The organism is Empedobacter sp. UBA3239 (genome assembly GCF_002362875.1).
In the GTDB taxonomy this organism is placed as follows: domain Bacteria; phylum Bacteroidota; class Bacteroidia; order Flavobacteriales; family Weeksellaceae; genus Empedobacter; species Empedobacter falsenii_B.
Genome location: NZ_DEVJ01000020.1, coordinates 1 through 57671, shown reverse-complemented (window position 1 = coordinate 57671; position 57671 = coordinate 1). Strand labels below are relative to the sequence as shown.

Annotated in this window: 51 protein-coding genes, 1 pseudogene and 1 riboswitch; of the genes and pseudogenes, 21 read left to right on the top strand and 31 right to left on the bottom strand. The window is 31.1% G+C overall.

Annotation, left to right across the window (positions count from 1 at the left end; genetic code table 11):
• Window positions 1-190: 190 nt before the first annotated feature.
• Both B4G36_RS03375 and B4G36_RS03370 read left to right on the top strand, forming a co-directional pair.
• A complete protein-coding gene (locus tag B4G36_RS03375) occupies window positions 191-1381 on the top strand; it encodes an MFS transporter (RefSeq protein WP_286496195.1) in 1191 nt (396 codons plus the stop codon).
• Window positions 1382-1390: 9 nt separating this feature from the next.
• Window positions 1391-1828, top strand: a complete 438-nt coding sequence (locus B4G36_RS03370; protein WP_291049520.1) for a hypothetical protein — start codon at window positions 1391-1393, stop codon at window positions 1826-1828.
• Window positions 1829-1879: 51 nt separating this feature from the next.
• Here the strand turns inward: B4G36_RS03370 and aceA are convergent, their stop codons facing one another.
• Both aceA and aceB read right to left on the bottom strand, forming a co-directional pair.
• The gene (gene aceA / locus B4G36_RS03365; protein WP_349676929.1) at window positions 1880-3157 is read right to left on the bottom strand and encodes an isocitrate lyase; all 1278 of its coding nucleotides are present in this window, start codon (window positions 3155-3157) and stop codon (window positions 1880-1882) included.
• Between the two features lie 77 nt (window positions 3158-3234).
• Window positions 3235-4821 (bottom strand): malate synthase A, encoded by a 1587-nt coding sequence (gene aceB / locus B4G36_RS03360; RefSeq protein WP_221855564.1) that lies wholly within the window; start codon window positions 4819-4821, stop codon window positions 3235-3237.
• Window positions 4822-4938: 117 nt separating this feature from the next.
• On the opposite strand from aceB, the gene B4G36_RS03355 reads away from it, so the two are divergent.
• Entirely contained in the window at window positions 4939-6426 is a 1488-nt protein-coding gene (locus B4G36_RS03355; RefSeq protein WP_115001152.1) for a helix-turn-helix domain-containing protein, read from the top strand.
• Window positions 6427-6770: 344 nt separating this feature from the next.
• A riboswitch (SAM-I-IV-variant riboswitch) is annotated at window positions 6771-6870 on the bottom strand.
• A gap of 68 nt (window positions 6871-6938) precedes the next feature.
• Here B4G36_RS03355 and B4G36_RS03350 read toward each other — a convergent pair.
• The 12 genes from B4G36_RS03350 to udk form a co-directional block, all read right to left on the bottom strand.
• Complete coding sequence (locus B4G36_RS03350; RefSeq protein ID WP_291061997.1) at window positions 6939-8828, bottom strand: ABC-F family ATP-binding cassette domain-containing protein; 1890 nt, start codon at window positions 8826-8828, stop codon at window positions 6939-6941.
• Window positions 8829-8862: 34 nt separating this feature from the next.
• Complete coding sequence (locus tag B4G36_RS03345; protein WP_291061995.1) at window positions 8863-10044, bottom strand: ABC transporter permease; 1182 nt, start codon at window positions 10042-10044, stop codon at window positions 8863-8865.
• Between the two features lie 6 nt (window positions 10045-10050).
• On the bottom strand, window positions 10051-11043 hold the full coding sequence (locus B4G36_RS03340; protein WP_291049533.1) for an HlyD family secretion protein: 993 nt from the start codon (window positions 11041-11043) through the stop codon (window positions 10051-10053).
• Window positions 11044-11047: 4 nt separating this feature from the next.
• Entirely contained in the window at window positions 11048-12430 is a 1383-nt protein-coding gene (locus tag B4G36_RS03335; RefSeq protein WP_291061993.1) for a TolC family protein, read from the bottom strand.
• A 145-nt stretch (window positions 12431-12575) separates the two neighbouring features.
• A complete protein-coding gene (locus B4G36_RS03330; RefSeq protein WP_291061991.1) occupies window positions 12576-13250 on the bottom strand; it encodes a hypothetical protein in 675 nt (224 codons plus the stop codon).
• Window positions 13251-13310: 60 nt separating this feature from the next.
• The gene (locus B4G36_RS03325; RefSeq protein ID WP_291049541.1) at window positions 13311-15110 is read right to left on the bottom strand and encodes an ABC transporter ATP-binding protein; all 1800 of its coding nucleotides are present in this window, start codon (window positions 15108-15110) and stop codon (window positions 13311-13313) included.
• Window positions 15111-15113: 3 nt separating this feature from the next.
• Window positions 15114-17291 carry an FUSC family membrane protein gene (locus tag B4G36_RS03320; RefSeq protein WP_291061989.1) on the bottom strand — a complete coding sequence of 726 codons (2178 nt, stop codon included), beginning with the start codon at window positions 17289-17291 and terminating at the stop codon, window positions 15114-15116.
• A gap of 62 nt (window positions 17292-17353) precedes the next feature.
• A complete protein-coding gene (locus tag B4G36_RS03315; protein ID WP_291061986.1) occupies window positions 17354-18520 on the bottom strand; it encodes an RsmD family RNA methyltransferase in 1167 nt (388 codons plus the stop codon).
• Window positions 18521-18524: 4 nt separating this feature from the next.
• Window positions 18525-18938, bottom strand: a complete 414-nt coding sequence (locus tag B4G36_RS03310) for an RDD family protein (protein WP_291061985.1) — start codon at window positions 18936-18938, stop codon at window positions 18525-18527.
• Window positions 18939-19057: 119 nt separating this feature from the next.
• Complete coding sequence (locus B4G36_RS03305) at window positions 19058-20332, bottom strand: methylmalonyl-CoA mutase family protein (protein ID WP_291049553.1); 1275 nt, start codon at window positions 20330-20332, stop codon at window positions 19058-19060.
• Complete coding sequence (locus tag B4G36_RS03300; protein WP_291061983.1) at window positions 20325-20714, bottom strand: FtsB family cell division protein; 390 nt, start codon at window positions 20712-20714, stop codon at window positions 20325-20327. The genes B4G36_RS03305 and B4G36_RS03300 overlap by 8 nt, the downstream gene beginning before the upstream one ends.
• Window positions 20714-21382 carry a uridine kinase gene (udk, locus tag B4G36_RS03295; protein ID WP_260392473.1) on the bottom strand — a complete coding sequence of 223 codons (669 nt, stop codon included), beginning with the start codon at window positions 21380-21382 and terminating at the stop codon, window positions 20714-20716. The genes B4G36_RS03300 and udk overlap by 1 nt, the downstream gene beginning before the upstream one ends.
• Window positions 21383-21721: 339 nt before the next feature.
• Here udk and B4G36_RS03290 point away from each other — a divergent pair, with 339 nt between their 5' ends.
• Window positions 21722-22327 (top strand): DUF4126 domain-containing protein, encoded by a 606-nt coding sequence (locus tag B4G36_RS03290; protein WP_291049560.1) that lies wholly within the window; start codon window positions 21722-21724, stop codon window positions 22325-22327.
• A 74-nt stretch (window positions 22328-22401) separates the two neighbouring features.
• On the opposite strand, the gene B4G36_RS03285 is transcribed toward B4G36_RS03290, so the two are convergent.
• From B4G36_RS03285 to B4G36_RS03250, 8 genes are all read right to left on the bottom strand, one after another.
• A complete protein-coding gene (locus B4G36_RS03285) occupies window positions 22402-23106 on the bottom strand; it encodes a formyltransferase family protein (protein WP_291061981.1) in 705 nt (234 codons plus the stop codon).
• Window positions 23107-23108: 2 nt separating this feature from the next.
• Complete coding sequence (locus tag B4G36_RS03280; RefSeq protein ID WP_221855585.1) at window positions 23109-23963, bottom strand: BadF/BadG/BcrA/BcrD ATPase family protein; 855 nt, start codon at window positions 23961-23963, stop codon at window positions 23109-23111.
• A gap of 101 nt (window positions 23964-24064) precedes the next feature.
• Window positions 24065-24547: a DUF4625 domain-containing protein gene (locus B4G36_RS03275; RefSeq protein WP_291061979.1), complete on the bottom strand. Its 483-nt coding sequence runs from the start codon at window positions 24545-24547 to the stop codon at window positions 24065-24067.
• A gap of 52 nt (window positions 24548-24599) precedes the next feature.
• On the bottom strand, window positions 24600-24917 hold the full coding sequence (locus tag B4G36_RS03270; protein ID WP_291061977.1) for a hypothetical protein: 318 nt from the start codon (window positions 24915-24917) through the stop codon (window positions 24600-24602).
• A 7-nt stretch (window positions 24918-24924) separates the two neighbouring features.
• Window positions 24925-27309, bottom strand: a complete 2385-nt coding sequence (locus tag B4G36_RS03265) for a TonB-dependent receptor (RefSeq protein ID WP_291061975.1) — start codon at window positions 27307-27309, stop codon at window positions 24925-24927.
• Between the two features lie 50 nt (window positions 27310-27359).
• A complete protein-coding gene (locus tag B4G36_RS03260; RefSeq protein WP_291061973.1) occupies window positions 27360-27626 on the bottom strand; it encodes a hypothetical protein in 267 nt (88 codons plus the stop codon).
• Between the two features lie 66 nt (window positions 27627-27692).
• Entirely contained in the window at window positions 27693-28334 is a 642-nt protein-coding gene (locus B4G36_RS03255; protein WP_291061971.1) for a hypothetical protein, read from the bottom strand.
• Window positions 28334-28834 (bottom strand): RNA polymerase sigma factor, encoded by a 501-nt coding sequence (locus B4G36_RS03250; RefSeq protein WP_291061969.1) that lies wholly within the window; start codon window positions 28832-28834, stop codon window positions 28334-28336. Before B4G36_RS03250 ends, B4G36_RS03255 begins: the two co-directional genes overlap by 1 nt.
• Before the next feature lie 326 nt (window positions 28835-29160).
• Between B4G36_RS03250 and B4G36_RS03245 the strand changes: the two genes are divergently transcribed.
• Genes B4G36_RS03245 through B4G36_RS03235 form a run of 3 tightly spaced genes read left to right on the top strand, consistent with a single transcriptional unit; the run spans window position 29161 to window position 32714 of the window.
• The gene (locus B4G36_RS03245) at window positions 29161-29853 is read left to right on the top strand and encodes a succinate dehydrogenase cytochrome b subunit (RefSeq protein ID WP_286495220.1); all 693 of its coding nucleotides are present in this window, start codon (window positions 29161-29163) and stop codon (window positions 29851-29853) included.
• 17 nt (window positions 29854-29870) lie between these two features.
• Window positions 29871-31883, top strand: coding sequence for a fumarate reductase/succinate dehydrogenase flavoprotein subunit (locus tag B4G36_RS03240; protein WP_291061967.1), 2013 nt, complete (start codon window positions 29871-29873; stop codon window positions 31881-31883).
• 60 nt (window positions 31884-31943) lie between these two features.
• The gene (locus B4G36_RS03235; RefSeq protein WP_038337216.1) at window positions 31944-32714 is read left to right on the top strand and encodes a succinate dehydrogenase/fumarate reductase iron-sulfur subunit; all 771 of its coding nucleotides are present in this window, start codon (window positions 31944-31946) and stop codon (window positions 32712-32714) included.
• A gap of 647 nt (window positions 32715-33361) precedes the next feature.
• Here B4G36_RS03235 and htpG read toward each other — a convergent pair.
• The gene (gene htpG, locus B4G36_RS03230) at window positions 33362-35239 is read right to left on the bottom strand and encodes a molecular chaperone HtpG (protein ID WP_286495218.1); all 1878 of its coding nucleotides are present in this window, start codon (window positions 35237-35239) and stop codon (window positions 33362-33364) included.
• Between the two features lie 180 nt (window positions 35240-35419).
• On the opposite strand from htpG, the gene B4G36_RS03225 reads away from it, so the two are divergent.
• From B4G36_RS03225 to B4G36_RS03215, 3 genes are all read left to right on the top strand, one after another.
• Window positions 35420-36301, top strand: coding sequence for a DUF72 domain-containing protein (locus B4G36_RS03225; protein WP_291049127.1), 882 nt, complete (start codon window positions 35420-35422; stop codon window positions 36299-36301).
• A gap of 86 nt (window positions 36302-36387) precedes the next feature.
• A complete protein-coding gene (locus B4G36_RS03220; RefSeq protein ID WP_280051133.1) occupies window positions 36388-37359 on the top strand; it encodes an N-acetylornithine carbamoyltransferase in 972 nt (323 codons plus the stop codon).
• Window positions 37360-37419: 60 nt separating this feature from the next.
• Window positions 37420-37743: a winged helix-turn-helix transcriptional regulator gene (locus B4G36_RS03215; RefSeq protein ID WP_280062173.1), complete on the top strand. Its 324-nt coding sequence runs from the start codon at window positions 37420-37422 to the stop codon at window positions 37741-37743.
• A gap of 4 nt (window positions 37744-37747) precedes the next feature.
• On the opposite strand, the gene B4G36_RS03210 is transcribed toward B4G36_RS03215, so the two are convergent.
• Window positions 37748-38203, bottom strand: coding sequence for a VOC family protein (locus B4G36_RS03210; protein ID WP_280062172.1), 456 nt, complete (start codon window positions 38201-38203; stop codon window positions 37748-37750).
• Between the two features lie 195 nt (window positions 38204-38398).
• On the opposite strand from B4G36_RS03210, the gene B4G36_RS03205 reads away from it, so the two are divergent.
• From B4G36_RS03205 to B4G36_RS03190, 4 genes are all read left to right on the top strand, one after another.
• Window positions 38399-39019, top strand: coding sequence for an L-threonylcarbamoyladenylate synthase (locus B4G36_RS03205; protein ID WP_291062010.1), 621 nt, complete (start codon window positions 38399-38401; stop codon window positions 39017-39019).
• Between the two features lie 21 nt (window positions 39020-39040).
• Window positions 39041-39796 carry a peroxide stress protein YaaA gene (gene yaaA / locus B4G36_RS03200; RefSeq protein ID WP_291061963.1) on the top strand — a complete coding sequence of 252 codons (756 nt, stop codon included), beginning with the start codon at window positions 39041-39043 and terminating at the stop codon, window positions 39794-39796.
• A gap of 66 nt (window positions 39797-39862) precedes the next feature.
• A complete protein-coding gene (locus B4G36_RS03195) occupies window positions 39863-42181 on the top strand; it encodes a hypothetical protein (RefSeq protein WP_291061961.1) in 2319 nt (772 codons plus the stop codon).
• Window positions 42182-42184: 3 nt separating this feature from the next.
• On the top strand, window positions 42185-42598 hold the full coding sequence (locus tag B4G36_RS03190) for an SRPBCC domain-containing protein (protein ID WP_291061958.1): 414 nt from the start codon (window positions 42185-42187) through the stop codon (window positions 42596-42598).
• Between the two features lie 33 nt (window positions 42599-42631).
• Here B4G36_RS03190 and B4G36_RS03185 read toward each other — a convergent pair whose 3' ends face one another.
• Complete coding sequence (locus B4G36_RS03185) at window positions 42632-46354, bottom strand: metallophosphoesterase (protein WP_291061956.1); 3723 nt, start codon at window positions 46352-46354, stop codon at window positions 42632-42634.
• A gap of 24 nt (window positions 46355-46378) precedes the next feature.
• On the opposite strand from B4G36_RS03185, the gene B4G36_RS03180 reads away from it, so the two are divergent.
• Window positions 46379-47572, top strand: a complete 1194-nt coding sequence (locus B4G36_RS03180) for a Pycsar system effector family protein (RefSeq protein ID WP_291061954.1) — start codon at window positions 46379-46381, stop codon at window positions 47570-47572.
• On the opposite strand, the gene B4G36_RS03175 is transcribed toward B4G36_RS03180, so the two are convergent.
• Complete coding sequence (locus B4G36_RS03175; RefSeq protein ID WP_291061952.1) at window positions 47573-48040, bottom strand: DUF6265 family protein; 468 nt, start codon at window positions 48038-48040, stop codon at window positions 47573-47575.
• A gap of 17 nt (window positions 48041-48057) precedes the next feature.
• Window positions 48058-48426 carry a VOC family protein gene (locus B4G36_RS03170; protein ID WP_291062008.1) on the bottom strand — a complete coding sequence of 123 codons (369 nt, stop codon included), beginning with the start codon at window positions 48424-48426 and terminating at the stop codon, window positions 48058-48060.
• A gap of 133 nt (window positions 48427-48559) precedes the next feature.
• Here B4G36_RS03170 and B4G36_RS03165 point away from each other — a divergent pair, with 133 nt between their 5' ends.
• Window positions 48560-48976 carry an OsmC family protein gene (locus tag B4G36_RS03165; RefSeq protein ID WP_038336062.1) on the top strand — a complete coding sequence of 139 codons (417 nt, stop codon included), beginning with the start codon at window positions 48560-48562 and terminating at the stop codon, window positions 48974-48976.
• A gap of 59 nt (window positions 48977-49035) precedes the next feature.
• Here B4G36_RS03165 and B4G36_RS03160 read toward each other — a convergent pair whose 3' ends face one another.
• From B4G36_RS03160 to B4G36_RS03150, 3 genes are all read right to left on the bottom strand, one after another.
• Window positions 49036-49581, bottom strand: a complete 546-nt coding sequence (locus tag B4G36_RS03160; RefSeq protein WP_291061950.1) for an NADPH-dependent FMN reductase — start codon at window positions 49579-49581, stop codon at window positions 49036-49038.
• A gap of 91 nt (window positions 49582-49672) precedes the next feature.
• Window positions 49673-50200, bottom strand: coding sequence for an NADPH-dependent FMN reductase (locus B4G36_RS03155; RefSeq protein WP_115001105.1), 528 nt, complete (start codon window positions 50198-50200; stop codon window positions 49673-49675).
• Window positions 50201-50215: 15 nt separating this feature from the next.
• Window positions 50216-51028 (bottom strand): AraC family transcriptional regulator, encoded by an 813-nt coding sequence (locus tag B4G36_RS03150; protein WP_180904695.1) that lies wholly within the window; start codon window positions 51026-51028, stop codon window positions 50216-50218.
• Window positions 51029-51188: 160 nt separating this feature from the next.
• Here B4G36_RS03150 and B4G36_RS03145 point away from each other — a divergent pair, with 160 nt between their 5' ends.
• The 5 genes from B4G36_RS03145 to B4G36_RS03125 all read left to right on the top strand — a co-directional run bounded on the left by B4G36_RS03145 (window position 51189) and on the right by B4G36_RS03125 (window position 57541).
• Window positions 51189-52520, top strand: a complete 1332-nt coding sequence (locus B4G36_RS03145) for a TolC family protein (protein ID WP_260509606.1) — start codon at window positions 51189-51191, stop codon at window positions 52518-52520.
• Between the two features lie 2 nt (window positions 52521-52522).
• Entirely contained in the window at window positions 52523-53569 is a 1047-nt protein-coding gene (locus B4G36_RS03140; RefSeq protein ID WP_291061945.1) for an HlyD family secretion protein, read from the top strand.
• A gap of 4 nt (window positions 53570-53573) precedes the next feature.
• Window positions 53574-55136 carry a hypothetical protein gene (locus B4G36_RS03135; protein WP_221855848.1) on the top strand — a complete coding sequence of 521 codons (1563 nt, stop codon included), beginning with the start codon at window positions 53574-53576 and terminating at the stop codon, window positions 55134-55136.
• Window positions 55137-55631: 495 nt separating this feature from the next.
• Window positions 55632-57218 carry a hypothetical protein gene (locus tag B4G36_RS03130; protein WP_291061942.1) on the top strand — a complete coding sequence of 529 codons (1587 nt, stop codon included), beginning with the start codon at window positions 55632-55634 and terminating at the stop codon, window positions 57216-57218.
• Window positions 57215-57541: a hypothetical protein gene (locus tag B4G36_RS03125; protein WP_291061941.1), complete on the top strand. Its 327-nt coding sequence runs from the start codon at window positions 57215-57217 to the stop codon at window positions 57539-57541. Before B4G36_RS03130 ends, B4G36_RS03125 begins: the two co-directional genes overlap by 4 nt.
• On the opposite strand, the pseudogene B4G36_RS14050 reads toward B4G36_RS03125, so the two are convergent.
• Window positions 57521-57671, bottom strand: a pseudogene (locus B4G36_RS14050) (IS982 family transposase); the annotation flags it as partial. The gene B4G36_RS03125 and the pseudogene B4G36_RS14050 overlap by 21 nt on opposite strands.

The following is a 57671-nucleotide window of genomic DNA, read 5'->3' as shown; positions in this document are numbered from 1 at the left end:
AACTGTATTCTAATGTAAAAGTTATTTTCATATCAACTAAGTAGTTCTTAAATAAGAAATTTCATGAATATAATCAATGAAATATCGGCTAACAATGTTGAATGATGTAGTAATTTTTTGTAACAAGTAATACTTTTGGATTGTGTAGTTTGTTTCGGTTAAGATAAATTACCTTTGCAAAAAATCCGTTATGTTTTCTGCCATTAATAAAAAATTAAATTCAGATCCCGTTTATAATCTCCATTTTATTTTAATGTGTTTGAGTTCGTTGTTGTTTTCAGCGAGTTTTAATATGATGATTCCCGAGCTACCTGCTTATTTAAGCAGCATGGGAGGAGCAGAATACAAAGGATTTATTATTGCATTATTTACCTTGACAGCGGGAATTTCGAGACCTTTTAGTGGAAAATTAACCGATAAAGTGGGGCGGGTACCTATTATGGCAGTCGGTTCTATTGTCTGTTTTGTGTGCGGAATTTTATATCCTGTTTTAACAACCGTTTCAGGTTTTTTATTTTTGAGATTGGTACACGGCTTTTCGACAGGTTTCAAACCCACTGCAACAGCAGCTTATATTGCAGATATTATTCCGCGCGAACGTTGGGGCGAAGCATTGGGCTTGCACGGAATTTGTTTCAGTATCGGAATGGCAATTGGACCTGCATTGGGAAGTACAATTACATTATATACATCGATTAATGTGATGTTTTTTACGTCTTCGTTTTTCGCATTATTATCGATATTGATTTTATTCAATATGAAAGAGACCTTGCAAAATAAACAGAAATTTTCGTTCGGATTACTAAAGATTTCGAAGCAAGATGTTTTTGCAAAAGAAGCTTTGCCAGCGGCATTGATTACGTTTCTTTCGTATGTTGCTTATGGTTCTATATTGACATTAATTCCAGATTGGACCGAACATTTAGGTTTTCAAAATAAAGGCGTTTTCTTTATCGTATTTACAATATCATCTATGATGGTTCGTTTCTTTGCAGGTAAGATATCTGACCAAAAAGGGCGTGTGTTGGTGATAAAATTAGGCTTAGTTTTATTGATTATTGCATTGGTACTTTTGGCTTCTATTGATGCAAAAATAGGGTTGATTTTAGGAGGTTTGATGTATGGCATTTCAACCGGAATTCTTTCTCCTGCACTAAATGCATGGACAATAGATTTTAGCAAACCTGATGAACGTGGAAAGGCAATGGCAACGATGTATATTGCGTTGGAAGCGGGGATAGGATTTGGAGCATTGTGCGCGGGTTGGTATTTTCAGGATTATTTGGATCGTATTCCGATGGTGATTTATGTTTCGGCATTTATTTGTCTTTTGGGAACCATTTACATGCTGAAATTTAAGAATAAGCCTCAAACAATTTAATTGAAAGAAATGAAAGCAGAATTATATCAATTTATAGCACAACAAATCGACGATAAGATAACGTATTTGAATGGTTTGATTGACGATTTGCGCGCCTCTAACAACGATACTAAAAGTAGTATGGGCGATAAATACGAAACATCGCGCGAAATGATGCAACAGGAAATTACTCGAATTCAAAATCAATTGAATGAAGTTTTGATTCAACAAGACATCTTTTCTAAAATAAAAATTGTGGAAAACAAAACTATTGGTTTAGGAAGTTATGTTGAAACTACGATGGGGAATTTTTGTATGGCGTGTAGTTTTGGAGAAATTATTTTCGAGAATAAAAAGATTTTTGTTCTATCAACTCAAACACCTTTGGCTAGAATCTTAGTTGGAAAATCGGAAAAAGATACGTTCGAAATGAATGGAAAAGTTTTTGTAATTAGTAAAATTAATTAAAATAAAAAAGGACGTAGTTGCGGTACGTCCTTTCTAATTGAAAAGTATGTATTAGAATTGTGCGGCTTCCGTACTTTCGGCCATAGCTGTAGTAGATGAAATGCCTTGTTGCACTGTGTTTTGTACGTAATCGAAATATTGTGTTCCTACAAAAGATTGGTGTTTTACAGCTGCAAAACCTTCTTCTTGTAACGCAAATTCTTTTTCTTGTAATGCCGAATATCCCGCCATTCCTTTGGCTTTGTATGCACGTGATAACTCGAACATAGAGGTATTCATTGCATGGAAACCAGCTAAAGTAATGAATTGGAATTTGTATCCCATTTCAGCTAAATCTTCGCGGAATGTTTCCATTTGAACTTCTGTTAAATGTTTTGCCCAATTAAATGATGGGGAACAATTATAAGCTAACATCTGATTTGGATATTTTTCTCGAATCGCTTGTGCAAATTCTCTTGCCATTCCAAGATCTGGATTAGATGTTTCCATCCAAATTAAATCAGCATAAGGCGCATAGCTTAAGCCTCGATTAATTCCTTGTTCCAAACCATTTCTCACATTGTAAAAACCTTCAGAAGTTCTACTTCCTTGGATGATAAAAGGTTGATCTCTTTCGTCAATATCCGAAGTAATCAAATTCGCAGCTTCTGCATCAGTTCTGGCAACCAATAGAGTAGGAACGCCACAGACATCTGCTGCTAAACGCGCTGCAACCAATTTGTTAATTGCTTCTTGTGTTGGAACTAAAACTTTTCCACCAAGATGACCACACTTTTTGGCTGATGACAATTGATCTTCGAAATGAACGCCAGCAGCACCAGCTTCTATCATTTGTTTCATCAATTCATAAGCATTCAAGTTTCCTCCAAATCCAGCTTCAGCATCGGCAATAATCGGTACCATATAATCAATGTTTCCTTGTTCGGTAACAGATTGTATTTCATCGCGACGACGCAACGCATTATTAATACGCTTTATCACCATTGGAACCGAATTGGCTGGATACAATGATTGATCTGGATACATTTCTGCCGAAAGATTTGCATCTGCAGCAACTTGCCATCCCGAAAGATAGATTGCATCTAAACCAGCTTGTACTTCTTGTATGGCTTGATTACCATTTAAAGCACCTAAACCCGCCATAAATGGTTTTGAATTCAAACCTTCCCAAAGTTTCTTAGCCCCTAATCTTGCTAAGGTGTAATCGATGTCCAAAGAACCTCTTAATCGAATTACATCTTCTGCTGAATAAGGACGAACAACGTCTGTCCAGCGTGGATTAGTTCCCCAATCCTGCCGAATCTTCTGAATTCTTTCTTGATTGCTCATAATTGTGTTTTTTGTGTTTTGTTTATGAATGTGTGTTGTGTGTGTATTTCTTTTCGTGTGTGTTTGGTTATAAGGGCTTAATCAATATACTTATAGGCTTCTAATGTTAAAAATTCGGTAAACTTGTGCGATAAAACTAATTCGTCAAAGATTGAAATAGCTTCTTCAAATCTTCCGTTCAAATAATTTTCCTCACCAACTAATTGTTTTATTTTCTGAACCTCTTCAGCTCTTAATTTTTTGTATTTGTCACTGTTAAATTCGCATCCGTTTTCTAATGTAATCGACTGGCTTAACCATTGCCAAACCTGCGTACGAGAGATTTCTGCTGTTGCTGCATCTTCCATTAAGTTATATAAGGCAGCGGCTCCTTTTCCAGATAACCAACTTTCGATGTATAAAATTCCAACATTAATATTGTCTCGAATTCCTTGTTTTGTAACTGTTCCTTTTGGCAATTCTAACAAAGCCTCGGCAGTTGTTATAACATCTTCTCGCTTATTATCTATTTGATTCGCTTGTGGCATGTATTCGTCAAAAATATCTTTTGCGACTTTTACCAAAGCAGGATGCGCAACCCACGTTCCGTCATGTCCATTTTTTACTTCGCGAAGTTTATCATTCTTCACTTTTTCGAAAGCGATTTCATTGGCTTTTTCATCATTCTTAATCGGAATTTGAGCAGCCATTCCACCAATTGCATGTATGTTTCGTTTATGACAACGTTGAATAACTGCTTGCGAATATGCAGCCATAAAAGGCGAAGTCATCGTAACTTGTGAACGATCTGGAACAATAAAATTTGGGTGTTTCTTAAATTTTTTGATATAAGAAAATATATAATCCCAACGACCGCAGTTAAGGCCTGCGATGTGGTCTTTTAATTCGTAAATAATTTCATCTAACTGAAAAGAAGCTGTTATAGTTTCGATCAAAACTGTAGCTTTAATCGTAGCTTGTGGAATGTTTAAATAATTTTGTGCGAAAACAAAAACATCGTTCCACCAGCGTGCTTCTAGGTGATGTTCTAATTTAGGAAGATAGAAATAAGGCCCACTTTGCTTGGAAAGTAACGTGTGTGCATTATGGAAAAAATATAAACCAAAGTCAAATAGTGAGCCTGATATTTCTTGTTTATCTATTATGATATTCTTTTCATTCAAATGTAAACCTCTCGGTCTTACAAGCAAGACAGCAGTCTTTTCGTTTAATTGATACTTTTTTCCATTATTTTCGAATGAAATAGTACCATCTACTGCATCTCTTAAATTTTGTTGTCCTTGAAGATTGTTATCCCATGTGGGAGAATTACTATCTTCAAAATCGGCCATAAATGTATTAGCGCCTGAATTTAACGCGTTAATTACCATTTTACGGTCAACAGGACCAGTTATCTCAACGCGTCTGTCTTGTAAATCAGCTGGAATAGGAGCTGCTGTCCAATCGCCATTTCTGATTTCTTTTGTTTCTGACAAAAAAGTTGGAAAATTACCCAAATCAAAAAAGATTTGTCTTTCTTGTCGATTCGCCAAAAGTTCTAAACGTCTTTCGTTGAAATTTTTGTGTAAAGCTGTTAAAAAATTAACCACTTCGGTTGTCAAAACATCTGGATAACTATCCAGCTTATTCTGCGATAATTTTAATTCACTTGTAATAGTATCCATTTTTTGTGTTTTTGTTGTAATTTTGGTTTTGGTTATTCGAGCGGAATTTTACTTCCAGCGAACGTTCGCTAAATTATAAAAATTCGTTTACATTTACCAAATATTTTTGAAAAAATTATGCAAGAAGAATACATTAAATTAATTTTTGGGTTAAAACTAAAACAAGTAAGAATGGCTAAAGATTTGTCATTGTTTAAGTTATCTAAGTTAACTGGACTTTCGAAATCGTATTTGAATGAGATCGAAAAAGGTAAAAAATATCCAAAAACTGATAAAATTGTTGCTCTTGCCGAAGCGTTGGAAATTCCTTATGATGAGATAGTTTCTTTAAAATTGGATAAGAATTTAGCGCCAGTCGCTGAGATTCTACAATCAAATTTATTGCAAGAAATTCCTTTGGAACTCTTCGGAATTGAAGAAAGAGATTTAATTGAGATCATTTCTAACGCACCAATGAAGGTAAATGCGTTCATTTCTACGTTGATTGAAATAGGTAATAATTACAATCTTACACGCGAAAGTTTTTTCTTGGCTTCGTTGAGGTCTTTTCAGGAAGCAAATGATAATTATTTCCCTGAAATTGAAAAATCTGCAAAGAGTTTTTTACAAGAATATTTGATTGAATCAGAAGATTTTGTAAAAAATGAAACGATGGAAGAAATTCTGAAAGAAGAATATAATTATACCATTCTTTATGAAGATTTCACTTCGTTAGGAGGGAAGGATTTAGCGAAATTACGTTCTATTTTTATCAAAGAGAAAAAGCTGTTGTATATCAATATTAATTCTGACAATGATCAAAAACGATTTATTTTAGCGAAAGAATTAGGCTATAATTATCTTGATTTGAAGGAACGTTTGTATACATTTTCGTGGGCAAGTTTTGATAATTTTGATCAATTGTTAAACAATTTTTATGCATCTTATTTTGCTGGAGCTTTGTTGTTACCAGAAGAAAAACTGTTGAAGGATATGCAGAATTTGTTTGCTATAGAGCATCATGATTTGTCTAAATTTCAAGAAATTCTAGGAAAATATACCGAATCACCTGAAACGGTTTATCAACGAATGACAAATTTGTTACCCAAACATTTTAATATTCGTGATTTGTTTTTCTTGCGTTTGTCAGCAAAAGTTGGTTCAAATTCATATAAATTAACGAAAGAACTTCATCTCAATCAACAACAGTCGCCGCAAGCAAATGAAACGGATGAGCATTATTGTCGTCGTTGGGTTTCGTTAAATGTTTTGAAAGAATTGGAAAAACATCAAGATGATCATCATGAGATTTCTGCACAAATTTCGTTGTATCCGTTCAATAATAATCAAAAATATTATGTAATTTCTTCTGCAACGAAAGATCCATTCAATCCAAATTATTTACGAAGCGTAACGATTGGTGTATTGTACAAATCAGCTCAACGTAAAGTGAAATTTATGAATGATCCCTCAATTCCTGTAAAAGAAGTTGCGGTTACGTGTGAAAATTGTGGTATGAAAGACTGTGCTGAACGTGTTGCTGAACCAATTCGTTTTGAAAAAGATATCCGAAATAAACGATTAAATGTTACGATTAATGATTTTATAAAAGAGCAGAGTAAGTAATATTATCTACCATAAAATAAAAAGGAGAACTTGTTTCAAGTTTTCCTTTTTTTATGTTTAATCTAAATATTCTAATCTATTTTCAATTAATATTACATAATGTTGAAGCGAAAATGTGTTTCCTCTTTCTATGGTTGTGCAATCAAAATTACGGAATTGTAATTCGTCAAATAATGTTTTGACATAACATCTTCTTACAGAATTCCAGGAACTGTTTCCTACATTTTATTAAAGCGATCGACTAATTCGTTGTCAGTTAATTCACGGAATAATACGACAAATTCATTTTTTAGATTTACCATTGTTTCAATTTTTAATGATAAAAACTACAGGATAGAGTGGAGAATAACCTTTTATTTTAGCGTTTGCCCTCATTTTATACCATCGTAGCGCGGTTTTGGCTCGGTTGGTGTTCTGATTTTTCAGAAACTCCTGATGATTGATAGAGTAAATATAGAAATGAATTTTTAAAACAAAAAAAGGAACTCAAAAAAAGTTCCTATTCAATATTTTTATTCGCTTAATTCTAACCAACGAAATTCTTTTTCTTCTAATTCGTCTACAATTTTTTGTAGTTCATCTCCAATAGTTGCGATTTTGTCGTACCCTAAATTTGGGTCGGAAAGTAAATTCGTTAATTCTTCTTTTTTCGCTTCCAGAAGTGGTAAATCTTTATTAATTTGCTCTAACTCTCTCTGTTCTTTGTAAGATAATTTACGTGGCTTAATATCGTTTACTTTTGGTTTTTCGACTACTTTTATTTCTGTAACAACATCCTCTTCAATTTTCTTTTCAACGATTTCAGGCTTGTTTTTATTCTCGATGTGATATTCTGTATACGTTCCCATATAACGAGAAATTTTTCCTTCGCCTTCAAAAATCATCAATTCATCGACCACTTTATCCATAAAATATCTATCGTGGGAAACAACTAATAAACAACCTTGATATTCTTCTAAGAAACTTTCAAGAACCGTTAAAGTAGGTAAATCTAAATCATTTGTTGGCTCATCAAGAATCAAAAAGTTAGGATTTTTGTACAAAATTGCTAATAATTGCAGACGTTTTTTCTCTCCACCACTCAACTTTGAGATGAATGTATGTTGTTGTTCTGGCGTAAATAAAAACATTTCTAAGAATTTTTCTGCACGCATTTCTTTTCCATTAGAAAGAGGGAAAAAATCTGCAATATCTTTCACAAACTCAATGACACGTTCGTCGCCTTTAAATTCGATTCCATCTTGTTTAAAGTGTCCGATATTTAAGGTTTCTCCACGTTCAATTGTTCCAGAATCAGCTGCTTCAATTCCTTCTAACATCTTAAGGAAAGTTGTTTTACCAACACCATTTTTACCAACTAAACCAATTTTTCCACCACGAGCGAAAATATAAGAGAAATCATCTAAAATTTTCTTTTGACCAAATGCTTTCGAAACATGTTCCATTTCAATGATTTTCTGACCTAATCGAGTCATCACCATTTCTAATTTAACTTTTTGGTCAACAATTTTATGTTTGGCAGCTTTCTCAGTATCATAAAAAGCATCAATTCTCGATTTAGATTTTGTCGTACGCGCTTTTGGTTGACGGCGCATCCATTCAATTTCTTTACGATAAAGGTTTTTCGCTTTGTCAATTGTCGCATTTTGATTTTCGATACGCAATGCTTTATTCGTAATATAAGTTTCGTAATTTCCCGAATGTACATACAATGTTTTGTCCTCCATTTCGAGAATTTTGGTACAAATTGCATCTAAGAAATAACGATCGTGAGTAACCAAAATCAATGTTTTGTTTTCTTTGTTCAAGAAATATTCAAGCCATTCTACCATTTCAATATCCAAATGGTTAGTAGGCTCATCTAAAATCAAAAGAACATATCCAGTTTCGAAACTTAAATCAATCAAAAATTTAGCTAAAGAAATACGTTTGCGCTGACCACCAGAAAGTTTTCCAATTTTTTGATCCAAGAAATCAATTTTCAATTTTGATAAAATTTCCTTGATTGTTGGTTCAACTTTCCATGCATCTAAAACATCCATTTTTCCCATTAAATCAATTAAATCAGGATTTGTTGGATCATTTTCGATCATGTTTTCATATTGACGAACAACATCTAAAACTTCATTCGAATGATTGAAAATATATTCTTCACTTTTTAAATTTTCGTCAAAATCATCACTTTGATCCAACATCAATATTTTTACACCTTTCCCAGGACGAACCTCGCCAGAATCGGCCGTTTCTAAGCCTGCTAAGATTTTTAGTAAAGTAGATTTTCCACTTCCATTTTTTGCAACAAATGCAATTTGATCGCCTTCGTTTACATGAAAATTTACATCTTTAAATAAAGTTCGGATTCCGTATGATTTGGTTAGATTTTCAACTGTAAGAAAATTCATGGTTTATTATCTGTTTTGTAAGTTAAAAAAGATGCTAAATCTTTTCTGTTTCGATTTGTTTCATCGATTGTTTAGCTTTTCTTATTTTAACGATTAGAATAGCCAAAGATAAGGCAAAGCAAATACTTCCTATTACAATTAGATTATTTAAATGTGGTTGAATTAACGCAGGATCGCCTTTTTCTATGAAAAGTATTCGGAATATTTTCAAATAATGTGTTAATGGAATGCAATCTGCAATTGCTTGAATCCATTTTGGCATTTGGCTTAAAGGCCATGTAAATCCACTTAAAATGAAACTTGGTGTTGCAACAACCATCAAAACTTCGGTTGCTTTTAGTTGACTTGGAAGGAGAATGCTGACTAAAAATCCTAAAAAGCAAACGGCTAAAATAAATGCAAGAGAAGAAGTGAAGAATGGCCAGAATTCGGTTTCTAATTTCATGTCATAAAACATTCCGAACCAATAATACAGCATATATATAAATACTGACATAAATAAATAAGGGAAAGTTTTGACGAATAAAATGGTAAATGGATTGGATGATTTTGAGATTAATTCATTAAATGTTCTGTTCTCAAATTCTGAAGCAAATGAAAGTGCTAAACCTAATAATAAAACCTGTTGTAAAACGGTTAATAAAACACCTGGAAGCATAAAATATAAGTAGTTTCCACTTCTGATATTTTGACGAATCATCGTTGATTTGAATGGTTCGTAGCTTTGTGTTGCAATATATTCTGGAACACCTTGTTTTCGAGCTGTTTCTATTGAAATACCAGCTTTCATTGTTGTTAAAACTGTAGTAATTGCGATTGCCGCTGTATTAGAAGTTAACGTATTTGAAGCATCTACAAAATAAGCGATTTCAGGTAATTTTTTTTGTTGTACATCAGACTGAAAGTTTCGAGGAATAACAACCACAACTTCAGCTCCGATTGCTAAAGCTTTATTCTTAGAATCAAATGTTGAAGGTAAAACTTCAGCAACTTTCACCGATTCATTTTCATCTAACATCTGAATAATTTTCTGACTTGTCATCGTATGATCTTCGTCTACAACAATAATTGGTAAATTGGTTACATTTCCTTTTTTATAAACATTTCCGATCAGAACACCATACATAATAGGTGCTCCCAAGAATAAAATTGGTAAAACAGGATTCTTGAAGAAAAGTTTGAATTCTCGTATAATTAAATGAAAAATCGTTTTCATCAGAATTTATTTAGCATTAAGATCCAAAACTACATTTGCTTTTGTCAATAGTTGAGCAGCTTGTTTATAGTCAACAGGAACAACTTTCACTTCATATTGCGATTGTTGTTGATCAATATCAGGATAAGCAGTTGAAATATTAGCATACGAATTAAGCACTTTTATCGAAACAATTTTACCTTTCAAAACCATATTATTTTTATAAGGAACTTTTAAATTGACGATTTGATTTTTTTGCAATTGTCCGATTTTATTCTCAGGAATTGTGAATCTAAAAAATGTAGTTTCTTCCAAAATCCCGTTTGCAATAGAATATCCAGCCAAAGCTAATTCTCCAACTTTTAGATTAATTGTTTCAACCGTCATATCTTGTGGTGCTTTGATGTATCTTTCCGCCTCAGCAACATCTACTTCTTGCAAAGCTCCCAAAGCACGCTCTTTTTGTCCCAAAGCCATTTGTTGTTGCTCTACACGCGCACCATTTTCGGCATCAGCTAATTCCGCTTTTGCAGCTAAATATTGGTTTTTAGCGCCTTGATATTTCGCATAAACTTCATCATAACTTTGTTGTGGAACAAGACTATCTCGAAGCATATTTTTTAGTCTATGATTTGATTTTTCTGCATAATCTAATTGTTCCTTCAAACCAGCAACTTTTGCACGCAATTGTTTCAATTGATTATCTGTTGCACCTTTTTTTGCCATTTCGTATTGAGCTTCGGCAGAATTTACAGCACCTTCTGCTTGACTTTTCTTCGCGTCAACTTCTGGTAATTGTAAGACAAAAAGTGTTTGTCCTTTTTTCACTTCATCACCTTCGTGAACTAATATTTGATCTATTTTTCCTGGGATTTTTGTTACAACGCTAATTTGATCGCGCTCAATTTTACCTTGAAAAATAGTTTGCTCTTCTTTTTTATTTTCCTTGTCAGATGATTTACAACTTGTAAAAAGTATTAATCCGCTTAAAGCAAAAATATAGTATAGTGTATTTTTCATGATTTTAATTTGAGATTTGATTAAATAATTCTCCAGAAGTTTGAAGTAATTCGTAGGTTTTAGAGCGTTGATCCAAGATTTGAGCATAATAACCTAAATTGACTTTGTAATATTCATTTTCGGCAGCCAAACGCTCGGTTACATCTATTAATCCTTCTTGAAATCGTCTTGAAGCGATTTCTAAATTATTTGTTGCAATGGTATTTTGTTGATTATTTACTTTTAATTTTTCAGTAGAAGTTTCGTAATCAATTTTGTTTTTACTTAATAATAAATTCAGTTTTTCTTGGGAATCTTGTAACTTGTTTTCATTTATTAAAATGTCAGTTTTTGCTTGTGCTAATTTATTTTTATGTTGTCCGCCATCCAACAATTCCCATTTTGCGCCAATACCAATCAAAATATTAGGAAACATCGAAAATTGGTTCATTTTCAAATTAACATCACCTAATATATCACCATCTTTTAATTTGAAACGACTTCCCAAAATTGACGTATAATTGGTGTTCACGAATGCAAAAACTTGTGGTAAGTGCGAACCTTTTTCTTTTTGATATAAAAATTCGTAAGCTTTCACAGAGTGTTCAAGTGCTTTCAACTCTTTTTTATTTTCTAAAGTATAGCTTGAAGCAAGAATGTCAATTGGGGTAAGTTCATATTGAATTTGTTGAAGATCTTTTTCAGACAGATGCGTTAAAGTTTCTAATTTTTTGTACAGTAATTGTCGATTACCATTCAGTTCTACTTGTCGAGCTTCTAATTCTAGCATTGCTAATTTTATTTTTTCACGATCGTATGGAATAGCTAAACCATTTTGAATTGCTTTCTGCACTTTAAGATGTTCTTTATCCAATCGTTTTGCAGAATTTGAAATTAATTCTTCTACTTTGACCAATAACATCAATTGATCATAAGTTTGTAAAATATCTTTGGTTATAGTTTCTTTTTCGGCTTCTTTCAAATAATCTAAAGCAGTACTTTTTTCCTGAATAGCATTTAAAGCATTTGGAATTTGTAATCCCGAAAATATAATTTGAGTAGCGTTAACTCCCACAGTAAATAATCCTGCTGAGGTATTGAATCTTTGATTACCCGAAAACAATTCTGTGGACAAAATATCGATTGATTTGGTTGGAATATCGATGATTCCGTTCGAGTTTAGATAACCACCCAGTGCAATTGCAGATAAATTTGGTTGTCGTTTACCTTTTACTTCGTCATATTGGTAATTGTTTTTTTCGACTTCCAGTTGTTTATTTTTTAATTCATAACTTGACTCAATCGCTTTTTCAACAGGCAATCGAAGTTGCGGATCAATCAATTGTTGTGCAAATCCCGAAATAGAAGTCAATAATGGAATAAAAGATAAATATCGAATAATAAGCATCCTATAATTTTTGACTAAAATAACAAAAAATATACCATGAATAAAAGTCAATATTAGAATGTCATTAAAAATAAAAATCCTGAAACTTTTTAAGGGTTCAGGACTTCCAAAAGTTGCCAAAAAAATGGCGCATAGTTCAATGTATTTAATATTTATTATCAATAATATCTAACGTTTCGTTTAATGACTCTTTCATCATTTTCTCTAAATAATCCGTCGTACTTTTATTGATTGTTTCGTCTATATACTTTGTTCCACCAATTGTTTCGCTATATTTTAAAGCATTATTTTTAAGGTCTAAAATATTAATGTAGACGTATGTTTTGGCGATATATTTCTGTTTGTTGGCAGGATCATAATCAAGCCCTGAATTTACATTAATTAAAACTAAATCATCTTGATTAATCGCTTTTTTTAAATCATTAAATTTAACTTGATTTACATTTTCCTTTGTGATTAATTCATTTGGAACTAAGTTTTTATCAAATTTATCAATCATTTGATAATTGTACTTGTTGTCGTTTAATATTTTTTCAGATTTATCACGAATTACTTTTACAATATCAAATTTAGAATTTATTTGTTTAAGCTGATTTTCAATTGATTTTGAATCAATGCTTTGATCTAAATTTTGAGAATTATAATCGAAAAAACCAAGGGAATCTACATTAATCAGAACACCAACTTTATTTACAGGAACATCTAAAGCACTTTCGTAAGTTATCGTATTAAGCGCTAATTCTTTTGGAGCTTCTTTTTTTTGCTCGCAAGATTGGGTAAAAAACAATACCCCAACTATAAAATAAACTAATTTTTTCATACGCTATCCTATTACCTCTTTAAAGATAGTGATTTATAATGTTTTATAATAGATTTATTCCTAATAATTTTCTTCTTCTTCATCGTCAAAAGTTTTGGCAATTTTTTCAATGTTTAAGCTTTTTGCCATTGCATCAAAAATCTCTTTATAAGTACCGTTCATTTTGTACACATCTTCATGAATCCCGTTTTCTACAACTTCGCCTTGTTTCATCACGTACGTATAATCGGCATCGATAATTTGAGAAATACTATGCGAAATAATGATAACTGTTCGATCTTTTTTGATGGCATCCAAACTATTTTTAATCTGTTCCGTGGCAATTGCATCCAAACTTGCAGTAGGTTCGTCCAAGAAAATAATTGGGGGATTTTTTAGAAACATACGTGCTATGGCGATACGTTGCTGTTGACCACCAGATAACAATAAGGCTTTGGATTGATAAGCTTCTGGCAAATCCATAATTTGTTCGTGAATATAAGCACGTTTTGCGGCATCTTCTATTTCTTCGAAAGTTGCGTTTACATTTCCATAACGAATATTTTCTTCAATCGTTCCATTAAAAATGTGATTTTTTTGTAAAACCAATCCAATATTATCGCGTAAAAATTGTGTATCATATTCTTCTAAATCAATTCCGTCAAGTACAATTTTTCCAGAATCAGGTTGATAAAATTTATCTAACAAATTAATCACTGTACTTTTTCCAGCGCCAGACAAACCAACCAAAGCTGTAATTTTATTGGGTTGAATTGTCATGTTGATATTTTTCAAGGCTTTGTAACCATTTGGATAAGAAAAGTCAACATTTTGGATTTCGAATTTACCTTTCAATTTTGTTGGAATATAATTTCCAGATGATTCTTTTTCGTCATCCGCTTTTAAAATAGAAAAGAAACTTTCGGAATAAATCATGGCATCATTCATTTCATCATAAATACGATGCAGTTGACGGATAGGAGCAGAAACGTTGTTGAACAACAAAATATGAAACATAATTGCGCCAATTGTCATTTGTCCGTCCAGAACCAAATATGAAGTTAAAATGATGATAATCACCACGCCAAATTGCTCGATAAAGGATTTTAAACCATCAAAAAAGAAGCTTGTTTTACGTGTTTGCATTTGATTATTCGTCAATTCTTTTTGCAAAGCAAGTTGTTTTTTACCTTCGATATCTTCTCGGTTAAATGATTTAATTACTGTGATTGAATCAATTATGCTGATAATTCCTTGCGATTTTTGTTCACGATAACCTCTTAGGTTACGTCGCCAACCACTCAGCTTTTTAGCTTGTTGTTGTGTAATAATGAAATAAATTGGAACGATACAAACTCCAACCAATCCAACATAAAAATTAGCGTTGAACATCAAAATTAAAGCAACAATTGAGTTCGCAAAAAGAGGTAAAATATCGATAAAAAAGTTTTGAACTAAACGTGTCAAACTTTCAATTCCTCTGTCAATACGAGTTTGAAGCTTTCCTGCTTGATTATCTTGATTTGTATAAAACGCCATTCGGTACGTCAAAATCTTTTCGATAATGGCTTGAGCTAAATCTTGCGAAACAAAAATTCGAAGCTTTTCACCATAATATTTTTGACCAAATGTGATGAATGCATTCAAGATTTCTTTTGTCATCAAAACAATCGAAATAAACGAAATGATTTTCAGACCTTCTTTTAATCCTTTTCCAGCTTCAACCAAACCATTTATAGAATCTACGGTATATTGTAAAATAAGGGCATTTACTTGTGAAGTAAAAGATCCAACTAAGGTTAGGAGCAAAGTTGCGACAACCAAAGAACGATAAGGTTTTACAAATGGACGTAGATTTTTAAACAGCTGGATGATTGTCATTTTTTATTCTTTTAACGGTTGTTCTTTCACAAAAACGTGACCAACTTTTGTAAAATCGTAAGCAATCTCGTATAAATACTCTAACAAATCTTCAATCAGTTCAGAATCATTTTGCAAAGCCTCTGTTTCAATTTCCGTATAAACAACAGTTTTTTCTCTAAACTCTATTGTTTTTGGTAAATTTTCTGTTTCATATTCACCGTAAAGCCGAATGTTTTGTAACAATAATTGCAAAATTTTCTTCATCAATCGAATATGTTCTGAAGTTAAAATAACGGAATTGTTTTTCTTTAAAATTTTAACTAAACCAACTGAATATGAGACAAATGATTGATTGAAAATGGTGAATTTATTCAGTACGTTAGCATTTTCTTGTTTTCCTTTCGGTTCAGAAATTACACGTTGAAAAACTGAATTAATATTTGCCATTGCAATAAAAACATCTTTTCTAGCTAATTTATAATCTGTTGTAGAAACTTCGTTGTCGGCTAATTTTTTAAAAACCAAATAGATAAACTCATAATTTGCAATCAATGCTTTTTGAATATATTCGTTCATATTATTTTTTTCCCAAGTTGGTAAAATCAAATAACTCGAAATAAACGCCATAAATCCTCCAACAAGTGTATCAATAAAACGTTCTTGAATAATATACAATGAATCTTTTTGCGAATAAAAACTAAACGAAATAAGAATATACGCGGTTAAGTAAAATGTACCAATTGCATATTTGTGACGAATAAAAGTGTAGGCCATTAACATGAAAATAAGCATTAAAGCAAATCGAATACTATGTTGAGGAATAATCAATAATATTAAAACCCCAACTAATCCACCGCCAATTGTTCCTTTCAAACGCTGAAAGTTTCGTTTTTTTGTTACGCTAAAACCAGGTTTTAAAATCACTAAAACTGTCATCAAAATCCAGTAACTATGGTAAGTCATCGGAATAATAAACGTGACGCCATAAGCTAATAACATTACAATTGATGCACGAATTGCATGTCTAAAAATTGAAGATTTTAGATTCAGATGATCTTTTAATTTTCGTAAAGAATAATCAACTGTAGGTTCAAAATGTTCGGCATGATCCAGTGGATTTTTCTTTTTTTCTGTGAATGAATCATCATAGAAAAATTTATGGATAAACTCTATTTTATAAACAATTTGCTTTAAATTGATGTAAATTTTAGATAAAACGATTGGTTTTTGTCCTTCTGCATATAATTCTTTGATAGCATCATCAATCTTTTTCAACTCAACTTCAAAGTCAAAAGTAGGTTGTTTAGGACGTTTGTTCGAGTTAATATGATAAGCAATCATTTTAAGCTCATGCGCTAATTTATTCATTAAATTATAGATTTTGCGCATTGCTTTTGTATCACCGTAAACTTCTCGAATTTTCACATAATCGTATTGATTTGCTGTTACATTTTCAAATATATCCACCAAATCAGAAAAAATAAACACAATCGAACGCCCAATTGGTGTCTGGTCTTTTACCAATTTTTTGTTCGAAAAAACTAATTCACGAACTAAACTTTGTTTTTCGTTAATTACAACATGTTCATCGATTAATTTTTTGATAATATCATCGTAATTAGAGTCTTTATCAAACATAGAAGCCTTGATTCGAATGTATTCAGAAATATGAATCATTGTATCAGCTAAGTTTTGCTGCGCCATACGATAAGGACGAAAGGTGCTAATAGCTAGGCTAAAAATAGTGTACCAAGCTGCTCCAGCTGTCACAAAAAGCGCAATATGAAGAGGACTTAACTCATGTCGTAAATCATTCATATTCATTACCATCGACATCATAATGACCATTCCAAGCGCACTTGTACGCTGTCCCCAAACGGTTAACATGTTAGAAAAGAAAACGATAACTGTTAAACAAATACCTAGAAATATTGGGTAACTATTAATCGTTTTGGTGAAATACGAAACAAGGAAAATCAAGAGTACGGAAAGCCACATCAGGTTTCGGCGTTCTTTAAATGGACCAGGTGTATCCGTCATGTGCGCTAAAACTGCACCAAGACTTATTGTTACACCGGCATATAAATCGCCAAACAAGCTGGCTACGATAGGTGGAATGATAATCGCTAAAGAAGTTTTTAAGCCATCTGAAAGTGCTTCTCCGTAGATAAAGTTTTCAATTTTATTGATGATTTTCAAGTGTAATTTTTTAAGGTTGAAAATTGTTGTATAAAATTAACACAACTTTTTTCGAAACCCAACTAAACTCGTGAAGTTTTTAGAATATGAAACCCATCAATGCTTTGTGTAAAAATTAAAGTTGTTGTGCCGCCATCAATAATTTTGAATTTTTTCTTGATAACGTCTATTGGCTGATTATAATTTTTGACCAATAAATTCGCTTTAATCTTTAAAATTTCTTTTTTCGGATTTTTAATTTCTTCTTCAATCAAGTAAATTTTTCCAGGAAAATTCTCTAAAAGTTCATTCGAAGTATACAAATGAGTATTCTGATGAAGTTTAAGAAGATTGAATTTTTCACTTAATAATTTGAAAGCACCAGTTTTTAGAATCGCAACATTTGGTTCGTAAATATAATGTTGAATTCCTCCAAAATTTCCATTCGCACTATATTCTTCTTCAAAATGAAAAGAAAATTCGGATTGATTATTTTCTAAATTAACAGCTTTTATCAAAGGGTTTTTTGTTGAAGAATTTTTATCTAAAATGATTAGAAAATCTTTCACTTCATTTTTTAATGCAACAATGTGTATTTCAGAAATTGAATCAATTTGTTGTAGGGTAGAAGTGATGTCTAATAAAGGCGAAAGCTTGATGATAATTTTCTCTGTTTTTTCGAAAAAAGTTGGAATCCATTCTAAAATATTTGGCTCTAAATTTTCCAAAATAAATTTTCTTCCGCTCGAATTTCTTCTTGCTGGATCGAGATAAATAACATCAAATTTTAAAGTAGGATTTTCTTCAAAAAAAGACTGAAAAGTTCCTGTATAGGTTTCTAAATTTGGCGCTAAAATTTTAGCATTATGTTGTACAATCTCACTCAATTCAGGATTTTGTTCGATGTGATATACTTTGTCAAAATTCTTTGCAAAAGCCATGGTGTCAATTCCAAAACCTGCGGTTAAATCAATCAAATTTTTTCCTTTAACTAAAGTTGATTTATAATTTGCTGTAGCTTCCGAACTTGCTTGTTCCAAATTAATTGAAGGTGGAAAATAAATGTTTTCTGTTGAATAAAGTGTTGGAAATTTATGTTTTGAAACTTGAATTCCTTTCAATTGTTGTGCAATTTCAGCAGAAGAAATTTCTTCAAATAACGATTTTTTCAAACCTATAGATTTGATGTCTTCATGTTCGATTATTTTCAGATAATCTTGAAATTCTTTTGTTAAAATAGTTGGATTCAAAATGTTATTTTTTAGTCATTTTAGTATTTGCTACAATATCACCTAAACGTTGACTTTCTTTGGAGTTATTTATAATTAAAATTCCAATTAATCCACCGAAAATAAAATAATCTATAGGATCGAAAAGATGACGAATAAAAGATTGCGAAAAACTAATTGGTTTTTCTGTTTTAGCATTTACAGGTTGCAAATTTAGGATTAAATGACCTAAAGTTCCATGTAAAATAACTTCAATTACTACAAAATAAACTAGCCAAAAGATAAAAATAGGTAAAGCATTTATTCCGTTTACATTATAACTTCCGTCATTTGCTAAAGCTCCAAACTTATAAATATAAAGCGCTGCAATGATTATAAATAGTGCGTAATCAATAAATCCCGCTATAAATCGTTGAAAAATGTTTTTATTAGATTTCATAATTTTATATAAAACAAAACTTTATTAAACACAAAACTTCAGTATCCATCACAGCTACTGAAGTTTCGATTATATTGTTGAGTTCTTTTAATGAAATTGGCATCCAATTCATGTAAAAACTAATTTTTTTCCTCTTTTTCTGCCAAACGAGTTGGAACAATCGGAACAAAAAGTGCTTGTTTTACCACTTTTTCTTTTGGCGATTTCTCAATCACATCTGCAGGGTTTCTAAATTTGTTTACACCAATTAATTTAATGGTTTGCTCATCGAAATCTTTTTGCTCTTTTTTCGCGCTTGTGTAAATAAAATCTTGAATAGTTTCATTTTGTAAAGCATTTACAAAACCTCCTACATTTTGTATTGTTTTAAACAATTCTAACGCATTTTCAGCCATTTGATTTGTCAAACTTTCGATGTAGAAAGAACCAGCAGCAGGATCAGTAAATTGATTCAAATAAGATTCTTTTTGTAACAATAATTGTTGTTTTGCGGCTAATTCTAATCCAAAATCAGACTCTTTATTAACTTCATCATATGATCCAACAAAGACAGCATCGCTTGATCCGAAGATAGCCGAAGAAGCTTCTATTGTAGAGCGAATAACGTTGTTGTAAATATCTAATTTAGATTTATTGCGATCGGATGTTGAAGTGAAAATAAATGCTTCACTTTCTTTATTATATTGCTCCAAAATCATTTTCCATAAAAAGCGAAATGCTCTTAATTTCGCTACTTCGAAGAAATAATTACTTCCAACAGCGAATTTAAAATAGATTTTGTCCGCAATATCAGCTCCAAAATTTTCTAAATATTCTACTGCATGTGCAAGTGTAATCGCAATTTGTTGAACATGATTTGCTCCAGCATTTTGATAAACATCTCCTTGAATTGAAATTACTTTTTCGAAATTTTTCAATGCCAAAGCTTCTTTCACCAATTCTTTTGATGCTTTTTCTGAATCATTTTGCCAAAGTCCATTCTGTGCCAAATATCCATACATATCTAAATCTAAATATTTCAGATTTGGAAGATTTTCAAGCGATTTTAAATCAGAAGTCTCATCATATTTAATAAATAAATCCAGATAATTAGGAAGTTCTAACGATGAATCAATTTGATTTTGATTAATCAAATATCCATACAAAAAGCTGTAATCTTGGTTTTTATTTCCAGTATATTTCGAAATAATTTTCCAATCTTTTGAGGATTTTGGTAAAGGTTGTACAGCCGAATAATCGACATCATCCTTTGTATATAATGGTTTTACATTTATTTGATCGTTCGTTCCCCAAACTAAAGTTTCATTATATTCTAAACCTTTTAGCTCGACTTGAACTTTATTTTTCCATTCTTTTTCAGAAATAGAATCAAAATTTTCAAATAACTTACTCATTTTCTTTATTTTGTGGCTTCGCAACTTTTTCTTGCTGAATGATAAAAATATCTTCATCATCTTTTTTCAAGAAATGCTTTTCTCTTGCAATCCTTTCAATTTCAGCAGGATTACTATTTAGTTGATTTAATTTTTCAGACTCAGTATCCAAGTGTTCTTGGTAATATTGTTGATCAACTTCTAATAATTTGATTTGTTTATCCAACTCGCGATGTACGAAAAAAGAATTTTGATCGAAAAAAATCATCCAAACAGCAAACGCAACCGTTAGAACAAAGTAACGATTCCAAACAAATTTGAATACACGTGTATCCTTAATTTTTCTTTTCGGTACTTCTGGTGTAAGTTCTTCGTCAAAGATTTCTTCCGATTTTTCTTTCATTATACAGTAGTTTTCGAGTTGAGTTTTTCTTTAATTACAGTTGATAAAACTTTGATTGCGACAGAATTTTTCTTTTTCATATTCGGAATAATAATGTCTGCATAGTTTTTAGATGGTTCTATAAATTGCTGATGCATAGGTTTTAACGTTTTTTGGTAACGCGTTAAAACTTCATCCAAATCGCGCCCACGTTCTTGGATATCACGACGTACACGACGAATTAAACGCTCATCAGAATCTGCATGAACAAAGATTTTTACATCAAATAAATCGCGTAAATCTGGGTCAGTCAATACCAAAATTCCTTCTACAATAATAACCGATTGTGGATGGGTTAAAATCGTTTCTTCCTTGCGACTATGCGTAATAAACGAATAGACAGGTTGTTCTATTGATACGCCATTTTTCAATAAAGCGACATGTTCTTTTAGTAATTCGAAATCAATTGATCTTGGGTGATCAAAATTGATCTTAGAACGTTCATCAAAAGATAATTCAGGATGATCTTTATAATAATTATCTTGAGAAATAACGATAACGCTTTCCGCATTAAGATCTCTTAAAATATTATTTACAACAGTTGTTTTTCCCGAACCTGTTCCTCCTGCAATTCCTATTACTAGCATTTTTGTTTTATTATTTTTTTTAATTTCGTTTGATGTTTCCATTGCAAGAGTTCTCGTAAAATTTCCTTAAAGATAAAATTTTCCTTTCAGAAATTAAAATAAAAAGAAATTGATTCTTGCAAAATTTTAAATGTTGTCGTGAAGAAGTTTTGGTTGATTGATTTTGAGAAAAGAAATAATTATCAATGCATTTAAAAAATGATTGATTTATTATTCGATTATTTAGATGTAGCTCAAACATTTAGGTTTATTTACACAAAAAAAGTACTTTACAGTACTTGGTTTCTCTTAATCGGATGCAAAGGAAAGAAAAAATTATAAAAACTTTATCTTTTTTATCATTATATTTATAAAATCAGAACTATTATAAAATACTAATCTATGAACGATTTAATCTCAATGTCTACTATTTTTTCGTTATTTCTCGGAATAGGATTAGCCGCTGCTGCTGGTTTTCGGATTTTTCTTCCCTTATTTGTACTGAGCTTAGCTGTTAAATTTGGAGGAAGTTTTATTAATCTCGACGAAAGTTGGATGTGGGTTGGGAGTACACCGGCTCTTATAACACTTGGTGTAGCGATGTTAGTAGAAATTGGAGCTTATTATATTCCAATTATTGATAATTTGTTGGATACGATTGCGTTTCCTTTAGCTGGAATTGCAGGAACAATAACGGTTGGAATTACGATGCCAGAAATGAACGAAGTCGCAACTTGGGCTTTGGCGATTATAGCTGGAGGAGGAACTGCGGCTGCGATTAGCGGTACAACTGCGGCTGCAAGAGCTGTTTCGACCACCACAACTGCGGGAGCTGGAAATTTTTTGGTTAATACAGGAGAAACGTTTAGTTCTATTGTATTAAGTATTACAGCAATTGTATTGGCCCCTTTGGCATTTATTTTTGTACTAATTATTTTATATGTGTGTTATAGAGCATATAAAAGTGTCAGAAAAAAAGGTGATCAGCTATTGGCGGAAGAATTGTGAAAGAGTGAAGAATTATATTAATAAAAAAAAGCTAACCAATTCGGTTAGCTTTTTAATTTTTTTCTAAAAAATATTTAATCCCTTTTATATTTTTCTTTGTATGTTTCAAATGCTTGCATCAAATTTTCTTCTATAGCTTTTGGCATTCTGCGCGTAGCCTCAAATTCATTTGATGAAAGTGATTTGAATTCTGAAAGTGTTGGAATTAATTCAATCGAATTAACTAACATTTCAATTTCTGTTTCATATTGACGATTAGCTAATGAATGAAATGTATCATTTCCATAAACAGGAATATATTGTTGTTCAATCAAAAAGCCAGCGTCAGCTTCTGTGTCTACAAAATGAGTTGTAACACCAATCTCTACACCTTTTGTGATTGCCCATTTTAATGAATCTAAACCTCTTGTCAAAGGTAAAAAACCTGGGTGTGTATTGATAATTCTATGATTTTCAACCAATTCATCTGGTAATAATCCTGCACCTGCAATAATTACATATTCAGCTTTATAATCGTTTAATTGATTATTCAACGTTTCAGCAGTTGTTAAATCAAAATTATAACCAAAATTATTACAGTAATCATCTAAATTTACTTGAATCGCTTTACTTGGACGATGTTGATAAATCGGTTTGAACGGATTTTTTCTTTGTAAAAAAGGCAATGCAAAAATTTTTACATTTTGATAACCTTTAGCTTTTAATCCGTGCAAAACATCTTGTGTTTTGCGATGAGGAGTATTGTAAGAAATTACCGCTATTTTTGGTTGAGCTACCATGATTATTTAATCAAATACTTTTTGTGATAATCAACAACATTATCAATTGGCTTTCTAATAATATGACCAACTGTTAAGTGATATTCTGCCGCAACTGAACGAATAACATCTTCGTAAATATGAGCAATTGAACCAATGAAATTTAATTCAGAATGACGAGCTTCTTCATAAGGCATAATTTGGTATTCGATAAATGAAGACATTGCATCATAAATAATTTTCTGAATAAATGGATCATTTTTATGTTCGACAACAAATTTATTGAAAGATGCTAAATATGTGTTTGCAAATTTATTTTGGTACACATTTTTATTTAACTCATCTACAGATAATTTATAATAATCATCAAAAGCTTTGGCTAAATGTGGAGGCATTTTTTTTGTGTAAAAAGCGCGTAATACACGTTTTCCTAAGTCATTTCCAGAACCTTCGTCTCCTAAGATATAAGCTAAAGATTTTGTTTCTTCGCGCATTGTTGTTCCATCGAAATAACAAGAGTTAGAACCTGTTCCTAAGATACAAACCATTGCAGGTTTTCCCATGTAAGTGGCATAACAAGCGGCTAATAAATCATGGTCTATTACAAATTCGGCATTTGTAAAGAAGTTTTGTAAACCTTCTTTAACAACAGCATGCATTGTTTCGCTGGAAGTTCCAGCACCATAAAAAAAGATTTTTGCGAAATCATTTGCAACAGGTGCAAAATCTTCATTTTTTTGTAATTCAGTCGTAATATCTTCTGCTGTTACAAAATACGGATTAAATCCAATTGTACTTGTTCTAAAAACTTCATTAAGGTCGCTATCTAAAATTACCCAATCCGTTTTAGTAGAACCACTATCTGCTATTGCAATCATTTTTTTGTTTTGATATAATTGAAGAGTGCTAAAATAGTATTCTTTTAACAATGCGCATAAGAAAAAGCCTGAAATTTCAGGCTTTTTATATAAAAAAATAATTAATGATCGTGGCTATGGTCAACTATATCGATTTCGATGTATGTTTCGGATTGATTTCCTGCTTTATCAATTAGAATTAATCCTAAATGATATGCACCATCTACAATACCTTCTTGGGGAATTGCAACTTTATAATTGTATGCATATTCCTTTTTACCTGAAGGAATTGCTTCTTCTTTGGTAAATTCCCATTGAGTATTTGTAGAACTCGATGCTTCTTGCGCACTAGCAGAACGATGGTTATGAGTATGTCCATCTCCTGCATAATGAATATCAATTTTTACAGCTCCCAACTCAATATTATCTTTCAAGATAGCTTCAATATTAATCTCGTCACCTAAATGTAGGTGAGCTTCATCTTTTGGAGAAATTAAATTAATTTCTGGTTTTGTTGTATCTAATGAAGAATCATCTGATGAACAAGATGTAATGAATAATGCTGATAATGTTATGAATGAATATTTTAAAATTGAATTTTTCATTGTTTTAATTTTTTTGAATTGAATGTTATTTTTTAAGATTCTGGTTGATTTATTAATAAACAAAATCTTGAGGCGGACCTCGTGTAAAATGATATTCAATTGTAGAAAGTTTAATTTTTTCTACTTGTTCAAAACTTTCTTTTCTGTAAAATTCTTCGTTTTGTTTTCCTTCAATTTTTGGATCATCATGCGTGTCAATAAAGACAGAATAGAATGTAAATTGATTACATTGATGATGAATAATTTCTTTCTTTTGATTCGAAAAATCTTGTGAATGATCGATTAAAGAAAAATGTAATTGATTAAAAATTGGAATCGAAAAAAGAATAATACTAAAGAAAAGTCCAAAAATAGGATGTCTCTTTTTCATGTATCAACTATTTTCCGAACGGAATTCCTAACATAACTTGTATGTTTCGAGCTTGTTCTGGTAATTGCAATGCACGATAAAAACTGGTGTGATTGTAATAGTTTTTATTGAATAAATTAGAAACCTGAATACTTAAATTTGCACTAAAATTATTGAATTTAAGTTTCGTTTTTCCTCCAATTCCAACCAAGAAATAACTTGGTGTAATATCTTCGTTTTGTGCAATTTTATCTTGCTCAAATGTATACTTTCCATTTGCAAAAAAGCTCAAACCTTCTAAGAATGCAATATTTTGATTGATTTTATAATTAATTTGTCCAAATAAATTATTTGAAGGCGTGAAAGGAAGATAATTTCCGAATTTTTTATTTTCCGTAATTTGTCGATTGTATAAATATTCGTACACAAGATTTGCATCAAAATTTTCGTTGATTTTCTTACGAACTTCAAATTCAAAACCAGTCAACAAAGCTTTGCTTTGTGTATATTGATAAATTTGTCCACCATGAGGAAGAATCGAAAATTGTCCCGAAGGTTTTAAGAAAATATAATTGCTGAAATAATATAAATACGGACTTAGCGAAATATTCCAATCATTTTTGTGAAAAACAGATTTGAAATCTACAGCAATTCCTTTTTCTATATCAAGATTTTCGTCACCTCGTTCATGTCTAAAACTACCGTGATGAATTCCGTTAGAACCCAATTCTATAGCGGTTGGTAAACGGAAATTTGTTCCAACATTCAAATTGAAATCCCATAAATCATTTGGTTGAAAAGTTGCACCAATCATTCCGTTTAAATTACTGAAATTACGATCGATTGATTTGCTACGATTTGCATAATAATCTGCAATACCTTCAGAATTTCCTTTTTCAATCAAATAATTGTACAGAAATTCATCAAAATAACCTTCCGATTTGAACGTTGAATAATCGTAACGTAAACCAGCAGTAACTTTCCATGTATTTCCTTTTTTGAATTCTTCAATCAAAAATCCGCTAAAAATATTTCGATCATATTTTGGTAATAAATAATTGTAACCAGCAATATTATTAGCTTGTAATTGCGCTTGTGCACCAATTATTGTTTTGAAATTTTTGCTATGATTATGTTCAAATTTTAATTGAGAATCATACGTTGATAAATTAAAATCTAATTCTAAATCAGGATTTTTTGTTGGAACAGGTTGGTTCGCATAATGTGTGTGAAACGAACTAACTTCTTGGCGACGATTGTTTTGATAACTTGCCAAAAACTTTAAAACGTCTTTAGAATTTAAACGAAACTCATTTTCGGAAATTACTTTAAAATGATTCACTTTTTGATAAGGAAATTCGACATTTCTATAATTTCCATCATCTTGAAGTCTATCTACAGAAGGAATTCCGTGCGAACCAGGAAAGAAACCAATTTTCTGATTAACGTTAGAAACAGTTAAAATTGAACGAAATTTTTCACCAATATAACCTGTTTGTATTTCAGCATTCAAATCTTGTCCAGCCGTATTTTTTACACGTTTATTGTAAATTGGTAAATAACGATTTAGGTAATAAATGCGATCAGTAGTCGTTCTGTAGTCTGCATAATCAGAATATGAACCTTTTATTTTATAGAAAAAATGATCGTTACGAGATTTCAAATTAAATCCAATTCCGTAATTATCATTTATTGATTGATATAAAGTTTTTACTTCTCCAGAAATTGAATGTTTCGCTGGTAAATTGTTATTGTTAATCTTGATAACTCCAGCAATAGCTTCATTTCCGTACTCCAAAGCCGCAGGACCTTTTATCACTTCGACATCTTCAACATTTAGCGCATCAATCTCCAAACCATGATCGGCTCCCCATTGTTGTCCTTCTTGTTTTACACCATTTTCAGCAACAATTAATCGATTGAAACCAAGTCCACGAATAATTGGTTTTGAAGCTGATGATCCAATTCCAGAAGCATTAACACCTGCAATATTTTCAAGTGATTTGGCTAATGATCCTGCATAGTTTTCTTGAATATAAGATTGATCGACACGCTCTACATTAGCTGTTGAAAAATCGTGATGATGCCCTAAAACAGTAACTTCATCTAAATTATATGCTTTGTGAAAAGTAAGTGTAAAAACAAATTTTTGTTGAGAATCAAACGTAATATTTTGAGAAAAAGGTTCGTAACCTTGCTCATCAATTTGAACTTGATAATTTCCTTTGTTTAAATTCTCAATTCTAAATTTTCCTTCGGCATTTGTGTGATATTCTTCGTTGTTGAAGTATACAGTTGCGAAAGGAATTGGTTTTTGATTTTTATCTATAATTTGACCTTCGAAAATGTTTTGTGCAAACACAGTTCCGCACAATAATGTAGCCGCAATACTACATTTTATGTTGATTGACATAAATACAATAATTTAATAACGTTAAAAAAATAAGGTGGTTTTTTCTGAAATTAAATTGCGTAGGGCGGTGCTCGAAGACTTTTTTGAGTAAGTAATACAGCTTGTTTTACACGAGTTGTGTAAAGTGTTTTATCTTTTTGGATAAATGATTGACACCATTCGAATAACTCGATTTCTGAATCATTTTCTATAAAATGTTGATTGAAATGGCAAATTGTACAGCTATGATCGTGTACGTTAGAGAATTTGTCTTTCAACTCTTTGTGCTCTTTATTTAGAGCATGATCCAATATATGCGCAGACTGATACACTGTCATAAACAGTGAAATCGTTAGCATAAGATATTGGATAAATTTTTTCATTCAGTTTACAAAAATAAGATTTTATTTCATTTCTTTCAACTCTTTCATGTTTTGTTGAAGTTTTCTTAAAAATAAAAAATAAATAATTCCATAATAAACCGTTCCTATAATCACAATAAAAGCAACAGCAGTTATTATTGCAATCCAACCATAAACAGCAGCATTATTCGCAATTGGTTGTATATCATTGGCATGTTTTGCCAAATAAATTGATTGACCTAATTCATAATAGAATGGGGAAGAGGAAACAATTAAACTTAAAACAGTAAAAAGAATAAACAAGTTAACCAAACGACGAAATGAAATAATGTTTTTCATCAAATCGACGACAGATTGATTAAGATCTATTTTTTTGAAATAACGATAAGCCATCACCAAAAATCCAAACGTAATCACAATACTAAAAACCGAAGCGATCTCGTAATTGTTAATTGTTTTTTCTTCGACTAATGTTTTGACTTCGTTATTAAAAAAATTTTTTCCTGAAATTAAAACATATAAATTGTAGACAAGAAAAAGGATAAATTCGCAAAAAGTGAATATAAATAACCATTTTATTGTCGTTGATGATTTTTTCTTCAACATTTGAAAAATTTGATTTTGATCAAACTTTTCTTCGTCCTTTATGGAACCCCAAATTGATTTTAAGTCATCTAACTCCATTATTGTTCCATTTTAAACATTATTTCTTTTAATTTTATCTTCACTCTGTTCATCTTTACTCGTGCATTTACTTCCGAAATTCCTAAAGTTTCGGCAATATCTTTGTAAGGTAAGTCTTCCAAAAATAGCAGTACCAATGCACGTTCTACGTCGTTTAATAATCTAATTGCCGCGTATAAAAGTGTGATACGTTCTTCTAAAAATTCGTCTTTGTCGTCTGATGTTAAGTTTAAAAATTGAGCTTCATTAAAATCAGTTTCACTGGATTTTGTTTTTTTTCTAATTAAAGTAATTGCTGTGTTTAAGCTAACACGATACATCCACGTACTAAATTTTGAATCTCCTTTGAAAGAGTCATAAGAGCGCCATAATTGCAAAACTATTTCCTGAAATAAATCGTCATGAGAATCCTTGTCGTCTGTGTAAATACGACAAACTTTATGGATAATTCCCTGATTTTTCTCGACTAATTCAGTAAATATTTTTGCTTTATTATTCAAACTATTATTCTGTTGCTCTTTATTTGTAGTAAAAAAAAGAATAATGTTACAACTAAAAAAATAAAAAATCCTCTTATAGAAATATAAGAGGATTAACCTAACTAACTTAAACCTATGAAAAGTTGTTCTACTTTTCTACTGCAAGTATAGAAATTAATTATTTATTAAGCAATAAAAATTTAGAAAAATTGTTAAAAATGTCTTAATTAACTAAGAATGATTCTAAACTATTGAAATCTGTTAACGAAATGATATAATTCATTGTGATTAGAGCAATGGGATGATTAAATTTGTGGAAATATCTAAAAAATTAAACGAATTGCTTTATGGCAAATGAATCATTACTAAAATCGTCGATTGGTAAGAAGTTCGCGATGGCGCTTTCAGCGTTATTTTTGATCGTGTTCTTGTTACAACATTTCGTGATTAATGCATTATCTGTTATTAATCCGAATGGGTTCAATGAAGTTTCGGCTTTCATGAGTGATAACCCTTTTATCCAATATTTAATGCAGCCTATTTTATTAATTGGTGTTGTATACCACTTTGTAATGGGGTTTGTATTAGAAGCGCAAAACAAGAAAGCGCGTGGACCAGTTGCTTACCAAAAGTATAATGGTGCTGCAAATGCTTCTTGGATGTCAAGAAACATGTTAGTTTCTGGATCTGTAATTTTAATTTTCTTATTATTACACTTGTATGACTTTTGGGTTCCTACAATTACTGATCACTACATTGTTCCAAATCCTGAGTTTGCTCAAGGAAATTACTTTATGGATCACTTAAACCACGTTTTCACATTAGAAGGTGCTTTAAGTTTTGTAAGATTAGTAATTTACATTGTTGCATTTGTATTTTTATCATTACACTTACAACATGGATTTGCATCAGCATTCCAATCTATTGGTGCAAGACACAACAAATACACTCCAGTAATTGTTGCTTTCGGGAAATGGTATTCAATTTTAATTCCAGCAGGTTTCATTATCATCGCTGTTTACCATTTTTTTGTTAAATAATTAAATAATATCAAGAAATGAGTATATTAGATTCAAAATCTCCAGAAGGAGATATCGCACAACAATGGAGCGAACACAAAGCACACCTAAACTTAGTGGCTCCAAATAACCGTGATAAAATTGATGTTATTGTTGTAGGTACTGGTTTAGCTGGTGGTTCTGCAGCTGCTACTTTAGCAGAGTTAGGATATAAAGTAAAAGCTTTCTGTTACCAAGATTCACCTCGTCGTGCACACTCTATTGCTGCACAAGGGGGTATAAACGCTGCTAAAAATTATAAAGGAGATAACGACTCTATCTACCGTTTATTTTACGATACAATCAAAGGTGGTGATTACCGCGCTCGTGAGTCTAACGTTTATCGTTTAGCGGAGGTTTCTGGCAATATTATCGACCAATGTGTAATGCAAGGGGTTCCTTTTGCACGTGATTACGGTGGGTTATTAGATAACCGTTCTTTTGGTGGGGTACAAGTATCTCGTACTTTCTATGCGAAAGGTCAAACAGGACAACAATTATTATTAGGAGCTTATTCAGCAATGAATCAGCAAATCCACTTAGGGCACATCCAAATGTACAACCGTCACGAAATGCTAGACATTGTACTTGTAGATGGTAAAGCTCGCGGTATTATTGCTCGTAATTTAATTACAGGTGAAATCGAAAGACATTCTGCTCACGCAGTAGTTATTGCTACTGGTGGTTACGGAAACGTATATTTCTTATCTTCTAATGCAATGGGTTCTAACGTAACTTCTGCATGGAAAATTCACAAAAAAGGTGCTTATTTTGCTAACCCTTGTTATGTACAAATTCACCCTACTTGTATTCCAATCCACGGAACAAATCAATCTAAATTGACTTTAATGTCTGAATCTTTACGTAACTCTGGTCGAATCTGGGTTCCTAAAAAGAAAGAAGATGCTGAAGCAATTCGTGCTGGTAAGAAAAAAGCTGTTGATATCAAAGAAGAAGACAGAGATTACTACTTAGAAAGACGTTATCCTGCATTTGGTAACTTAGTTCCTCGTGACGTTGCATCTCGTGCTGCAAAAGAGCGTTGTGATGCTGGTTATGGTATTGAAGCAAATGAAACTGGAGAAGGAGTTTACTTAGATTTTACAGATGAGATCAAGAAAAAAGGTCGTGAAGTTGCTTTCGCAAACGGAGATCAAAATCCATCAGATGCTGAAATCGAGAAATTAGGTAAAAAATGGATCGAGGAGAAATATGGTAACTTATTCCAAATGTATTGGAAAATTACAGATGAGAATCCATACGAAAATCCAATGCGTATCTATCCAGCAATTCACTACACAATGGGTGGTGTTTGGGTTGACTACAACTTACAATCAACAATTCCTGGATGTTTCGTAGTAGGAGAAGCTAATTTCTCTGATCACGGAGCTAACCGTTTAGGAGCTTCTGCATTAATGCAAGGTTTAGCAGATGGTTATTTCGTATTACCTTATACAATTGCAGATTATTTATCAGCAGATATTCGTACAGGTAAAATTCCTACAAATACACCAGAATTTGATGAAGCTGAAAAGGCTGTTAAAGACCAAATTCAACATTTCTTAAGCAATAAAGGAACTAAAACTGTAGATAGTTTCCACAAACGTTTAGGAATCATTATGTGGAACAAAGTAGGTATGGCTCGTAATGCTCAAGGTTTAAAAGAAGCGATTACTGAAATTGCTGCTTTACGTGAAGAATTCTACCGTGATGTAAAAGTTCCTGGTGATGCTAACGAAATGAACACTGAGTTAGAGAAAGCTGGACGTGTAGCTGACTTCTTAGAATTAGGACAGTTAATGGCGATTGACGCACTTAACCGTAATGAGTCTTGTGGTGGTCACTTCCGTGAGGAGTATCAAACAGAAGAAGGTGAAGCAATGCGTGATGATGAAAACTATGCTTATGTTGCCGCTTGGGAATATAAAGGTGATGATATCAACACTGAGGTTTTACACAAAGAGGAATTAAATTACAAATATATCGAGCTTAAAACTCGTAGTTATAAATAATAAAATCATTTTGCTTGATAACAAACCTTCAAGCAAAATGTCAAAATATCATATAGAATTATGGCATCATCAAAAACAATCAGCATCACGCTGAAAATTTGGCGTCAAAAAAACGCTAATGCTCAAGGAAAAATGGAAACATATTCCTTAAAAGATGTTTCTACTGATTCTTCTTTCTTAGAAATGCTTGATTTATTAAACGAGCAATTAATAGAGGAAGGAAAAGAGCCAGTTGCATTCGACCACGACTGTCGTGAAGGTATTTGTGGTATGTGTTCTTTATTCATCAATGGTGAAGCACACGGACCAGATAGAGGTGTTACAACTTGTCAATTACATATGCGTATGTTCAAAGATGGTGAAACGATTTACATCGAACCATGGAGATCAGCTGCGTTCCCAGTAATCAAAGATTTAATTGTAGACCGTTCATCTTTCGACCGTATCCAACAAGCTGGTGGTTACATTTCTGTAAACACATCAGGACGTACAGTAGATGCAAACAACATTCCAGTAAACAAAATGCATGCAGATGAAGCGTTTGACGCTGCAACATGTATTGGTTGTGGAGCTTGTGTTGCAACTTGTAAAAATGGATCTGCAATGTTATTCGTAGGAGCTAAAGTTTCTCAATTCGCATTATTACCACAAGGACAAGTAGAAGCTGCTCGTCGTGCTCAAAAAATGGTTGCACAAATGGATTTAGAAGGTTTTGGTAATTGTACAAATACAGGAGCTTGTGAAATCGAATGTCCAAAAGGAATTTCTTTAGATAACATCGCACGTATGAACCGTGAGTATTTATCTGCAAAAATTGTATCACAAGAATAATAACATTCTGATATATATTAAAAGAGCGACATATTTGTCGCTCTTTTTTTGTTATAATAATTGCATAAAAAAAGGATTTCAATTTCTTGAAATCCTTCCCAATGTCAAATTCTTTCTTCTGAATAAGTCCATTGTAACTTGTTCTATTTAAATGATTATAAAAAAAGAATTTTTATAAATAGAACAAATATCTATTGTAAATAATAAATGAAATGTACTCATGTCTGATTGATTATTAATTATATGTAAAAATGCAAAAACTATGAGCAAAATCGATTTAAAAAGAACGTCTGGAGAAAAAAGGATTTCAATTTCTTGAAATCCTTCCCGAAATTTTTGATAATGATTTGAATTAATTTTCACCTTATTATGAAAATTCTCTGTCGGCTTAAAAATTTCGTTATTTTGTGGAAAAACAACTATTAATTTTAATGTTCTGTTTCAAAACAACTAAAGTATTTTGAAGTCCTGAACGAATAATTATTAATTCCTTGATGTAAAATTAATGATAAAAATCATGTTTTACAAATTATTTCAGATTAATTTTAAAAGTTTAACACATCAATAAATCTATTTAGAAATAAAAAATCCAGCACATTATGTGCTGGATTTTAAGTTTAAGATTACTAAAATATAGTGTTCTGAGATTATTTAATGTTCTTAAAACTTCTATTGATAAAATTTGTTAATTCTTTACCTTTTAACAAACCTTGCGATAATTTTGCTAGATCTAATGCTTGATTAATCAACGCTTCTTTTTCTTCTTTCGAATCTTTAGCTAAAATTTCTGTTGCTAAATCCGAGTTTGCATTCACAACAACATTATACATTTCAGGGAAATTACCCATTCCAAACATCCCAGCTCCGCCAGAAGCTTGCATATCTTTCATACGACGCATAAATTCTGATTGCGTAATGATGAAAGGTGCATCTGTTCCAGATAAATCTTCTAATTGAATTGTATATGATTTATTGTTGATTGATTCTGTGATTTCAGTTTTCAATTTTTCTTTATCATCATCAGATAATTTGGAAATTTTAACTTCATCTTTTTCAATCAAATTATTGATATGATCCGCATCAACACGAACAAATGTTACATTTTCTTTTGTAGATTCTAACTTCTGAATCAAGTGAGAAGAAATAGGAGAATCTAATAAAATTACTTCGTAACCTTTTTCTTTCGCAATTTGTATGTATTGATCTTGTCCATCAACATCAGACGCATAAAGAATTACTAATTTTCCGTCTTTGTTGGTTTGATTGTCTTTAATCGCAGTATTTAATTCATCCCAAGTAAAATATTTACCATCAACTGTTGGATACAATGCAAATTTGTCAGATTTTTCGAAGAATTTATCTTCCGAAATCATTCCATATTCAATGACAACTTTAATATCGTTCCATTTTTGCTCGTAATCTTCACGATTTTGATTCATTAATGAAGACATTTTATCCGCCACTTTTTTCGTAATATGTGCCGAAATTTTCTTCACAGCTCCATCAGCTTGTAAGTACGAACGCGAAACATTCAATGGAATATCTGGAGAATCTATCACACCACGTAATAACATCAAGAAATCAGGAACAATTCCTTTCACTTCGTCTGTTACAAATACTTGATTTTGGTATAATTGAATACGATCTTTATCAATATTGATATTGTTTCCTAATTTTGGGAAGAACAAAATTCCTGTCAAATTAAATGGATAATCAACATTTAAATGAATGTGAAATAAAGGTTCTTCGAATTGCATAGGATACAATTCTCTGTAGAAATTTTGATAATCTTCGTCAGACAATTCTGATGGCGCTTTTGTCCAAGCCGGATTTGTATTATTGATAATATCATCAACTTCGATTTCCTCTGGTTTAGCATCTTCAGCAGCACCTTCTGGTAAAGGAAGTGTTTCTTTTTTCGTTCCAAATTTGATCGGAATTGGCATGAATTTATTGTATTTATTCAATAATTCACGGATTTTCCATTCGTCTAAAAACTCTTTCGAATCTTCAGCAATGTGTAAAACGATTTCAGTTCCACGCTCGGTTTTATCCGAATTTTCTAAGGTAAATTCAGGAGAACCATCACATGTCCAATGAACTGCTGGCTCGTCTTTGTATGATTTTGTAATGATTTCTACTTTATCCGCAACCATAAATGCAGAATAAAAACCTAAACCAAAATGTCCGATAATTCCGTCTGCATCTTGGTGTTGATTAATAAATTCTTCTGCACCAGAAAAAGCAACTTGATTGATGTATTTTTCAACTTCATCAGCTGTCATTCCCAAACCTTGGTCAATAATATGTAAAGTATTATCGTCTTTATTGATTTTTACTTCAATTTTTGGATTTCCGTATTCTACTTTTGCATCACCAATACTTGTTAAATGCTTTAATTTCAGGGTTGCGTCAGAAGCATTCGAAATCAACTCACGCAAAAAGATTTCGTGATCGCTGTATAAAAACTTCTTAATTAATGGAAAGATATTCTCTACCGAAACATTAATATTTCCTTTATTCATCGTTATTGTATTTTTTATTTTTAATAATTAGTTTTTCTTGTAAATAGTCTAAATCATGAGATTTGTAGACGGAATGTAAATTTCAAAAGATATTCCAAATGAAATTTTTCTGACATTTTGTCGTAAAATAGATCATGAGAACTGCTTATAATTGCTTAATTTTCGTTCAAATTTAGAAAGATGAAATTCGGAAAAGTAGAAAACCCAGAATTGGTTGATTTTACATTGCCAAAAACGCCAAAAGAAACGATTGATTTGTTGAATAAAGTTGATAAATCAGATAATTTCGAAGTATATGTAGGCTGTGCAAAATGGAATAAGCAAGATTTGAAGAATTTTTATCCGCCTAAAACAAAAGATGAATTGAGTTATTATTCAACGCAATTTAATAGTATCGAGTTAAATGCGACATATTATCGTTCGCCAAGTAAAGAAAATGTCGAAACTTGGGTAAATAAAACTCCAAAAGATTTTAAATTTTTCCCGAAAATTCCACAAAGTATTAGTCATTATGGACGATTGCAAAATGTGACAGATAAATTGAATCAATATTTGGATGCAGTTGCGTTATTTGAAGAAAAATTAGGAATGATTTTCTTACAAATGCACGAAAATTTTGCTCCAAAAGATTTTGAAAAATTAGAAAATTTCATTCAAAATTTTCCGAAAGGTTATCCGTTAGCTGTAGAACTTCGTCATGAAGATTGGTTTTCGAACGAAGAAAATTTTAATCGATTGGTTTCGTTATTAGAAAAGCATAACATTTCAAATATTATTGTTGATACAGCGGGTAGGAGAGATATGGTGCATATGCGATTGACTTCGAATGAAGCTTTTGTGCGTTTTGTTGGAGCAAATATTCCATCTGATTACGAGCGTTTGGATGAATGGATTGAAACAATTAAACTTTGGAAAGCAGAAGGTTTGCAGAAATTGTATTTCTTTATTCATCAAAATTTAGAGTTAGAATCGCCAATGTTAGCCAAATATTTTATTAAGAAATTAAACAATGATTTAGATTTAGATATTCGTGGTCCACAAGATGAATTGACGTTGTTTTAAGTGAAAATTAGCAAAAATAATTCTTTAAACCTCGATTGTTTCCACTAATTTTGCAGAACAAATAAAACAAAAGATTCTTCTCAATTATGAAACAATTTACTTCGGTTTATGATGTAGAAAACATCGACGAATTACTAAAAACAGCCTTAGAAATTAAAGCAAATCCTTTTGCTCAACAAGAAGTTGGTAAAAATAAAACAGTTGGTTTAATTTTTTTTAATCCAAGTTTACGTACACGTCTAAGTTCTATTAAAGCGGCTTATAATCTTGGAGCAAATGCTTGGGTTTTGAATGCTGGAGCAGATTCTTGGACATTGGAAATGGCTGATGGTGCTGTGATGAACGGAGATTCGCAAGAACATATCAAAGAAGCAATTCAGGTAATGAGTGCGTATTGTGATGTTTTAGGCGTTCGTACTTTTCCGAAATTAGTAGATCGTGATGAAGATTATAACGAAATCATGTTCAATAAAGTAAAAGAATTATCTTCTGTTCCTGTTGTGTCTTTGGAAAGTGCAACATTACATCCATTACAATCTTTTGCTGATTTAATTACAATTGCAGAAAAAACGGGTTATACGCCTGGGACAAAACCTGAAAAGAAAGTGAAAGTTGTGATGACTTGGGCGCCGCATCCACGTCGTTTGCCACAAGCTGTTCCGAATTCTTTTGCGCAATGGTTTTCTAAAGTAGATTGGGTAGATTTTACAGTTGTACAACCAAAAGGTTTGGAGCTAGATCCAAAATTTACTGATGGAGCAACGATTGCTTATGATCAAGATGAAGCGTTGAAAGATGCTGATTTTGTCTATGCAAAAAACTGGTCTTCTTATGAAAATTATGGTCAACCGAATGATGGTGATAAGGATTGGGAAGTGACAATGGATAAAATGAATTTGACAAATAACGGAAAATTTATGCATTGTTTACCAGTTCGTCGCAATGTAGTAGTATCTGATGAAGTTTTAGATTCTGATCGTTCTATCGTAATTGATGAAGCAACGAACCGAATTTTCTCAGCTCAAACCGTTTTCCACGAGATTTTGAAGAATAAATAGATAAAAAAACAAGGCTAAAGATTAAATTTTAGCCTTATTTTTTTTCAATCTCATTCAATTATGAAGAAAGAAAATTCTACAAATTCTATTAATGATAAATATTTAGAAAACTTTTGTAACGCTTACAAGGTTTTATCCTTAATCACTGGTAGATGGAAGGTTTCAATAATTTTTACTTTAAAGGAAACTACAAAAAGTTATTCTGATTTGAAATTAGAATTTCCTAATCTTACTGATAGAATTTTGACAAAACAATTGAAAGAATTGCAAATAGATCATTTGATTGAGAATGAAAAAGATAAAACAAAATCAATTTATAAGTTATCTTCAAAAGGAGATAAAGTTTTATCACTATTAGAAAATATCAATAAATTAGATTTATAAAAATTTAAAAATGTACATTTTCTAAAAATTCAATAACCTCTCCATTAGGACTATAAACAAGACTATTACGAACATTAACCGGTTTTTTATCGTTACTTAATAAAAGTTCGTGAACACCTTTACTCAAATCAAAAGCTCCATTTTTTATTGCCTCTTCTCGAGCTTTTTCTGCATCTTTTACCATAAAACAAATATGTAAGATTGAATTTTCAATGTATTCATCATCCGCTTGCCTTTTTCTACCTTGAGTTGGAATTTCAGCATCTTTATCAAATAATTCGATGTAACAATTGATATTTTTATTGTAAATCATTACAGCTTTTTTTAACTTAAAAGAAGGCAATGACCATGAATGAACCTCTTCAAAACCTAAAGAATCATAAAATTTCAATGTTTTTTCAAAGTCATTTACTTTTAAAGAATAATGATGAAAGGCTACTATATTTTCTGCTAAAATCATGTTTAATTTTTCTGTAAAATTAGTATGGTTGACATCTCTTTACAAGAACTTACAAAATTGTTAGTTGGAGTTTTTTAAGAAAATATCATGCAACTAAAGAAGAATATCAATTTCTTCAATCATCCAATCAAAAACAAAAATTTAGGAAAGAATTTTATTGATTGCAATTTTGTATCTTTGAATAAAGATTTACAAATGGCAGATTATATCAGAATTCATCCAGAAAATCCACAAGAAAAAGCGGTTGATCAAGTGGTTAAGATTTTACAAAATGGAGGTTTAATTATTTATCCTTCTGATACTGTGTATGGATTAGGATGTGATATTACGAATATTAAAGCAATGGAAAAATTGGCACGATTGAAAGGTGTAAAATTAGAAAAATCTCATTTTTCGATTGTTTGTAACGATCTAAGCCATTTGTCTCAATATACTTTACCAATTGATAATAGTACGTTCAAAATTTTGAAACGCGCTCTACCAGGTCCTTTTACATTTGTTATGAATGCTTCGCGCAATTTACCTGTAGCTTACAAAGGGAAAAAAACGGTTGGTATTCGTGTTCCAGATCATGCTGTTCCACAAATGATTGTAGAAAAATTAGGAAATCCTATTGCCTCAACTTCTATTTATGATGAAGATGAAATTGTAGAATATACAACAGATCCTGAATTGATTTTTGAAAAATGGGAGAAACTTGTAGATGCTGTGATTGATAGTGGTTATGGAGATAATATTGCGTCTACTGTTGTTGATATGACAGATGGAGTAGAGGTTTTACGTGAAGGTAAAGGTGATATTGAAGATTATTTATAATTTATTTTTAAGAAAATAACTATGAAAATATTACTTTCTCCAGCGAAGATGATGAATTTGGAAACGAATGCTAAATGGAGAGCAACGACACCTCAATTTTTGGAACATTCGCAAGAAATTATGGATGTTATGAAAGAAATGAGTACAACTGATCTTGAAAAATTAATGAAAATTTCGAAAGACATTGCAGAAATGAATGTGGAGCGTAATCAGGTTTGGAATGTTAAACCTACTGCGAAACAAGCTATTCCAGCAGCTTTAGCTTTCAAAGGTGAAGTGTATAGAGGTTTGAATGCTGAGACGTTAAACGACGAAGCACTTGATTATTTCAATAAACATGCATTTTTGTTATCTGGGCTTTATGGAATGTTGCGTCCTTCGGATAAAGTAATGTTGTATCGCTTGGAAATGGGTTCGAAATTAGATGTTCATGGTTCGAAAAATTTGTATGGTTTTTGGAAAGAAATTTTGACACCTTTTCTAAATTCGAAACTAAAAAAAGGAGAATTTATCTTAAATTTAGCAAGTAATGAATATGCTAAAGTTTTGGATAAAAAATCGTTAAAAGTTCCGATGATTGATGTAGAGTTTCAAGATTACAAAAACGGTGAATTGAAAAAAATCATGATGTATTTTAAACATGCTCGTGGTGCAATGGCGCGTTATTGTGCAGAAAATAAAGTTGAAACTTTGGATCAAGTGAAAGCATTTGACGTGGATGGTTATCGTTTTGATGAGAACCTTTCTACCGAAGAAACTTTGGTATTTACAAGATAATGACTAAAAAAAATAATAACTTGAAGACTGCTTTATTAGTAGTCTTTTGTTATTTTTAAATCATATATGAAAGAAAATTTTATCGATAAATTACCCATCAAAATTATTTACTCGTTCCAATCGCTGATTGAAGAATTAGAACGATCTGAATACAACTTTGGAGAGTTTAAAGCTTTTTTAGAATATCTGAAAGCTACTCGACCAGAGTTGATTGATGGTGTTGAAACATTTGAAGATTTTCAGAAAATTATTAAAGATGTTGAGCCAATTATTGAGAAAATTATTCCTAAACCATTTGTAAAATATAATTTAAAAGCGATAACTTTTCCTTTTTCTGACAAATTTATTTTTGCAACAGATCGACTTAAAGTGTTGATTGATAATAATGAATCACGACTAAAATTCAATTTTGAAGATTTAGATTATGATACATTATATAAGTTTTGTTGTTGCTTCATCTTATCGAAATATTATCATAAAAATTTAGATTTTAATCTATCAAATCAGTTGGTGATAGACAATCAAAATGGTTACAGAACATACCTTGGGACTGATATTAACCACGATTATTTTCAGATTTATCCATCCGAAGATAAATTTAAATTGACTGAAGATGAAATTGAAGAGTTGTTGAATAATTATGAAGATACAGCTTTGTGGATGAGAAAAATTCCAATTGGATCTTGGATTGCAAAAGGGTTTAATCTTGTTTCATTTTTTGATAATACGACTGAAATTGCACTTTCTAACTTAAAATCTAAATTATTATCTTATGGAGAACCTTTTAATATTGTTCGAAATGATATTATTTCTGCATTAAAATCTATTTTTAGAATCAATAATTTAGAAGTCGGTTTTTCAGCTTATAATTCGGATAAAAATCAATTGGAAATTAGTCATTTATTACAATTGAATGATAGTTTACTGATTGATAATCATAAAAAAATAAAACTAAATGAAGTTTTTTGTGCTGATTTAGAGAACAAAATATCGAAATCAGATTATTATGTTGTTTCTAATATTGACGCAGCTTTGGAGAAGTTTCCACAAGATAAAATGTTGAGAATGGCAAATGAATCTGGTCTAAAAAGTTTGATTCTTTATCCATTGAAAAACGGAAAATCTCATTTAGGTATTTTAGAAATAGGCTCGAAAGAAGCTGGAGTTTTCAATCGAATTAATGCAAACCTTTTACGCGAAATCACGCCTCTTCTAGAAGAATCTATTTATCGCTATACGGTTGAGTTTGAGAATCAAATCAATGCTTATATACAAACCGAATATACGTCGTTGCATCCAAGTGTAGATTGGAAATTTAGAGAAAAAGCTCGCGAACACATATTGCATCCGGGAAACACAAAACAAAAATCGCAGATTTCTTTTCAAAATGTATATCCAATTTATGGTGAATTGGATGTGAGAAATTCGTCAGTGATTCGAAATCAATGTTTAAAAAAGGATTACACGAATCAGATTAATTACTTGATTTTGATTTGTAACGAGTTATATAATCGTACAAAAAAGAATAAATTTTTGGATTATAGTGACGATTTGACTGATTTTTTGCAACGAATAGATAATGTAGATAAAATCTATTTCGAAAGTGAATTATTTGATTACATTACGTTGCATATTCATCCTGAAATTCCCAAATATGTAAAGGATGATGAGAAATCGATTATCGAAGAATATCTAAAAAAATTAGATTCTACAACGGGATTATTTTACGTAGATCGCAAAAAATTTGACCAAACAATTGTAATGACAAATTCACTTTTGTCGAACAAATTAGACACTTTTCAGAAAGATGCTCAAGATGTATTTCCGCATTATTATGAGCGTTTCAAGACAGATGGAATTGATTACAATTTGTATGTTGGACGAAGTATTGCGCCGTTCAAAAAATTTTCCTATCAAAATATTCGAGAAATTAGATATTGGCAACTACAAGCGATGATAGCTTTGGAACAATCTTACAAAGAAATTCAGAAAAAAACACCATTAAAAGTTGAGGTTGCTTCGTTGGTTTTTGCAACGAATACCACTTTAGATATTTTGTTCAAATTAGATGAGAAACGTTTTGATGTTAATGGATATAACAATGCAAAATATGAAATAATCAAGAAAAGATTGAGTAAAGCTTTTGTGAAAGGAACAAATGAACGAATCAATTTGCCTCACAAAATTTGTATTATTTATACCGAAGATATTCTAAAAGAAGAATACTCAAATTATATCAATTTATTAATTGATAAGAAATTTTTGAAAAAAGATGTTGAAAATTTGGAAATTGATGATTTGCAGGGTATAAGCGGTTTGCAAGCAATTAGAGTTTCGATTAATTATAAAAATAAACTCGAAAAATATACTAAAATAGAAGAATAAAGAATGGAAAAAGATGATGTATTGCTTAATATTTCGATAGATAGTATTGCCGAAAATATTTGGAAAGTTTTGACAGATGAACAAGCGTTTAATGAATGTTTTGAAAACATAAAAATGACATGTAACGAATGGAAAGTAGGAGAGAAGATAAAATTTGTAACGCAAAAAAATAATGAAACGTTGGTAGATGAAGCCTTGATTACATCTATTATGGAGAATGAACGTTTGCGATATAATTATAAAAAACATAATACAGACCATGAGATTGAAGTAATTTTTAATCTAAAATCTTCGGGTAATTTTACTTATCTATCAATTGAAGGAAAAAATTTTGCAGATGATTATGAACGCTCACATTCAGAGAATGCGTGGATAAATATGATGCAAGCAATCAAGAAATATGTACAAAAAAAATAACCTTCAAATTTTTGAAGGTTATTTTTTTATATGTTAAAATCCGAAATTCAATCCAAAAACGATTCGCCCTGGATCTTCACCTTTAAAGTATGAAACTGTTGCGGTAATAGATTGTGCTCCGTTTATCCAAAGTCCGCCACCCATAGATGAATGCCATTTATTTGAGTCTTCTCCGTTTAACCAAACTCGTCCATAATCAGCTCCAACAAAAACGCCTAATCGTAATGGAACAACGGCTTTGAAACGTAAAGCATCAAATCGTAAATCAGATGTTTGTAAGAAAACTTTGTCTCCTGCAAAACGACCTAATCGATAACCACGTAAATCCTGATCTCCACCTAAATTAGCCATTTGGTAGAATTCCATAAAATTACCCCAAACTGCTTTACCTTTTAGCATAGAAGCAACTGTTAATCTTCCATTTGCAGAGATTTTGTGTGTGAAACCTAAGTTAAGTTCTGTGTAAAAATGATTACGTTCAAAATCTGTCAAGTTAGAAATCCATTTCGCATTAGCTAAAAATGTCATGCCTAATTTTGGTAATGATTCGTTATCGTAATTTTTGAACAAATATTTAGCTCCAATTTCTCCGAAATGTTGTCCTTTGAAAACGTCTCTATTAATTGATGGGAAATCTTCGACAATACGATCTTTATTCTCTTCAATTTTTTTGTAACTATAAATTGCAGAAAAATCTAAACGACCATTGTTATTCATAATCTTGAAAATAGACGGTCCAATGCTATAACTTTCTAATCGAACACGGTTATAATCCATTCCAATTTCTTCTTGATTATTCATGGTCTCGTTTCCTAAACCAAAGAAATTTGTACTATAAGTTGGGCTCGTGTAAGCTGCATTAAGATCTAAATTCCATTTACCCAAAGCTTTTGTAAACGTTCCTTTATATTTGGCATCCCAACCGCCTGTCGCAAAATAATAACTTATTTGCAAATTGTGACGTTGCGAATATGGTTTACGATCAAAACCGTTGACAGTGTAGGTTGGCGATAAACCAATTTTTATTCCGTCATCAGGATTGTAGCCAATATTAGGTAACATAGTAAAGAAATTATACATCGGTTGTTTGTAATCGTATGTATTAACTTCGTAATCGTTGACAAAATTTTTCGATGTTAAAAAGGTAGATTCAGATGCATCGCTTCCGTTAGCGTAATCATATACTTTTACTTTTGCAGAACGCTTTACTTCGTATATATCGTCATCTATTCCACCAATAATACGAACTAAAATAGCGTTATTTGGCTTTCCTTCAACCTTGAATTTATCTTTTCCGTTTAATCCATATAAACGAATTTCTTTTGTTTCTTTTTTATTAAAATCTTCATCAAGAATTAAAGTTCGATCTTGTCCTGAATAGATTTTTACATTTGTTTTTCCCTTTGGTAAACGAGTGATCACAAAATCTTCATCTTCGTCTGTTCCTTTCAGAATAACTAATTTGCGAAGAACTTTATTATATTCTTCAGCAAATTTTTCTAATTTAGATTTTCGGGCAATAAGATTATTAATCACTTCTTGATCATATTCTTGTTTTGTTTCTTCAGGAATTAATTCAAATGATTGTTTGATATAATCATCACTCAAATTATCTTGAATATATTTTGCTTCTTTTTTCCATAAATCAAGATCGGATGATTCTAAAATGGCTAAATCCAAAGGGTAAGGTTCTCTGTTGAACCATTTTACATTTTTGATATCATCTTTGTAATCTTGCATATGTCTAAGCGGAGGAATTTTCATAATCAAATGAAAGAAAAGTCCGTCATAACGTGGAAATGCTTGGTCTCTATCACGTGGAATTGGTTTGTAAACAGTTTGATTATTTTCTTTGTAAACGCCCCAACGCCATTGATCAGAATGTCGATCCCAATCACCAACTAACATATCAAAAAGTCGTGCACGAATGTAGGCTTGTTTTTCCACGACAACATCTTTGTTTTTGTGAATCGCAGCCAACATATCATCTGTGCTAACAATATGTTTTGGTTTTCCGAAAACACCGTCTTGATATCCAGACATTGGTCGTTCTTCTATCATGTATAATTCATCACCAAAATTTTCATTATATGCTTTCAAGGCTTCTTGTTTCGGAACATAATATAATTTTGGCGTAGAATGCATAATATTGATTGGTTTCATCAAATTAGCAACTGTTAATGGATAATATGGATGATTGGTTGTATAGAAATCCATCAAAAATTTCTCTGTGAACGAATCTTCAAATTCATCTGCAACATATTTATTTTTAAATGCTACTTGCTGAATAAATTGCGTGGCACTTTTCTTCACCGAGCGCATATTGTATTCTTCACCTTTTGCATTTGCCAATCGTAAACTTTGCGTTTGATGTCCACCACCCATTCTAACAGGGGTTAAACCTCCATTTAGTTGGCTTAAATTAACAGTATTAGCAGTAATTGTTTGTCCATATGTTCGACGATAATGACGACCAAAAAAGAATTTATACGGATCAGATTTACGTGTAACGTCTAATGGATATACACTTGTTTCTTTCGTTTTTGGCATTTTTTTATCATCATAAACTTGAGCCAAATATTCCTTTTTCTTTTCTGTAATTTGTTTTGCTAATAATAATTCGATTCCACCGTCTTTAAAACCATAGAAATTAGCTTTAGAAGGACCATTATCATACAAATCTAAGACAACAAAACCATTATCTCCGTAAGAAAAATCGTTTTTACCAACCGCTTTTGCCGATTCTTTTTTAGAACCAGAACCGCTGATAATTTGTTTGACATTGTTTTGCTGAATGTATTGCAAGTTGTGATCATGTCCAGAAACAACAATTACATTATTTCTATTTTCGATTAGTGTTGCAATACGAGAAGCCATTTCTCTGTATTTGAAATTATTAACATCTTGAGGACTAAGACCTGTTGTACTTCTTAATAAATTAATAAAAGATCCGATTACAGGTAATGGAACTTTGAAATTATCTCCTAATGGATAAAACTGTTTTTTGAAATCAAATTGTCCACCATGTGTTCCGTTCGAATATAACGGATGATGCATCGTGATAACAGTTGTTCTGTTTTGATATTTGTTCAATTGCGATTCTAATTCTTCGAAGAAAGCTTCTCGTGATTTGATATCACATTTTTCATTTAGACCAGGATGTTTGTCCCAATCTTGCAAATACCATTCAGAATCTATCGCAATAATTCCGATACTATCATTTACATTTATTTTATCAATTGGACACGCATCTTTTGGTAAAAATGATTTTTTATTACCCAATTGTTTTTTGACTAATTTTTCTTGTTCTTTTAATCCTTTTACACCATTTCGCCAATCATGATTTCCTGGAATAAAAAGGGTTTTTCCTTTAAATTCTTTCGCTAAATCAATCTGAAATTGAAGTTTCTCTCTACTTGTTGTATATTCAGCTTTTGTAGAATCCGTTACAATTCCATTTTCGTAAACATTATCACCTAAAAAGAAAAGATAAGAAGAAGAGTCAGCTTTCGCTAATTGATTCTTTAAAATTTCTAAATTTTGTTTATTTTTTGGTTGATCAAGATCTCCTGCATCGCCTATTAAATAGATAGATTGAATTTTATTTCCTTCTACATTTTGTACTTTTTCTGTCTTAATGTTTCTACCATATTGAGGATGTTGCGTAGCGCAAGATGTCATATAAAGGCAAGAACCTACTAAAGCCAAAAAAGGATAATTCAATTTTTTGTTGTTCAGTGTTGGTAATAATTTCATACATTTAAGCGTTAAAAACTTGTGATGAACCAATTGTTATTAAATTTAGAAAACTATGTTTTCAATCTGTTCAAAGATAATCTTTCTTTAGATTTTACGTATCATAATTTTATGCATACTGTAAAAGTTGTAGAAGCTATAAAAACTTTGAGCGCGGAGGAACAAATCTCTACAGATTTACAAGAGAAATTATTAATTGCTGGTTGGTTTCATGATACGGGATATACAAAAACCGTGCAAGGTCATGAAAGTGAAAGTGCAAATATTGCAAAACAATATTTGAGCGAGCATAATTTTGACGAAAATTACATCAAAGAAGTTCAAGATTATATTTTAATCACAGCGCTAAATAATGTTCCGAAAAATATTGGAGAAGCAATTGTAAAAGATGCAGATAACTATCATTTAGGACAAACTGAATATCCTAAAATTTCTGAATTATTACGTGATGAAATTGCTAAAATATGTCATAAAGAATTTTCTGATTACGAATGGCATGTAGAGAATAGAAATTTTTTTTTAAAGGTTCATCATTTTTATACGGATGCTGCAAAAAAGCTTTGGCAGAAAGGAAAAGAAGAAAATTTGATCTTTACACAAAATAAAATCAAAGAGATTGAATTGATTGGTGATATTCCTAATAAGTATGAAATCAAGAAAAAGAAAAACGATAAGATTCAACAACCAGATCGTGGTGTTGATACACTTTTTCGTGTAACGTTGAACAATCATACTCGTTTAAGTGATATTGCCGATAGTAAAGCTAATATATTATTGTCTGTAAACGCGATCGTGATTTCGATTGCACTTTCTACTTTGGTTCCAAAATTAGGAAGTCCAAAGAATGAGTATTTACTTTTACCTTCAATCGTAATGCTTTTATCAAGTGTTGTTTCAATTATTTTTGCAATTTTAGCAACTAAACCAAATGTAACATACGAAAGTTTTAACGAAGAAGATATCAAAAACAAAAAAGTGAATTTGCTTTTCTTTGGTAATTTTTATCAAATGTCGCTTGATGCTTACGAGGATGCTATGCAAGAACTGATGAAAGACCGCGACTATGTATACACGTCTTTGACAAGAGATTTGTATTATTTAGGAAAAATCTTGGAACGTAAATATCGTTTGTTAAGCATTACGTACACAATTTTTATGATCGGAACTATTTTATCTGTTCTAACGTTTGCTTACGCGATGATCACAAATGTTGCTTAATTATTTCTTTACTTTTTCGAAATCGAACGCAATTTTACTTGATTCATCATTACTAATCTCAGCTTTTAACTGATTACCAATTTTCCAATATTTGATAAGTTTAGGAAAATCATTCTCTTGATTTTCTAATGTAAACGAATTTTTATCAGAATTGATCAATTCAAAATCAGTTGTCTCGTTTTTAGTTTTGTCCAAGTTAACTTTCAATATCCATTTATCATTAATCTTTGTGATAGTAAGATGTTCCTGCGAAATTGTATCATTATTTTTGATTGTAAACCCGCAACCTAAAAAAGTGTTTTTATCAACTTTTTTCCAGTTTTCATACGTTTTTCGATCAGGTTTTTCATTCGTCCTAATCCATTCTCCAACCAAAAAATCAAAACTTGGTTTATCAGCAGAAGTTTTAGTTGATTCGCAAGAATTTATCGAAAAAATAAATAAAAGAAGAAAAATAAATTGTTTCATATTGGTGGGTTTTAGTTTTATTTCGCGTGTCTATCAACTTCAAAGATTCCAAAAACATTGTTATCTGTATCCAAAAAATAACCTTGCCAACACATTCCAGGAATTGCAAATTTTGGCATAGCTATTATTCCTCCGTTTTCAAGGATTTTTTGAGCTGTTTTATCAAAATTTTCTACTTCCATGGTACATGTAAAAGCATTTGTACCGCAATTTAGAGGAGGTGTTTCGGCAGGACGCTTAAACATTCCACCTTCCATTCCAGATGTATTGATACGATAATATTCGAGTGGTAAATCTTCTTGTTTTACAAAACTCCATCCGAAAACATTTTCATAAAAGGTCATGCATTTCTGCGGATTATTTGCTTGAATTTCAAAATATACAATACTATTTATTTGTGGTAAATTTTCTATAATTGAATTTAAATTTAGCGAAAATTTGTTCAGAAAATCATTATTCAATCAAATATTAGAGTAAATCTTTTGAGAATGATTATTTTTATACTTTAAAAGAAATAAGATGAAAATTGAATTAAATAGAGTAAATCAGGCTTCTCACTATGAAGCGACAGCGCCAAGTTCTTCGGTAAAAGTAAATATTGATGGACCAGAATCGATTGGAGGAGAAGGAAAAGGAGTTCGTCCAATGGAGTTGGTTTTGATTGCTTTGGGAAGTTGTAGTGTTTTTGATTTGAATGAAATATTGAAGAAACAACGCCAAGAAATTGAAGATATTAAAGTTGAGGTTGAAGGTCAGCGTCGAGATGAAATTCCAAATATTTTCACGAATATTCATATCAAATTTTTCTTAAAAGGAAATATTGATTTAGATAAAGCAAATAAAGCTGCTGAATTAGCGGTTAAGAAGTATTGTAGTGTACATGATATGCTTGCAAATGGAGGGATTGATATCACCTACGAGATAAACGTAAATTAAATTGATAATAAAAAAGGTCTTTCATACGAAAGACCTTTTTCCAATACATACATTTTCAATTAAGCATCAACAGTAGTTAAAGCTTCTTGAAAGATATTAACTTGCGCTAATACTTTATTTTTTAATTCTTCATTTACAATTTCACTATTTTGGAAATTATCGTTGAAAGATGGGAAAGTCGTGCTTGCTACAATTTCTCCACTTGCAAACATTCCAAAATATTTTGTTGCAACTTCCATTACATTTCCTCCACCATAAGCACCTGGAGATGTACTTAATAACAACACTTTTTTATCTTTCAAATATGGCATTTCGATACGAGAAACCCAATCCAAAATATTTTTCAAAGCAACAGAAAAGTTTCCATTGTGTTCAGCCAAAGAAATTACAATACCTTCTGCATCTTTGATTTTATTGTAAAAATCCTGTGCTTCTTGCGGAAAACCATTTTCTAATTGACGATCAATAGAATAGATAGGCATCTCGAAATCATTGATGTCAACTAAATCGATTTCTGCATTTTCGATTTGATTTAAAGTATAATTTAATAATTCTTTATTAATTGATTTTTTGCTGTTACTACCAGCGAAAGCTAAAATTTTCATATTCTTACTTGAGTATTTTCATTTTTGATGAAGCAAAGTTATTGTAAGCAACCATAAATTTTATTGACCTATGTTAGGAAAAGATAAAAACTTATATTTTTTTTCTAAATTCATCAATTTTAAGAATCAATTCTCTGTTTAATTCTTCATTAGTGATTTTACCTTCTGCAAAATTTTCATTGAATTTAGGCAAAGAGAAATCGACTAAAATGTCACCTCCTAATTTTGTAATTAATTTAGATCCTATTTCTAAAGAGTTTTTAGCTCCATAACCACCAGGAGATGTACTCATAACGAAGACCTTTTTTCCTTCAAGAAATTTATAATTAATTCTTGAGCACCAATCCATATAGCTTTTAAAAACTGCTGTAATGCAAGCATTATGTTCTGCTAATGAAATAAGCAAAATATCAGAATCAACAAGTTTTTGATAAAATCGTTTTACTTCATCAGAAAAACCTTGTTCTTTTTCTATATCAATATCAAAAGTAGGGATATCAAAGTCATCTAAATCTAAAATCTCAATTTGATCTTTGTTTAATAAAGAAGAAGCATAAGTTACGAGTTGTTTATTGATAGAAGTAGAGCTGTTACTTCCGGCAAAAGCTTTAATAATCATAGTTTTTATCTTAAGTTATTGTTTTTTTGTGTGTAATAATTGCGCATATTCTGTTGGTCGAATTCCTGAAACTTTCTGAAAAATATTACTGAAAGATGACAACGAATTATATCCAACTAACATTGCGATTTCGTACATATTGTATTTATTTTCAGCAATCAATTCCAATGATTTTGTGATACGTAATGCGCGTAAAAATCGAACATAATTCATTCCCATATTATCTTTGAATTTTCGAGATAATGTTCGTGTGCTCAAACCAAATTGTTGCGCAACTTCATCTATTGTATAGTTTTTTTCGATATTTTTCATCAAAAATCGAGCAATATCGATCAGTTTCTGATCTTTTGGAAATGGATGCTGAATAAAAGCGGGCAATTTGTTCGATTCCATTTCGGGCAAAATAGATCGTATGGCTTTTACAAAATCATATTTTGCAGGATCTTTTTCCGAAATTGATCCACTCCAATTTTTGGTGTACAAAATCATTTCCCTTAACAACTCATTCGTGTAATAAATATTTGTAATCGAATAAAAATCGTTTTCTTCTTTTTCGGTCTTGAAATAAAAGTTATACAAATCGCCTGTTTTACTATTCGTTAAGATAGAATGTGGCGTATTTGCAGGAATCCACATAAAACAACGCGCAGGCAAATACCAATGTTTGTCGTTTACAAAAACATGTACAATTCCGCCTTCTGCATATAATAATTGTGCTTTTTTGTGTTCATGTACGCGCGTTCCTATCGTATCTAAATGTGCATGTTGTATGTAAAAATGGACTTTAGATTTGTCAACTTCGTTAAAAAAAAACTGATCAAACAACATTGTTTTATACTTTTATAAAGTGAAATATTTTGCTTTTGCAAATTACTTTATTTTGGCGTAAATGAGCAAATTATTTTCTTTTTTTATCAAGAGGGTAAAGGTGTTTTGAATGTAACTTTGCATCACTAAAAATCAATAACAGACTTATAAATAATACAAAATGATATTTAAATTCGTTAAATATCAGTTGCTTACATTGTTGTTAATGCTGAGTGGGTTGAGTTATGCTCAAAATGAAATAGACTATAACCAACTGAAATTAAGCAAAGCAATTGAAATTGGACTTCAAAATAATAAAAAATTACAAATTAGCGCTTTAAAAACTAATATTGCTGAATTAAAAGAGAAAGATCTTAAAAATGAGAAATTGCCAGATGTAGACTTTCATACTGGTTTTCATGTTTTGAGTAATTTACGCCAATATGAAGACGGTTTTTTAAAACCTTCTACAAAATATGCTGTTCCTCGAGTGAAATACGATTTTACACTTTCGGCAGAAATCCCAATTTATTTAGGTGGTAAATTAAAAAATGATGAGAAAAAATCTGAAATAGAAACTAATATTTCGAAACTGCAAGTTCGAAAAGATGAGCGAGAATTGAGAATGCAAATTATCACAGCTTATTTACAAGCGTTGCATTTACAAGAGCAACAAAAGTTGATTTCGGATAAAATGAGAGAAGATTCGGTTGTGATAAAACAAACAGAATCCTTGAAAAAAAATGGGTTGGTAACGTATAATGAAGTTTTGAGAACAGAATTGCAATTGTCAAATCATAAAATGTCTTTTACAGAATTGGCGAATGAAATTTCGATTATCGAACATCAAATCAAAACAATTTTGGCTTTACCAGAAAATCAAGAAATGCATATTGATACTTATGATTTGTTTACAAATGAAGAGCATTTGGGGTTAGTTGATGAAATGATTTTGGAAGCAATGGATCAAAGTGAAAGTTTGAAAATTGCGAAAGATGATTTGAATTTGAAAGAAATTGATAAGAAAATTACCAAATCCAATACATTACCAAAAATAACTGCTGGTGCGGAATATGGATATAATTATCCAAACTTTATGTTTTTTCCTCCAGAAGAATATTTGTACAGATTTGGTTCTGTTGGTGTAAATGTTTCGATTCCATTGAGTAATTTTTTCAAGAATAAACAAAAAATGCAAATCGCAGATCGTAACATTTCAATTGCAAAATTAGAAATAGAAGAGAAAGAAGAACAAATTCGACATGATGTTTTTGCAGCGAATAAACGATTAGAAGAATCGATCGATAAAATAAAAATTGCGGAAGAAGCAATTGGTCAATCCAAAGAAAATTATCGAATTGTTAGAACAAAATATGTCAACAAATTGAGTTTGATTACAGAACTTATCGATGCGGATAACGCTTATTTAGAGGCTCAATCGAATTTGATTTCATTACAAATCAACAAACAATTAAAATACTATCAATTACAATACATTTTAGGAAACTTATAAAAATGGGAAAACAACAGACAAAAGGAGAAAAACGAATGAATAGAACGCTTTCGGCGATTGCTTGGATTTTTATTATCATAGGAATCACTGCAGTGGCTTGGTTTTATTTCTTTTCGAGTTCACATGTCAATACAAATGATGCGCAAGTGCGACAATATATTACACCAGTTTCGAGTAAAGTTTCTGGTTTTATCAAAAAAGTAAATTTCGAAGAAAATCAATTTGTACACAGAGGTGATACGCTTGTTGTGATTGACAATAGAGAATTTCAGAACCAGATTGATATTGCTGAAGCAAATTTAGAATCGACTTCGCAATCTGTTTTAACGTACGAAAAAGCGGTAGATACAAAATCGAGTGATGTTAATATTGTTAATGCAAATATAGAAGCTGCTAAAATAGAAGTTTGGAGAACGGAAAAAGATTATAATCGTTTCAAAAATTTAGTGCAAGAAGATGCTGCAACCGTGCAACAATTTGAAGAAGTTGAAGCAAAATATAAACAAGCAAAAGCAAGTTTGAGTGCTTTGGAACAACAACGTAATGCAGTGAATGTTAGTGCGTCTGCTGAACAAACAAAAGTTGCGCCTGCAAAAACTCAAATTTTACAACGAAAAGCCCAATTGAATGATGCCAAACTTATTCTCTCATATACTTATGTTGTGGCGCCTTACGATGGTTGGGTTGGAACAAAAAATATACAAGAAGGTCAGTTAATAAAAGAAGGACAAGCTTTGGTGCAAGTGGTTTCGAAAGAGAAATGGATTGTTGCAAATTTTAAAGAAACGCAAATTGGAGAAATCGATTTGGATCAACCAGTTATTATAAAAGCTGATGCCTACAAATACATTGAGTTTGAAGGAAAAATTGAATCACTTTCGCCAGCTTCTGGGTCTGAGTTTGCTTTGATTAAACCTGATAATGCTACAGGAAACTTCGTGAAAATTGAACAACGTTTTCCTGTAAAAATAATTCTGAAAGAGTCTAAAAACAACGAAAAATTACGTACCGGAATGAATGTAAATGTTTCCGCAGAAAAAGTAAATTAAATAAATGTCACAACAAAATTCAATATTTAATAAATGGGTTCCGCAAAAATTGGTTGTGCCAATTTTTATCCTTGCGCTATTTCCACACTTGATGATTTTGACGATATTCAACATGAATAGTACGTTTACAGCATCATTTTTGGATTTGGAGGTCGACGATTTGCAGTTCCTTTTTTCGATGGCGTATGCCACTATTGTTTGTGGCTTATTTATTCACGTTCGATTTTTTCACTTTTTCAATATCAGAAGTTATTTGCTAACAATGACCATGCTTAACATTTTGGTATTGTTTGGAATGACATTAACTACAAATACAGAATTGATTTTGATTCTGCGTTTTATTCAAGGACCTTTATCGCTTTTCGAAGGTTGTATTTTGTTGCCAATCATTATGTCGAATATTAAAAGTGAACATTCAAAATTGATTGCTTATTCGTTTTTGTACGGCGTAATGTTAACAGGTGATAAATTTACGACTTCAATTGTGAAGTTTGCGATTGAGAATTATAACCACAATATGATGGTGTATACGATTATGAGTTTTCATGTTGTTGCATTAATTATTTATGTATTTTTCTTTAATCACAACAGAATGTTTCCTAAAAAACCATTGTATCAATTAAATTTAGGCGGAATTTTCTTGATGATTATTTCCCTAATTTCTGGTGCATTTTTCTTGATTTATGGAAAAAAATATTATTGGTTCGAATCGCCAATTATTATCATAGCATTTGCATCAACACTCGTTTTTAGTGGTTTATTTTTATTGCATCAAAAAACAGCCAAACGACCTTTGTTTCATTTTGAGATTTTCAAATCAGAACGTGTCATTTTAGGAATATTAATGTTTTTTGTTTTCTATACTTTACGTGCTGGGATGAGCAATATTTACCAAGTCATGTCAACAGTTTGGAAATGGCAATGGGAATATGTGTTGCAGATTCAATATTTTAATGTTGCAGGTTCCATCATTGGTATTGTATTTTCATTTTTCATGGTTAAAAATAAAATTGATTTTAGAAAAATATTTTTTCTTGGATTTGTACTTTTAGCCATGAGCATGTTGTGGTTTAGTCACTTGTTTTATCCAGATACAAAAGTCGAGGCAATAGCGCCAACGTTGATGTTAGAAGGAATTGCGCAAGGTGTTATTTTTACGCCATTAGTGTTGTATATTACAGGTTCTGTACATCCTTCTATTACTGGTAGTGCGGCGCAAGCAGGTACGGCGATTCGTTTTTGGACGACAACAATTGGTTTTTCGCTGATGCAAAATGCAATTTTATACTTGACGACTAAACATCAATTTTTGATGACCAAAAATTTAGACAAAACGAGTCCGATTTTCCAACAACAATGGAATAATTTGTTCAATAAAAATATTGCGAGTCATCTTCCAAAAGAAGCAGAAAGTATTACTGCCGCAGCTTTAAAAGCAAAATTGTATAACCAAGCTTTGTTGGTTAGTAATATTGAGATTTTCCGAACATTGTTTGTTGTGGGAATTATCGCTGCGATTTTTGTAATTCTTTATCAACCGATAAAAAATAGACTTTTACATCGTTAAAATAATTTTTATATATTACTTTTTTATTTAATTGGCGTATTTGATTTAATAGAATCAAGTACGTTTTTTTTATAACAAATTTTTAAAAATGAATATTTTATCAAAATTATTCGATAAAAAGGAGATAGTTTAAAGTTTTTTAAATTTAAAAATGGCGTAAATGAACAAATTATATTCTCAAATAATCAACTTGTTTTTCTGAGACAGCACTTACTTTTGCCATCAAAATAAATCAAACGAAAAATGATTAATTGTTTTAATAAATATTAGTTGTATTTTATTGATTTTAAATTTGTTATGGTTTTATAAAAATGAATCATCGTATTTTAACGATTTATTATTCAGAATCACATTTTAGCCTTTTGACTTTTCTCAGGCAGCTTCCCTTTTTTACTTTTTAGGTAAGATAATCACGAAATCAATAAAATATTTTTAATTAGACAAACTTTCGAATGAATGTTTTGAACTTGATTGTAAAATTGAATAAATAACTCAATGCACAATCAACATCCCATTTTCAAGAAATGGATACCAGAAAAATTGGTACTTCCAATTCTCATTGCCGCGTTGATTCCGCATGTGATGATTCTCTCACTTTTCAATATGAATAGTACATTTACAGCTTCATTTCTAGATGTTGATGTAGACGATTTACAATTCATTTTTTCTTTGGCTTACGCCACAATTGTTTGTGGACTTTTTATTAACGAACGGCTTTTTCAGTTCTTTAATATTCGTTCTTATTTATTGTTTATGACTATTATCAATATTGTATTAATGTTAATAATTTCGTTGACAACAAATACGCAATTGATTTATTTACTTCGTGTGATACAAGGAACAACATCTTATCTCGAAGGATGTATTATTGTTCCGCTAATTATGTCGCGTATAAAAGGCGAATATGGACGATTATTAGGGAATACGTTTTTGTATGGATTTATGATGACGGCTGATAAATACACGACTTCTATTGTAAAATTTGCCATCGAAAATTATAATTTCAATATGGTAATTTATACTGTCATCTTTTTTCATGTTTTATCATTATTGATTTATGTTTTTCTCTTTAGTCATGGTAGATTGTATCCCAAAAAACCATTGTATCAGTTAAATTTGGCGGGTTATTTTTTGATGATGATGTCATTAATAGCAGGAGCTTTTTTATTGATTTATGGTAAAAGATATTATTGGTTCGAATCGCTTTATATCGTTATTGCGTTTGCTGCAATGTTTATTTTTTCAGGCTTATTTATTTTGCAACAATTAACGTCTAAAAAACCGATTTTTCATTTCGAGATTCTTCGTTCCGAAAGAGTTATTGTAGGTATGTTTTTGTTTTTTACATTTTATATTTTCAAATCGAGCATGAGTAACATTTATCAATTGATGAATGTTGTTTGGAAATGGAATTGGGAGTTTGTTTTGCAAATACAATATTATAATTGTGCCGGAATTTACATAGGAGCATTGTTTGCTTATTACATCATCACACAATTTCAAACGCAATATAAGTATGTGTTTTTTGGAGGTTTTTTTTGTTTAACGTTTGCTATGTTGTGGTTTAGTTACATTTTGGTTCCAGATACTCGTCCGAATGCAGTTATTCCGCCATTATTGATGGAAGGAATGGGACAAGGAATGTTGTTTGCGCCAATTTTGCAATATATGGTATGTTCTATACACGCTAATTTTTCTATGAATACTATGCAAGCAGCAGTCGCAATGCGTTATTGGTCGTCGACAATTAGTTTTTCGATTATGCAAAATGCAATTCTTTTCTTGACGACTAAACATCAATTTTTGATGACGAAAAATCTAGATATTACCAATACAATTTTTCAAGAACAATGGAATAACTTATTCAATAAACACAATACAACTCATTTAGTAAATGAATCGATCAGTTTGACAGCGACCAATCTAAAATCTCAATTGTATAACCAAGCTTTGTTGATTGCAGATATTCAAATTTTTAGAACATTATTTTATTTTGGAATTGTAATGATGGTTTTTATTATGATTTATAATCCAATCAAAGGAATTTTACATCTTAGGAAAAAGAGAAAAGAGAGTCATTGAATTTAGTTATATCTTTGAAAGATATACTTTTATTTATGTACTATCCTTTTGATATATTAGAATCTTTTGATCAGATTTTGAAATTAGAAGTTGTTGGCTATGATGAACCAAACAGTGGAAGAGAGTTGTTAATTCCTAAAATAACAATTGAAGGAGTAGATATTACTGAACGATTTAAAGAGGTGAATGGAGGTTCGAATAGAATAATAATGAATGTGAATTTTGAATTTTCTCATTCTTTTTTACCAGTTGTTTTTATTCCTTATGAAAGAAATTTTATTCTATATAAACCCGTAGTGCATTTAGGTAATATTAATTTTTAAGTTGTTAATATTTCTATTTTGGTTTCTGTTTATTGATTGAATAATAGTAATCGTTAGTATTTTTTTTAGTATCCTCGTTTTTATTCTTAATAAGCTTTTAGCATAATTACGTCTAATCATGAATTGATCG

What these genes read in the sequence shown, in the direction of transcription:
- aceA (WP_349676929.1), bottom strand. Translation starts at nt 3,157, where the DNA reads ATGAGCAATCAAGAAAGAATTCAGAAGATTCGGCAGGATTGGGGAACT.
- B4G36_RS03255 (WP_291061971.1), bottom strand. Translation starts at nt 28,334, where the DNA reads ATGGAGTTAGATGACTTAAAATCAATTTGGGGTTCCATAAAGGACGAA.
- B4G36_RS03175 (WP_291061952.1), bottom strand. Translation starts at nt 48,040, where the DNA reads ATGAAACAATTTATTTTTCTTCTTTTATTTATTTTTTCGATAAATTCT.
- B4G36_RS03205 (WP_291062010.1), top strand. Translation starts at nt 38,399, where the DNA reads ATGGCAGATTATATCAGAATTCATCCAGAAAATCCACAAGAAAAAGCG.
- B4G36_RS03345 (WP_291061995.1), bottom strand. Translation starts at nt 10,044, where the DNA reads ATGAAAACGATTTTTCATTTAATTATACGAGAATTCAAACTTTTCTTC.
- B4G36_RS03280 (WP_221855585.1), bottom strand. Translation starts at nt 23,963, where the DNA reads ATGATTGCAATAGCAGATAGTGGTTCTACTAAAACGGATTGGGTAATT.
- htpG (WP_286495218.1), bottom strand. Translation starts at nt 35,239, where the DNA reads ATGAATAAAGGAAATATTAATGTTTCGGTAGAGAATATCTTTCCATTA.
- B4G36_RS03265 (WP_291061975.1), bottom strand. Translation starts at nt 27,309, where the DNA reads ATGTCAATCAACATAAAATGTAGTATTGCGGCTACATTATTGTGCGGA.
- B4G36_RS03340 (WP_291049533.1), bottom strand. Translation starts at nt 11,043, where the DNA reads ATGAAAAATACACTATACTATATTTTTGCTTTAAGCGGATTAATACTT.
- B4G36_RS03135 (WP_221855848.1), top strand. Translation starts at nt 53,574, where the DNA reads ATGTCACAACAAAATTCAATATTTAATAAATGGGTTCCGCAAAAATTG.
- B4G36_RS03140 (WP_291061945.1), top strand. Translation starts at nt 52,523, where the DNA reads ATGGGAAAACAACAGACAAAAGGAGAAAAACGAATGAATAGAACGCTT.
- B4G36_RS03330 (WP_291061991.1), bottom strand. Translation starts at nt 13,250, where the DNA reads ATGAAAAAATTAGTTTATTTTATAGTTGGGGTATTGTTTTTTACCCAA.
- B4G36_RS03235 (WP_038337216.1), top strand. Translation starts at nt 31,944, where the DNA reads ATGGCATCATCAAAAACAATCAGCATCACGCTGAAAATTTGGCGTCAA.
- B4G36_RS03195 (WP_291061961.1), top strand. Translation starts at nt 39,863, where the DNA reads ATGAAAGAAAATTTTATCGATAAATTACCCATCAAAATTATTTACTCG.
- B4G36_RS03180 (WP_291061954.1), top strand. Translation starts at nt 46,379, where the DNA reads ATGAACCAATTGTTATTAAATTTAGAAAACTATGTTTTCAATCTGTTC.
- B4G36_RS03190 (WP_291061958.1), top strand. Translation starts at nt 42,185, where the DNA reads ATGGAAAAAGATGATGTATTGCTTAATATTTCGATAGATAGTATTGCC.
- B4G36_RS03220 (WP_280051133.1), top strand. Translation starts at nt 36,388, where the DNA reads ATGAAACAATTTACTTCGGTTTATGATGTAGAAAACATCGACGAATTA.
- aceB (WP_221855564.1), bottom strand. Translation starts at nt 4,821, where the DNA reads ATGGATACTATTACAAGTGAATTAAAATTATCGCAGAATAAGCTGGAT.
- B4G36_RS03350 (WP_291061997.1), bottom strand. Translation starts at nt 8,828, where the DNA reads ATGAATTTTCTTACAGTTGAAAATCTAACCAAATCATACGGAATCCGA.
- yaaA (WP_291061963.1), top strand. Translation starts at nt 39,041, where the DNA reads ATGAAAATATTACTTTCTCCAGCGAAGATGATGAATTTGGAAACGAAT.
- B4G36_RS03355 (WP_115001152.1), top strand. Translation starts at nt 4,939, where the DNA reads ATGCAAGAAGAATACATTAAATTAATTTTTGGGTTAAAACTAAAACAA.
- B4G36_RS03185 (WP_291061956.1), bottom strand. Translation starts at nt 46,354, where the DNA reads ATGAAATTATTACCAACACTGAACAACAAAAAATTGAATTATCCTTTT.
- B4G36_RS03370 (WP_291049520.1), top strand. Translation starts at nt 1,391, where the DNA reads ATGAAAGCAGAATTATATCAATTTATAGCACAACAAATCGACGATAAG.
- B4G36_RS03145 (WP_260509606.1), top strand. Translation starts at nt 51,189, where the DNA reads ATGATATTTAAATTCGTTAAATATCAGTTGCTTACATTGTTGTTAATG.
- B4G36_RS03155 (WP_115001105.1), bottom strand. Translation starts at nt 50,200, where the DNA reads ATGATTATTAAAGCTTTTGCCGGAAGTAACAGCTCTACTTCTATCAAT.
- udk (WP_260392473.1), bottom strand. Translation starts at nt 21,382, where the DNA reads ATGGAAACATCAAACGAAATTAAAAAAAATAATAAAACAAAAATGCTA.
- B4G36_RS03285 (WP_291061981.1), bottom strand. Translation starts at nt 23,106, where the DNA reads ATGGTAGCTCAACCAAAAATAGCGGTAATTTCTTACAATACTCCTCAT.
- B4G36_RS03160 (WP_291061950.1), bottom strand. Translation starts at nt 49,581, where the DNA reads ATGAAAATTTTAGCTTTCGCTGGTAGTAACAGCAAAAAATCAATTAAT.
- B4G36_RS03260 (WP_291061973.1), bottom strand. Translation starts at nt 27,626, where the DNA reads ATGACAGTGTATCAGTCTGCGCATATATTGGATCATGCTCTAAATAAA.
- B4G36_RS03310 (WP_291061985.1), bottom strand. Translation starts at nt 18,938, where the DNA reads ATGAAATCTAATAAAAACATTTTTCAACGATTTATAGCGGGATTTATT.
- B4G36_RS03305 (WP_291049553.1), bottom strand. Translation starts at nt 20,332, where the DNA reads ATGAGTAAGTTATTTGAAAATTTTGATTCTATTTCTGAAAAAGAATGG.
- B4G36_RS03130 (WP_291061942.1), top strand. Translation starts at nt 55,632, where the DNA reads ATGCACAATCAACATCCCATTTTCAAGAAATGGATACCAGAAAAATTG.
- B4G36_RS03165 (WP_038336062.1), top strand. Translation starts at nt 48,560, where the DNA reads ATGAAAATTGAATTAAATAGAGTAAATCAGGCTTCTCACTATGAAGCG.
- B4G36_RS03215 (WP_280062173.1), top strand. Translation starts at nt 37,420, where the DNA reads ATGAAGAAAGAAAATTCTACAAATTCTATTAATGATAAATATTTAGAA.
- B4G36_RS03240 (WP_291061967.1), top strand. Translation starts at nt 29,871, where the DNA reads ATGAGTATATTAGATTCAAAATCTCCAGAAGGAGATATCGCACAACAA.
- B4G36_RS03300 (WP_291061983.1), bottom strand. Translation starts at nt 20,714, where the DNA reads ATGAAAGAAAAATCGGAAGAAATCTTTGACGAAGAACTTACACCAGAA.
- B4G36_RS03270 (WP_291061977.1), bottom strand. Translation starts at nt 24,917, where the DNA reads ATGAAAAAGAGACATCCTATTTTTGGACTTTTCTTTAGTATTATTCTT.
- B4G36_RS03245 (WP_286495220.1), top strand. Translation starts at nt 29,161, where the DNA reads ATGGCAAATGAATCATTACTAAAATCGTCGATTGGTAAGAAGTTCGCG.
- B4G36_RS03290 (WP_291049560.1), top strand. Translation starts at nt 21,722, where the DNA reads ATGAACGATTTAATCTCAATGTCTACTATTTTTTCGTTATTTCTCGGA.
- B4G36_RS03225 (WP_291049127.1), top strand. Translation starts at nt 35,420, where the DNA reads ATGAAATTCGGAAAAGTAGAAAACCCAGAATTGGTTGATTTTACATTG.
- B4G36_RS03375 (WP_286496195.1), top strand. Translation starts at nt 191, where the DNA reads ATGTTTTCTGCCATTAATAAAAAATTAAATTCAGATCCCGTTTATAAT.
- B4G36_RS03150 (WP_180904695.1), bottom strand. Translation starts at nt 51,028, where the DNA reads ATGTTGTTTGATCAGTTTTTTTTTAACGAAGTTGACAAATCTAAAGTC.
- B4G36_RS03335 (WP_291061993.1), bottom strand. Translation starts at nt 12,430, where the DNA reads ATGCTTATTATTCGATATTTATCTTTTATTCCATTATTGACTTCTATT.
- B4G36_RS03325 (WP_291049541.1), bottom strand. Translation starts at nt 15,110, where the DNA reads ATGACAATCATCCAGCTGTTTAAAAATCTACGTCCATTTGTAAAACCT.
- B4G36_RS03210 (WP_280062172.1), bottom strand. Translation starts at nt 38,203, where the DNA reads ATGATTTTAGCAGAAAATATAGTAGCCTTTCATCATTATTCTTTAAAA.
- B4G36_RS03275 (WP_291061979.1), bottom strand. Translation starts at nt 24,547, where the DNA reads ATGAAAAATTCAATTTTAAAATATTCATTCATAACATTATCAGCATTA.